This is a genomic window from Shewanella halotolerans (genome assembly GCF_019457535.1).
Lineage (GTDB): Bacteria > Pseudomonadota > Gammaproteobacteria > Enterobacterales > Shewanellaceae > Shewanella > Shewanella halotolerans.
On sequence record NZ_CP080417.1, the window covers coordinates 3,227,188 to 3,284,858 of the forward strand.

The window sequence follows — 57,671 nt, forward strand, 5'->3', positions numbered from 1 at the left end:
TCAAACAAGGCCATGGCCTCGATGTGATGGGTCTGAGGGAACATATCGATGAGTCCCAGGCGACTAAGCTGATAACCCTGTGCCAGCAGCGGCTCACAATCTCTGGCCAGACTCACAGGATTACAGGAGATATAGACGATCGCCTTGGGCTTCATCTTCTTTAACCATTGTAGACTCTCATAGGCGCCAGCTCTGGCAGGATCCAGCAGTAACTTGTCGATGCGGCCAAGCCAAGGGGCAGCGGATAAGTCCGCGCTGAGGTCTCCGTGGTAGAACTCGGCCCCCTCGACACCGCTCATGGTTGCATTGACTTTCGCCTGCGCCACCATGGCCTCGACTCCTTCGACGCCAACCACCTGGGCGCCCGCCTTGGCCAGTGGCAGGGTAAAGTTACCCACCCCGCAGAAGAGATCCAGCACCCGCTCGCCCGGCTGAATCTGCAGCCAGTCGATCGCCTGGGTCACCATCTGCTGGTTGATCTCACCGTTAACCTGAATGAAGTTGCCCGGCGAGAAGCCAAGCTGATTGCCATCCTCCAGGGTATAGAAGGGCAGGCTCTCGTCACCCCAGAGGGTCTCAAGCTTGCCATCATCATCGAGTAAGACAAGCCTCACCTTATGCTGCTCGCCAAATGTAGCTAGCAGAGCCTTATCTTTATCGTTCAGGGGGCTAGTGATACGTAGCACCACGCATGGGCCAGAATCCACAGACAACAGCTCCACATGGCCCAGGCTGCGCTTGGCACTGAGGCGATTGAGGCATTGATTCAACGGCGCGATAAGCTCAGACAATGATTTTGCCAGCACAGGGCAGGCGTCAATATTAACCACCTCGCTGCTGGCCAGGGCGCGAAAACCCAGGTTGAGCTGCTTTGTATCACGCAGGTACTGAGTCGCCAGTCGGGCGCGGCGACGATAATGCCAGCCTTCGCCACTTAGCGGCTCGCTCATGGTCTGCGGCTGGGTACGGCCCATCTTGTTGATCAGGTTCTCCAGCGCCGCCTGCTTGACATCGCGCTGGGCAGAAAGCTCAAGATGCTGCAGGTCACAGCCGCCGCAGCGACCATAGTATGGGCAGCTTGGTTCTATTCGCGCGGCGCTGGCGCTCTCGACCTTAATCAGCTTGGCCTTGGCATGACGCTTCTTCTGCTCGACTATCTGCGCGGTCACGGTTTCATCCGGCAGCGCGCCGGGAATAAAGACGATTTTTCCCTGATGTTCTGCTATCCCCGCCCCCAGATGATCCAGCTGGCTAACATGGAAACTTTGCTTAGCCTGGGTTTGTTGTGTCTTGCGGGGTTTAGCTTTATAAAATTGTGCCATTTAGGCCTCTAAAACAATAAAAATACTAGTAAAGACTGCACAAAGTCTGGCAGTCTAATGTAACCTATATCCATCGTAGATAAATAATACCAACTCAATGAATAGTGCAGACAATATGACTAAATACAGCCTGAGAGCCTGGGTTCTCGTGCTGGCCTTAGCGCCCACTATTTTGGTTGGTATTTTACTTGGCAGCTATTTTACCATAAATCGTTTCTATGAGCTGGAAGAAAGCTTAATCGAACGAGGCGGCAACATTATCGAGCCGCTGGCCATCTCCGCCGAGATCGGATTGGAAACCAAAAACTTCGAGACCACCAAACGCCTGATCACCTCGGTGCAGCTCAATAAGTCCAACCTGGTGCAGTTTATCGCCATCTTCGACACCAACAACCGGGTGATAGTGACCTCTCATCACTATAAGAGCCACGAGTTTATGCGCTACAACGAGCCTATCGACTCGCTGCAGACCACAGAGGTGGAGCAGTTTGGCGACAGCATCATCATGCGCAGCCCCATCTTCTCCAGTCAACGCGAACTTGTGGTCAGCCCCTACGACAGCAACTCCATGGCCCAGCAGGTCAACTCCGCCAAGCTCGGCTATATCGCCGTGCTGCTCAACAAGGAGAACGCCCTGCTGGAGCAGCACAGGGCCGCGGTAGCCGCCTTCATCATAGTCCTGATCGGCGTGCAGCTGAACCTGCTGTTTACCTTCCGCCTGGTGAAAAACGTCACCCATCCCATCACAGAGATGGTGCGCGTGGTAGCCAAGATCCGCGAAGGCAAGCTGGACACTAGGGTCGATGGCAACCTTATCGGTGAGCTTGACCTGCTCAAGCGAGGTATCAACGCCATGGCGGGCTCCTTGTCGGAATACCATGAGGAGATGCAGCAGAATATCGATCAGGCGACCTCAGATCTGCGCGAGACCCTGGAGCAGATCGAAATCCAAAACGTCGAGCTGGATCTCGCCAAGAAGCGCGCCCTGGAGGCCAGCCGCATCAAGTCAGAGTTCTTGGCCAACATGTCCCACGAGCTGCGCACGCCGCTCAACGGGGTGATCGGCTTCGCCAAACAGCTATTGAAGACGCCGCTACACGCCAGTCAGCAGGACTACATCAAGACTATCGAGAAGAGCGCCACCAACCTCTTGGGGATCATCAACGACATCCTCGACTTCTCTAAGCTGGAGGCGGGCAAGATGGAGCTGGAGAACATGCCCTTTGCCCTGCGTGAGGTGATCGACGACACCATCTCTCTGCTGGCCAACAGCGCCAAGGAGAAAGATCTCGAGCTGGTGGTAGATATCGAGCCGAGCATCAACGACAACGTCTCAGGCGATGCCCTGCGGGTCAGCCAGGTGATCACAAACCTGGTGGGCAACGCCATCAAGTTTACCGACAGCGGCAGCGTGCACCTCAAGATGCGCCTGACCAGCGAAGAGGCCGAGAAGGTCAATGTTCGCTGCGAGATCACCGACACAGGCATAGGCATAGACAAGCCCCACCAGGCACAGCTATTCCAGGCCTTCGGCCAGGCAGACTCCTCTATCTCGCGTCGCTTCGGCGGCACAGGCCTCGGGCTTATCATCACCAAGCGCCTGATCAACCGCATGGGCGGTCAAATTGGCTGTATCTCGGCGCCGGGTAAGGGCTCAACCTTCTGGTTCACCCTGCCCCTCAAGCTGAGTCCCTACCCCATCAGTCAGCCGCTTGAAACCGACAACCTCATCGACAAGACGGTGCTCCTGTTCGAGCCGCGGGAGCTGTCACGCAAGGTCCATGAAAACCTGCTTAGCCACTGGGGCATGCAGAGTGTCAGCATCACCACAGCCGAAGATCTGGCCCGGGTGGCGGGCGAAGAGGGCCGCCATTTCGACTATGCCATCATCAGCTGCAACGATTTGGCCAGCAGCCCTAACCTGCTGAACGTACTCAATAAGATAGCCAAGATCAGCGACTACACCCTTTACCTGTGTAGCAGCACAGACAGCGCCGCCAAGATGAGCCTGATCCAGCCCAATGTAGACAAGGTGATGCAGGCGCCGGTGGGCGAGCGCGCCCTGGCCGTCACCCTGATCAATCCCCACCGCGCCCAATATGAGGCCATGCCTTTCCAGGAAGCGGTCAAAGAAACCCAGGAGCGCGAACCCATGAGCGTGCTGGCGGTGGATGATAACCCCGCTAACCTCAAGCTGATTAAGACCCTGCTCAAGGAACTGGTTACTCAGGTGACGGTCACAGACAACGGCCAAGAGGCGGTGGAGATCGCCAAGGCCAAGAGCTTCGATCTCATCTTCATGGATATTCAGATGCCGGGCACCGACGGCTTTAGCGCCACCAAGCAGATACGTGAGCAATCACTTAATCGCAATACGCCGATTGTCGCCGTGACCGCCCACGCCATCGCGGAGGAACGCGAGCGCATCGATCAGAGCGGCATGGATGGTTACCTGCCTAAGCCAATCGATGAGGCGGCGCTGAAGAGCGTGATCAGCCGCTGGAAGACCCGGCCGCAGTTTACCCATTTCGACCAGCACACCCTCAATTGGGATCTCTGTCTGACCCAGGCCAACCAGAAAACCAGTCTGGCGCTGGAGATGCTGCAGATGCTGGTCGACTCCCTGCCCGAGACCCGTGAGCACATCTCGGGCGCCCTCGAGCGTCAGGACAGCCAAGCCATGGTCAGCCATGTGCACAAGCTCCACGGCGCCAGCTGCTACTGCGGCGTGCCGACCACTCAGCGACTCTGTCGAGAGATTGAACAGTCACTCAAGCAAAATGCCAGCGTCGATCTGGTCGAGCCTGAAATACTTGAGTTACTTGACGAGCTTTCTAAGGTAGAATCGGCCGCAAATCAAGTAATAGCCCAGTTATCTATGGATGTGATCGATGAGTAATAAACCCGGGTTTTTCAAGCGCCTCAAGGCCCTCGAACCAGAACAGAAGAAGCTGTTCGCCATCGCCCTTTGCCAACGCATGTACCCTAACTACCAGCTGTTCAGCGAGGTCTGCGAATTTGGTGACCCACAGGTGCTCGATACCGTGCTCAACCTGCTATGGCAATCCATGTACGATCAGAAGCTGAAACTAAATATCGATCTCTACCTCGAGCGACTGGATCTCAACACGCCCGAGCCGAGCGATTTCGACGTCTACGGCGTCTATCCTGCCATGGACGCCGCCGTCGCCCTCACCTCACTGCTTAGCGCCATTCAGAGCAAGGTGGAAGACGACATCACCAACATCAGCAAGCTCTCTTCTGCTACTGTGGCTAACTATATCGAGGCCACACTCGAGGAGGAGATGGATGAAGAAGCACTGGATGATCATATCTTCAATCACGAGGTGATGCAGGAAGAGAAGGCACTTCAGGCATCTTTGCTGGAGATTATCGAAGAGAACCCTAAGATCACCGCCGACTTCGTCAAGGCGCTGCGCAAGGAGTTAGTGCAGGCAGGCGTATCTAACATAGGGATCTCAGTAGGCGCCTAACCCATGCGCAAACTTATCTACCAGGGATTTGTGCTCACCAACCCAGATGGGTTAACAAATACCTGGTGCCTCACCCTAGGGGAGCAGCGACGCATCGGCTCCCTGTTTGAGCTCAGGCGCCAGATCCATTTCTACCAGGAGCTGGGGATATTGCCGCCACCTAAGCCACTCCATCGGCGCTCCAGCCCCAAGCATTAGACTTTAGCGTTATAGGGACGCGGCGGGCAAAGTGATACCCTAACGGCGTATTCGGTTTATCACCGCTCGGATCCAAGCCAAGGAAGTCGCCTCCCTATGTTAACCACTCTCTCGCCACTCTTTGTCGTGTTTGGCATCATGGTCACCGGTTTTATCGTGCAAAAGGCGCGGCTACTGCCCGAGGGCAGCGACAACGTCCTCAATCAGTATGTCTATTACATCGCCTTTCCGGCGATCATGATGATAGTGCTGGCCGAGACCCCGATCGAAGAGATCGCCAACTGGGGATTTATTGGCGGCTACAGCCTGGCCATGACACTCATCTATCTGCTAACCGGCCTGCTGTCACTCTGGTTACAGCCCAAGGATAAGCCCCTCGCGGCCATTCGCGCCCTCAACACCACCTTTGGTAACACCTCCTTCATCGGCATTCCGCTGATGATGATGCTGTTTCCCGGCGATCAACTGGCGTTGGCCGCAGCCGCCTTGGCTAGCCTTTTATCGGTAACCATATTTGCCATAGTGCTGGCCCAGCTGGCGCTGTTTCAGGGACAGACAGATAGCGCACTCAAGACAGTATTTTTCGCCCTCATTCAAAACCCCATCATACTGGGAAGCCTGGCCGGGGTAGCGATATCCGCCGCCCATATTGAGCTTTATCGCCCCATCGCCGAGATCATCCGGCAATTTGGCATGACCTCCAGCCCCTGCGCCCTGTTCGCCATCGGCATGGTGCTGTGCAAGGCCAATCAGGGGGGCAGAAACGCCGCCGGCATTCAGTCACGCCTTGCCGAGCTGGCCATGCTTAACCTGAGTAAGCTGCTGCTACAGCCCCTGCTGGCCTATCTGCTACTGGGCGCCTTAGGGGTAAGCGGACAACTGCTACAGATGGGGGTGATTCTGGCCGCCCTGCCCACCGCCGCCAGCGTCTACCTGCTGGCCCACAGATTCAACGTAGGTGCCACCAGTAGCGCCCAGACCATCAGCCTGGGAATAGTGATCAGCTTTGCCACCATTCCGCTGCTGCACCATTGGCTGGATTCGGGCAGCGCAAGCTTGTTTTAACAAATAGGCTTGTTCTAACGAACAGGCTTGTTTTGTCGGACTGCAGAGCCTAAAACTTATTTTCATGGGTAAAAAGCACACAGGTATTTACTGTATAAAAATTCAGTATATACTGTACATGAATACAGTACTTTGTAAAAGGATGTCATCATGCTTTGTCAGCTCAGCATCAATAACTTTGCCATTGTCCGCTTTTTAGAACTCGACTTTAAGTCTGGGATGACCAGCATCACAGGCGAAACCGGCGCGGGGAAGTCGATTGCCATCGATGCCTTAGGCTTATGCCTGGGCAATCGCGCCGATGCCAATACCGTCAGACCGGGCGCCAGCAAGGCCGAAGTCAGTGCCCGCTTCGCCCTCGACGATATCCCGCTGGCCAAACGTTGGTTAGAAGACAATGACCTTGAGCTAGACGACGAATGTATCCTGCGCCGCACCATAGGCAGCGACGGTCGCTCACGCGCCTACATCAACGGTAACCCTGTGCCCCTCAACCAGATGCGCGCCCTAGGCCAGCTGCTTATCGGCATTCACGGCCAACATGCCCACCACGCCATGTTAAAGAGTGAGCATCAACTTACCCTGCTCGACAGCTATGCCAACCACAAGATGTTGCTCGAAGCCTGTAGCGCCAGCTACCAGCGCTTCAAGCTGATCCAAAAGGAGTTGAGCCAGCTACAGCAGTCGCAACATGAGCGCATCGCCCGCAAGCAGCTGCTGCAATATCAGGTCGAAGAGTTGGACGAATTCGCCCTGGGCGAAGAAGAGTTTGACGAGATAGAGGCCGAGCATAAGAAACTGGCCAACGGCACTGCCCTAATCCAGGCCTGCCAGCGCACCCTCTACCTGCTACAGGATAATGAAGAGGGCGCCATAGAATCGCTGCTCAACATGAGTCTGGATCAGGCCCAAGAGCTCGAAGGTTACGATCCCGAGCTTAAAGGGGTGGGTAACATGCTTAACGATGCCCTGATCCAGGTACAGGAGAGTAGCAGTGAGCTGCAACGCTACCTAGATAAACTGGAGCTGGACCCGGATCATTTTGCGGCCCTGGAGCAACGCCTGTCGAAGATCATGATGCTGGCACGTAAGCACCACGTAAACGCCAAAGATCTCTATCAGCATCACCAGACGCTGAGCCAGGAGCTGAGCGAGCTGGACTCGGATGAGGAGAAGCTCGATGAGATCGCCCAGCAACTCGAGAGCTGCCGCGAGAGCTTCATCGCCCACGCCCAGAAGCTCAGCCAGAGCCGCGAGCGTTACGCCAAGGAGCTGGACAAGCAGGTTACCCGCTCGATTCATGAGCTCAGCATGCCCAAGGGAAAGTTTATCATCGACGTGCAGTTCAACCCCGAGATGATGTCACCCAACGGCTGCGATACTGTGGAGTTTCAGGTGACCACCAACCCGGGTCAGCCGCTGCAACCCATCGCCAAGGTAGCCTCGGGCGGCGAGCTGTCGCGTATCGGTCTGGGCATCCAGGTGATCACCGCCAAGAAGGTCGCCACCCCGACCCTCATCTTCGACGAGGTCGACGTTGGGATCTCAGGCCCGACCGCCGCCGTGGTGGGCAAGATGCTGCGCGCTCTGGGCGAGTCCACCCAGGTGCTGTGTGTGACTCACCTGCCTCAGGTTGCTGGCAATGGTCATCAACATATGTTCGTCAACAAGCAGAGCAAGGCGGGACAAACCGAGACCTCCATGGTGCCGCTGGACAAGGGACAGCGTATCGAAGAGCTGGCGCGCCTGCTTGGTGGCGATGTCATCACCAACAACACCCTGGCCAACGCCAAGGAGTTACTACAGAGCTAAGCCAGATAGATTAAAAAATTGGCGAGCATCAGGCAGGTTACAAGCAAAGCGCGGCAATATTTTAGCCGCGCTTTTCGTTTCATAAGCACCTCTGAGACGCGTCTATTGCGCATCTAATGTAGCGCTGTTGCACAGCTAAGAGACTCTGATAAACTGAGGCCTTTGCTGTCGACACTAAGTTAAAAGCCACAAGGATTTGAAATGCGACACTTTTTTCGTGCCCTGAAATGGATTTTATTTACCCTGCTACTCATTCCCGTCGGCGGCTATCTCATCTTGCTGCTAATTAATCTGCAAGATAGCGCGCCATCAGCGCAGGCCAGCGCCTTTCTTGAGCAGGTGAATGCCGAAGAGACCGCCTTGAGTCAGCATCTTGAAAACAACCCCTATCTTTATGCCATGGGTTTCGATGCGCCGAAAGATGATGACCCCATGGAGGTCGGACTTGAACGCTATCAAGCGCTCAAACAACTTGGTGTATTAGATAGGCCAAAAAAGACTGTCGACGAAAAATTCGAGCTTCCCGAATGGGCTATTTCCAACTGCCTCAAACAAGAAGGCTATCTCGATGAGTGTGCTCCCCTATTTGCCGAGCCAGAAACACTTAAGGCCACACTCGATGACTATGCCTGGCTTATTGAGCGCTACCGCACCCTGCTCTCTCTCGGTCATTGGCAAGATGATACCCACTTTAATCCCTATCGCAGCATGGTGTCTTTTAAACATCTCGCTGCTGCAAGGCAATTGTACCTTGTTAATGCTTATTTCAATGGAACGGATCCAGCCTCCCTCATAACCGCCATAGATGAAGATATGCTGTTCTGGCTGCAGGTAGCTAAACGGGTCAACATGCTTCCCAATAAAATAGTCGCAATCTCGGCGCTCAAGCAAAACATGAAACTGGGCGAGGTGCTCGTCAGTCAAAAGCAAACAGAGGATGAGGATACTCAAATACCTAGCCTCTGGCTGCAGTCCACCTCAGAAGAAGTGTTGTCACTAAAGCGGGTTAAACGTGGTGAGTGGCACTTCCTGATTAAGATTACACAATCTTTTGAAACGGGTGAAGATGCTAGCATCACCGCGAAGATCACCGAAGTCATCCTCTTGCCACTTTTCCAACAACAAGACACAGCCAATCTCTACGCGGAAATCTTAACTGGCAAAGAAAGCAGCAAGCAATGCCCAGATAATCTCTCACTATCGGCCTTAATAACGTATGTCTATAATCCTATAGGGAAAATTATTCTCTGCTCCAGTCCGCGCTCCTTTGAGGGTTACCAGGCCGCAGCAAATCAAGTGGAATCTCTGCGCGCCGAGCTTGTTACCCGCTTAACAGCTCCTGCCATCTCAGCAGGGATGGAGACAGAGACCAATGACGAAAAACCTAGGGAGAGCTCACCAGAATAACGAGCCTACAGTTTATTTTTCCTTCATACAGCGGATCCCCTGACCAGCGTCAGGGGATATTAAATGCCAAAAATTTTTTGCTTTAAAATGTTATTCCGGTAGACGATCGAAACCGGGCACAGATTGGAGTTCTTCCCCCCAATTCGCCCGCTCTGCCATAAACAGCTTTGCCGTCGGCGTAATGGGCACCTCGACATCCAGACAGCCTGCAGGCACCACGACCAGATTTAACGCCTCCAGCCGATAAGGCATAGGCGAGCCGCACACCTTGCAGAAGCAGCGCCTATGACGACTGTTCGGCACCTTAAAGGTTTGCAGCAACGCCTCGCCACGCCGCAAGACAAGGGCTAAATGATTGGAAAACAGGTTGGCCCCATGCAGCGAACCGGTGCCCTTTTGACAACGGTTACAATGACACAAATAGAAAGCATCGAAACGACCCACTAAGCTAAAAGCTACGCCGCCACAAAGACAGCTGCCACTATACTCAACGTCCGACCTGTTTTGATTAGGGCTCTTATCATCCATAACCTGTCTCCTCTTGCCTGAAAGCAACTAAAAGTTAAAACTGAGCATGCAGTCAGCGCAGCAACAAATCAAATTTTTGCTGGTGTGCTAAAAGCAAAAATCCCGACTGTCTGGGCACTATGGCCTTCGACACTCGGGACTCAATTTGAACTAAATTTGAACTTAACTTGAACTCAATTTGAACTTAGTGACAATTGGACAAGCCAATCGCTATCCTACCAAATAGACAATTCCCTGCAGGCACAAAAACGCAAACACGCCGGCGAGCACGTCATCTATCATGATGCCGATACCGCCATGGACCTTGGCGTCCAGCACCTTGATAGGCCAAGGCTTGAGGATATCGAAGAAGCGAAATAATCCGAAGCCAACCATCACCCAGAGCCAACCCGCTGGTGCGGCAATAAGGGTAATAAGCAGACCCGCCACCTCATCCCAGACGATGGCGCCATGGTCGTGCACTCCCATATCCTTAGAGGCCTTGTCGCAGATATAGAAACCGGCAAGCACGCTAAGGAGCGTCAGCCCCAGATACCAGCCCAGGGGCAACCCGGCCATGAGTAGATAAAGCGGAATTGCCGCCAGGGTGCCGAAGGTGCCAGGCGCCTTAGCGGCGAGGCCTGAGCCGAAGCCCAGGGCCAGAAAATGAACAGGGTTTGCCAGTGAAAGCTTTTTAAGAACCGGATCGGTCGACCATAACTGCATGTTTAAAAGTGCTCGAAACCAAATTGAGACGGTGTGTAGGGCTCGCCATCCTTGATGAGGCGCAGCTTATCACCGGTGGCGATCTGGCCAACCTGTGTAAAGCTCACGCCGGCGTGGGCCAGGGCCGTCTCCAGCGCGCCGCGCTGGGCCTCGGGGACGGTAAACAGCAGCTCGTAGTCCTCACCACCCGTTAGGGCATAACCCAGCGCCTCGGTCTCAGCTAAAGATTCACGCATCTGGGCCGACAGGGGCAGACGATCCACATCCACCACGGCGCCGACCGCCGAGCGCTTGAGGATATGACCGATATCCGAGACAAAACCATCGGAGAGATCGATGGCGCTCGATGCCAATCCTCTAAGCGACTGACCCGCAAGTACTCTTGGCGTGGGGAAATAGTGGCGTTGAATAAAATACTCCCTCGCCTCCCCGTCGATATTGAGCTTATCGCCCAAAATCGCCAACCCCACGGCCGAATCGCCGAGGGAGCCGGTCACATAGATCCAGTCGCCATTCTTGGCGCCGCCCCTCGTATGAGCCTTGCCCTCTGGCACCTGACCATTGATGGTGATAGTGATCGACTTGGGGCCGCGGGTAGTATCGCCGCCCACCAGGGCAACGCCGTAGTACTGCGCTGCCTCATTCAGCCCCAGGCTAAACTCCTCCAGCCAGGTATCGTCCACCTCGGGCAGAGTGAGTGCAAGTGTCATCCAGGCAGGCTCTGCGCCCATGGCGGCGAGATCCGACAGGTTAACCGCCAGCGCCTTGTAACCCAAGGCCTTGGCGGGCATGTTGGCGTAAAAGTGTACATTTTCAACCAGGGTGTCGCAGGAGATAGCTATCACCTTGTTCTCGGCGGGCTGGACCAGGGCGCAGTCGTCGCCGATCCCCAGGTGCACATCGCGGCGGGTCTGGCCAAGGTTAGCAAAGAAATGATCGATTAATTTAAACTCTTTCACAGTCTTAAGAACCATAGTAAGGGTTAATCAGCTAGCACACTTTTAAGCGAAGACAACATCGAGCGAACGAAGGCGACGTCGAGGTTAAACCTGAATATAAAAAACGGCATCCTGGGACGCCGTTAATTGTATCACTTTTTAGCGACTATCTTGTCGAGAATGCCGTTGACGAACTTGTGACCATCTTCAGCGCCGAAGGCCTTGGCCAGCTCGATAGCCTCGTTGATGGCTACCTTGTAAGGCACATCCTTACGGAAGGTCAGCTCGTAGGTCGCGATGCGCAGCACCGCCTTCTCGATAGGCGAAACCTCATCGAACGGGCGCTCGAGGTGAGGCATAATCAACTCATCCAACTGAGCCGACTTGGTCGTGGTGCCTGATAGCAATTCACGGAAATAGCTAACGTCGACGCCATCGATCTTCTGCTCGGTGAGAAATTCATGCTCCACGTCGGCAACATTATTGCCGCTTAACTGCCATGAATAGATAGCTTGTACCGCTAGACGACGGGCTTTACGGCGCTCTGAAGGTTTCATCTTGGTTCCTAATCTTACAACTGCTGTTCTAGTTCTTGCAGAACATTGACCATCTCTAGCAGACCAAGTGCCGCTTCGCCGCCCTTGTTACCCGCCTTAGTACCAGAACGCTCGATAGCTTGTTCAATGGTATCTGTGGTCAATACACCGAATGACACAGGAAGGTCGAACTCAAGCGCTATTTGAGCCAGCCCCTTGTTACACTCGCCTGCAACAAAATCAAAGTGTGGCGTACCACCACGGATCACGGCGCCCAGCGCTATGATGCCGTCAAATTTACCACTTGCCGCCACACGACGGGCTGCCAGTGGCAGCTCTACGGCACCCGGTACGCGGACAACGGTAATGTTGTCGTCGGCGACCTGACCGAAGCGCTTCAATGTATCCACCGCGCCTTCTAGCAGGCTTTCAACCACGAAGCTGTTAAAACGTGAAACCACTATGGCCACTTTGGCGTTTTTCGACTCGATATTACCTTGAACTACGTTCATTTATCTTACCTAAATTAGCTTAACAAACCCGGCACGGGAAAAAAGAGGCGGTATGATACCACAGCCCACCGCGTTGATCCCCATGCAATTTAACTCAATTCGATGAATTACAAGCAGACTAGCTTATTCTGCAATGTATTCAGTCACTTCTAAACCGAAACCCGACAGCGAATGGTAACGTTTAGGCGAGCTGAGCAGACGCATGCTGGTCACGCCCACATCGGCCAGGATCTGCGAGCCCACGCCGACTTGACGTGAGGTGCCTTGCCACTGTGCCGGTGCGCCGACTTCGCCCTTGTCTTCCGCCTCGAAGGCCTTGACCTTGGCCACCAACTCTTCGTTGCTCTGCTGATGACCCAGCACCACCAAGACGCCGCCTTCATCGGCGATACGCGCCATGGCTTTTTCCAGCGGCCAGCTGCGCTTCTCATCGCGCTCTGAGTGCAGCAGGTCATTGAAGGTGTTTTGCAGATGCACGCGTACCAGAGCGTTAGGCTGAACTTCACCCTTCACCAGCACATAATGCAATTGGTTATCTATGGTGTCGCGGTAGGTGATCATGTCGAACTCGCCGAAACGGGTCGGCAGCTTGCACTTGGCCTCGCGCACCACGGTCGTTTCCTTGGTGTTACGGTATTCGATGAGATCGGCGATGGTGCCTATCTTAAGGCCATGCTTCTCGGCAAACACCTCAAGATCTGGACGACGCGCCATGGTGCCATCTTCGTTGAGGATCTCAACAATCACCGCCGACGGCTCATGGCCAGCCAGACGGGCCAGGTCGCAACCCGCCTCGGTATGACCGGCGCGGATCAGCACCCCGCCCTCTTGGGCCATCAGTGGGAAGATATGGCCTGGCTGTACGATGTCCGACGGCTTAGCGTCACGGGCCACGGCGGCCTGCACGGTAACGGCTCTGTCATAGGCAGAGATACCTGTGGTCACCCCTTCGGCCGCCTCGATAGACACGGTAAAGTTGGTAGAGAACTGAGCATTGTTGTTGCTCACCATCAGCGGCAGGTTGAGCTGCTCGCAGCGCGCCTTGGTCATGGTCTGACAGATGAGACCACGGCCATAGGTGGCCATGAAGTTGATTGCCTCGGGCGTCACCAGGTTAGCGGCCATGATCAGGTCGCCTTCATTCTCTCTGTCTTCGTCATCCATCAAGATAACCATCTTACCCAGACGGATATCTTCGATAATCGCTTCTATACTGTGTAGTGCCATTGTTAGACCTTGATTTATTAGACCTTAAAATATTCTTATAGTAAGAGTTATTTAATCTGCTATTGGCTGGGATTGCCAGCGTCTATCTTAAAAAGCCGGAGCGAGCTAACAGATCCATGGTGACCTCTGAGCCTTTGGCTGGATTTTCCTCTGCCGCCTGAAAACTCAGTAGGCGCTCCAGGTGCCGGGCGATGAGATCCACCTCGATATTGACCCTGTCGCCCGCCTTAAGATCGATAAGCGTAGTTTCGCTGGCGGTATGAGGCACTATGGTCAGACGAAAACGCTCGCCATCCACCTCGTTTACCGTCAGGCTGACACCATCTATGGTGATAGAGCCTTTGTGGGCGATATAGCGCGCCAGCCCCTTGGGCGGCGTCAGCCAAAATTCGATCGCCTTGCCGCGATACTGTCTGTCATCCACGCTGGCCACACCGTCGACGTGACCGCTCACCATATGACCGCCGAGGCGGGTCGTGGGCGTCACCGCCTTTTCCAGATTGACCTTCTGTCCCACCTGATAATGGGCAAAGCCGGTAAGGGCCACGGTTTCGGCTGAGATATCGGCCACATAGCCATCGGCCATCTGCTCCACCACGGTCAGACACACGCCATTGGTGGCGATACTGTCACCGAATTTGACGTCACTTAAGTCCAGCTTGCCGCTAGCCACCGTCAGGCGAATATCATCGCCGCGACGCTCAATTTTTCTCAGGCTGCCAACAGCCTCGATGATCCCAGTAAACATGACTAACTACTCTTTATCGCTCGGTAAATGATTGTGACTCAATTGAAAGGTGAGGCGTCTGTCGGCCCCGATAGCACGCTCGTCGCAAAGCTTGAGGGCGGGCAGCTGCGCCATCTCAGTATAGTCCGGCAGTGCCAGCAGGTTACGGCCATGGCCGCCTAAGATTTTCGGCGCCTGATAAAGCACCAGCTCGTCCGCCAGCCCTTGCGCCATGAAGGCGCCGGCCAGGGTCGCCCCGGCCTCGACCATCACGCTGTTAAGCTGAGATCCCAGATGTTCCAGCAGCGCCTTTAGCGGCACCTGCCCATTGTCGCTCGGCAGTTGCAACTGACTCACATGTTCGGGCCAGGCGCTCGCCACGGCCTCGGAATAGGGCTGACAGCTCACCAGCAGCACGGGGGATTGTGTCTCAAACAGTTTGGCCTTGGCGCCGAGGCGCGCACGGGAGTCTAGTATCACGCGAAGTGGCTGACGAATATCCGCCTCGGTTAACTGCTCGCCCAGGCTACCTAGCTCCTGATGACGTACATTCAGGCTAGGGTCGTCGGCCAGAACCGTCTCTATGCCGGTCACGACGGCATCGAAACGGGCGCGCATACGCTGCACGTCACGGCGCGCCTCTGGGCCTGTGATCCACTTAGAGACGCCGTTAGCGAGCGCCGTCTTGCCATCCAGGCTCGCAGCCAGCTTGATGCCGACCCAAGGCAGGCCGGTACGCATACGCTTCATGAAGCCTGGGTTGAGGGCGGCGGCCTCTTCCTGGTGAAGGCCAACCTCGACCTGAATGCCGGTATCTTGGAGCATCTTGATGCCACGGCCAGAAACTTGTGGGTTGGGATCGGCTACCGCCACCACCACGCGGGCCACTTGAGCCTTGATCAGCGCCTCGGCGCAGGGCGGTGTTCGCCCATAATGGCTGCAAGGCTCCAGGGTCACATAAGCGGTAGCGCCTTTGGCCTTATCGCCGGCCATGCGCAGGGCATGCACCTCGGCGTGAGGGCCACCGGCGGCGATATGAAAACCTTCACCCACCAGGGTTTCCCCTTGGACTATTACACAGCCGACATTCGGATTGGGACGGGTGGTGTACTGGCCCTTGCGGGCCAACTGGATGGCACGCGCCATCATCTGGGAATCAAATTTGGACCAGGCCATGCTCATCGCCATCTCTTGAGAATAATTGGGGAAGCCCAGATACGCATCGATTACGACTTACCCGATTTGCTCTTATCGTTTTGCAACTTGGCAATCGCCTCGCCGAACTCGGAAACATCTTCGAAGGCGCGGTACACGGAGGCGAAGCGGATATAGGCCACCTTGTCGAGATTCACCAGGTGATCCATCATCAGATTACCTATCATCTTAGAGGTCACTTCACGCTCGCCCGTGGCTCTTAGGGTCGATTTGATCTTGCTGAGCGCCTGCTCTATTTGGTCCATCGACACAGGGCGTTTCTCGACCGCCCTCAGCATGCCGCCGCGCAGCTTGTCTTCGTCGAAGGGTTGGCGGCTACCATCTTGTTTAACCACACGCGGCATCACCAGTTCGGCGCCTTCGAAGGTGGTAAATCTCTCGTGGCAAAGCAGACACTCGCGGCGACGACGAACCTGATGACCATCGGCCACCAGACGAGAATCGATCACTTTAGTGTCGGTTGCGCTGCAAAACGGACAATGCATTGAGCCTCCAGCAAATGCTAATCGGTATCTTGGGGAGCTTTCCCTTGAAATAGATACAAAAATGGCCGCTACCAATGTTAAATCAGTAGCGGCCATCGGAGTTTACCCGATTTACCCCTTAAGGTTAACCGTAAACAGGGAACTTAGCGCACAATTCAAGCACCTGGTTCTTCACGCGTTCGATAGTGGCTTCGTTGTTGATGTCATCTAACACATCACAGATCCAATTGGTCAGCTCAACCGCTTCGGCTTCTTTGAAGCCACGACGTGTGATGGCTGGCGAACCGATACGCAGGCCCGAGGTCACGAATGGTGAACGTGGATCGTTAGGTACAGAGTTCTTGTTTACCGTGATGTTGGCACGGCCCAGCGCCGCATCGGCATCTTTACCTGTGATATCTTTAGCGATCAGATCCAGCAGGAACAGGTGGTTTTCGGTGCCGCCAGAGACTACATCGAAACCGCGCTCAATGAAGGTGTTAGCCATCGCCTTAGCGTTAACCACTACCTGCTGTTGATATTCCTTAAACTCAGGAGACAGTGCTTCCTTGAAGGCCACCGCCTTACCGGCGATAACGTGCATCAAAGGACCACCCTGACCACCTGGGAATACCGCAGAGTTCAGCTTTTTGTACAAGTCTTCATCGTTCGCCGCAGACAGGATGATACCGCCGCGAGGACCGGCTAGGGTCTTGTGAGTAGTAGAAGTCACCACGTGTGCGTGTGGCACTGGGTTAGGATAAACACCGGCGGCGATTAGGCCAGCAACGTGCGCCATGTCGACAAACAGGTAAGCACCAATCTTGTCGGCGATTTCACGCATGCGCGCCCAGTCGACAATACCAGAATAGGCAGAGAAACCACCGATCATCATCTTAGGCTTGTGCTCTACAGCCAGACGCTCCATCTCGTCGTAGTCGATCTTGCCAGACTCGTCGATGCCGTAAGGTACTATGTTGTACAGCTTGCCAGAGAAGTTTACTGGAGAGCCGTGAGTCAGGTGACCGCCGTGAGCCAGGTTCATACCCAGAACGGTATCGCCTGGTTGCAGTAGCGCCATGTAGACTGCGCTGTTAGCCTGTGAGCCGGAGTGAGGCTGAACGTTAGCATAGGTCGCACCGAAAAGTTCCTTGGCGCGTTCGATGGCCAGGTTCTCGACGATGTCGACATGTTCACAACCACCGTAGTAACGCTTGCCAGGATAGCCTTCGGCGTACTTGTTAGTCAGCTGAGAACCTTGAGCCTCCATCACGCGAGGAGAGGTGTAGTTCTCCGAGGCGATTAGCTCGATGTGCTCTTCTTGACGACGAGTCTCTTCCTGGATCGCTTGAAACAGTTGCGGATCAAAGTCAGCGATGTTCATCTCTTTTTTCAGCATTGGTCACTCCAGCTGTGAAAGTCTTATAAGGTAGGGTTGCGCGGTATTCTACAGTGCATTCGATCACAATCCCAGCATTTGCGACATGAAATTAGTTGCGATTCAGGCTGAGAAATGTTCATCAAAATCCGCCTTAGGACAAAAGTGGGGCTAAGGTGGCCTGATTTGCCAAGCCTCCTTTTTTGCAAGGGACAAAATGGCTGGTTTACAGCCTTTTGAACGAAAACACTGTTTTAATTACCCAACAAAAATGACGGCACTGGGCCGTCATTTTGCATTAGCAATCGTAATCAGTAATGGTAATCAGCAACCGTGATCAGTCATGGTACTCAGTAGTAGTAGTATTCGAGTTGCAGCCAGCTGCGCTGCTCACTGTCATCGAGGCGGCTGTAGATCCCCGGATTGTCTATACCATGGATTTCACCGCTGCGGTCGATCCGCTCGTGGTGCAGGCTCAGGGTCAGATCCTTGCTGATGCCATAGCTGAGATAGATCTCATATCTGTCTCTGGCATCGTCGAAGTCCAGATCGCTGTTATTGGGGTTCCACTGGGGGGCGCGCTCGTTCTCTTTGTCGTTGATCGAGCTCCAGCGCTGGGACTTAAGCTTCATACCTAGTAAGAAGTTGCGATAGCTGGCCTCCAGTGACAGGTTAAAGGTATGCCCCCAGGCATAGCCATATTCCCCCTCCCAGAGCACGGACTTGGTGCCCCAGAAATGCCGTCCCTGGGAGAGATAATCTTTGGTGGCGAAAGGCTTTACCATGGCAAAGTCACCAAAGAGATCGCCGCGCAGATCGATACTGATATCTTGATTGGACCAATTGGCTCCCATCGATAAGCCCAGCAGGTTGACCACGGCGTAGAAGTCTTCATCCAGCTCAAGCCCCAGGCTGGTGTATTCCATACCGGTCGACGGACCGACATAGAAACTATGGGACCAATCGCTGGCGAGCCCGCCGCCTTTATGCTTGCGGCCATAGCTTGCCAGAAGTAGTTGCGTGGCCATCTGCCACTCCTCCACGCCTTCCTGAGAGACCGCAGTCTCCATCATCATCTCGACTCGGCTGGGGGTGCCGCTGAGGGTGTTATATTTCCCTTCGCGACTGTCGATGGCCGCCCGCATCCCCAACATCGCCATGGTGCTGCTGACATCCGCCTTGTCTTTACTGGCGTAGCGCACGCCGGTATAGACGGAGAAGCTGTCTTGGGTCTGGCTGCAATCGAACCGGTTGGGACTTGGGTAACCAAACCAGCCCCGCAACGTGCGCGAGGGGTTAAACAGATAACTCAGGCCAGTTGGCAACCAGCCCTCTTTGGCAGCCAACATCTCGGAAAACTGAAACAGGCTCTCCCCCAGCACGGCGCCGCCCCAGGTGGTGACTATCTGATCGTTGATGCTCACCACTTCTTTATACTCGGCAAACACCTCCCAGATGGTGGAGGCGGCAAAGGTGCCCAGGGTCGACTCGTAGTAGTTGAAACCGTGGTTACGAAACGCCTGATAATAGAGGGCGCCGGCGTAGGCGTGCCCCCAGTTCATGCCGATATCGTTATCGTCATACTTCCAGGAGGCCCCCGTGGTCAGCCTGTCGTAGAAAAACTCCGCCGCATTGCCGTCGATCTCATAATCGAAATCATCTTCCATGGCCTGTGAGCCTGTCTTGTACAGCAGCTCGCCAAGCACCAGCACGGTAGAGAGCTCCAGTGTCGCGCCCCACCAATCCTTCTCGCTGGGCGCAAGCGGCAAGTCTATAGTCTCTACCGGCGCAATCTGCGCTGGTTTATCCGCTGGCCGCTGCACTTGAGACGCAGAGGCTAAGGCATACACCAATTGGCCTTGGGCCGGCGCTTTTTGAACAGGCTTGGCCTGTGCTGGCTCGGCACGTGCGGCAAGTGGCAATAACAGGCTGGCACCACCTAACAGGTAGGCGGCAATAACTGGTGATGTGGCTTTCAAGATCAATCCCTTATCTTTATCGTTATTCTTATTCTTGTGTTCTTTCTTCAACGCTTGAGGTCAAAGCTCTTGTTCGATGCTTTTTATCAGAAACTGTGTTCATCCACTCAATTCATGGCGCCTAGCGTTTAGCTATGTCCCCTTGAGCGGCTCAGGATGTTAACAATTTTTACAACATGTCACAAAACAAAAACTTCTCATCATAGAACATGGCGACGAAGCCAGCGAAAAGGGACCGAAAATCCGATTTAAGTTCTAAGGCGATTACAGTAGAATTGCCCCCATTGTTTCGTCAGTGAGTAAACTTTTTTATGGCTCAGTTTGTATACAGCATGCTACGCGTGGGCAAGATAGTCCCGCCGAAGAAGCAGATCCTCAAAGATATTTCCCTAAGCTTTTTCCCCGGCGCCAAGATTGGTGTCTTAGGTCTTAACGGTTCGGGTAAATCCACCCTGCTGCGCATCATGGCCGGTATCGATACCGAGATCGAGGGTGAAGCGCGTCCGATGCAAGATCTTAAGATAGGTTACCTGCCCCAGGAGCCTAAGCTAGATCCCCAGCAGACAGTGCGCGAAGCGATCGAAGAGGCGGTAAGCGAGGCCAAGAACGCCCTGACCCGTCTCGATGAGGTTTACGCCCTGTACGCCGAGCCAGATGCCGACTTCGACGCCCTGGCCAAGGAGCAGGGTGAGCTGGAAGCCATCATCCAGGCCCAGGATGCCCACAACCTGGACAACATTCTCGAGCGCGCCGCCAACGCCCTGCGTCTGCCGGACTGGGACGAGAAGATTGAGGTACTGTCAGGGGGTGAGCGTCGCCGTGTGGCCATCTGTCGCCTGCTGCTGGAAAAGCCAGACATGTTGCTGCTGGACGAACCGACCAACCACTTGGACGCCGAATCTGTGGCCTGGTTAGAGCGCTTCCTGCAAGAATACACAGGTACCGTGGTGGCCATTACCCACGATAGATACTTCCTCGACAACGCCGCCGGCTGGATCTTAGAACTCGACCGTGGCGAGGGTATCCCATGGGAAGGCAACTACTCTTCCTGGCTAGAACAGAAAGAGGCCCGTCTGAAGCAGGAATCGGCCGCCGAGAGCGCCCGCCAGAAGACCATCGCCAAGGAACTCGAGTGGGTTCGCCAGGGCGCTAAGGGTCGTCAGTCTAAGGGCAAGGCCCGTATGGCACGCTTCGAAGAGCTGAATACCAACGACTACCAGAAACGTAACGAGACCAACGAGCTGTTTATTCCGCCAGGACCACGCCTGGGTGACAAGGTGATCGAGGTGAACAACCTGACCAAGTCTTATGGCGACCGCGTGCTGATCGACAACCTGAGCTTCAGCGTACCCAAGGGTGCCATCGTGGGCATTATCGGTGCGAACGGTGCCGGTAAATCGACCCTGTTTAAGATGATCAGCGGTGCCGAGCAGCCAGACAGCGGCAGCATCGAAGTCGGTGATACGGTTCAGATAGCCTCGGTGGAGCAGTTCCGCGATGCCATGAACGACAAGGCGACCGTATGGGAGGAGATCTCCGGCGGTCAAGATATCATGCGTATCAACAACACAGAGATCCCGAGCCGCGCCTATGTGGGCCGCTTCAACTTCCGCGGCGGCGATCAGCAGAAGATCATCGGCACCCTGTCCGGTGGTGAGCGTAACCGTGTGCACCTGGCCAAGCTGCTCCAGGCTGGCGGCAACGTGCTGCTTCTCGATGAGCCCACCAACGATCTCGACGTCGAAACCCTGCGCGCCCTGGAAGAAGCCCTGCTTGAATTCCCGGGCTGTGCCATGGTGATCTCGCATGACCGTTGGTTCCTCGACAGAATCGCCACCCATATCCTGGATTACCGCGACGAGGGTCAGGTGAACTTCTACGAGGGTAACTACACAGAATACTCGACCTGGCTGAAAGAGACTCTGGGTACGGATGTGATTGAGCCCCACCGTCTCAAGTACAAGCGCATGAGCTAACGCGAGCATCTCGCACTCTCGAGTAATTTCAGTAGCGCAAAGCACATACAAACGGAGGCAGCAGCCTCCGTTTTTTTATCTTCTCTTCCCAAAACCTGATCCCCTTTTTAAAAGGGGCTAACATGGAAACAAAAGCGTGCTAGGATTGAACGCCTATCCGCCAACAACATCAGAATAATCAAAGGATTTGTCTTGAATAAATCACTCAGGCTAATGCCCCTAGACTCAGCTATTAAGGCCGCCATCTTATGCCTGGCCGGTTTACTGCCCCTACAGGCTTTAGCCGTTCAGGCGCAAACTCAGCAAGAGTCTAAGGCAGTGGCTCAAGCCAGTACGAATTCAGGCATTAGTGACGGCCCCTATCTATTTCTCAACCCCAAGGCGGAGATAGCCGATTGGATCTGCGAAGGCGAGCATAAACAGACCCGCGTCAATCAAGGTAAGCTGAGTCGCCCCGAACATTGCGGCAAACTTCCTGAGCCCAGCCTGAATCCACAGGCTAAAGAGGTGCTGGCCGACAGCTATCAAGGGGTGGATAAGATAGTGGCACTCAGCGACGTTCATGGTCAATATGAGGTGCTGCTGCAGCTGCTGCGCCGCCATAAGATCATCGATCAGAATAACAACTGGGCCTTCGGCGAGGGCCATATGGTGATGACGGGCGATATGTTCGACCGCGGCCCTCAGGTCAACGAGGTGCTCTGGTTCATGTACAAGCTCGACAAACAGGCCAAGGCCGCCGGCGGTCAGCTGCACCTGTTAATGGGCAACCACGAACAGATGGTGATGCGCGGCGATCTACGCTACGTCAACGACAAGTACCAGACTGCCAGCAAGCTGCTTGATCGCAGCTATGATGCGCTCTACGGACAGGACAGCGAACTCGGCCAATGGCTGAGAAGTAAGCACACTATCGTTAAGCTCAACGACACCCTCTTCCTCCACGGCGGCATCAGTCAGGAGTGGGTCGACCGCGGCCTGACACTGGCCAGGGCCAACAGCCTCTACCGGGAAAATATCGACAAGAGTAAGGCCGAGCTGAAGCAAGATAAGCTGCTCAATTTTCTCTTCTTCGGCAACGGCCCCACCTGGTACCGAGGCTACTTCAAGCCAGACTTCGATACCCAGGAGCTGGCAAACATCCTGGACTACTTCAAGGTCAAGCGCATCGTCGTGGGCCATACCTCGCAGACTCGGGTACTAGGCCTGTTCGACAACCGGGTTATCGCCATCGACAGCAGCATCAAAAAAGGCCTGTCTGGTGAACTGCTCCTCATAGAGAAAGACCGGCTGATCCGCGGTCAGTATGACGGCAGCCAAACACCGCTATGACATCCGCCGCCTAGCCAGTCTACAGCTTTGACTAGCTAGGCGACGTCTTAACTTAGCTATGCAGAGACTTGGCTAGGCTCTCGCCTTTCTGCAAGCTCTACACTAACCCTAAAAACCGAACCTAAAAACAGAGGCTTAAATCGAGAGCCTCACGCCTTGGCATCCTTCCTTTTCCACCTGTTCTAGAGTCACCTCTTTCGCCTTTCACCAACTGTTTTTAGCCAAAGTGTGACCCATTTCCATACGCCACAAGTTGAGAATGAAATTAATTCTCATTAGTGTTAAGCTGCGATTTTTATTCTTCTGCCCTGCCGCTCACACAGCGTGGAGCATGGCAATGGCGCCATAACGAAAGGTAATAATCTAATGCGTCGTCTCCTATGGAAATGGCATGGCTGGCTCGGACTCTTCGCCGCCCTACCGCTATTTATCATCGCCCTAACCGGCAGTGTGCTGGTGTTTAAGAGCGAACTCGAACACCTATTGATGCCGGAAAAGGTGCTCGCCGCCAGCGAGACCCGCCTGAGTTTCACTCAGCTACTGAGGTCGGCAGACAAGGCGTTACCGCAACATGAAATTCTTGGCTGGCAGTTTGCACCTAACGCCGGCGAGGCAGACAAGCTCTATGTCGCCAAACAGGGCACCTACGACTGGCAACTCCTGTTCGTCGACCCAAGCCAAGGCAGCCTACTGAGCCAACCCGTCGGCCTGAGTCACTACCTGCTGGACTGGCTGCTGGAGCTGCACTACACCCTGCTTGCGGATCATCTAGGGCTAGCGGTTACCGCATTAGTATCTATCTTGCTGATCTTGCTGTCGTTATCTGGATTTATACTACATCGTCAGTTTTGGCGAACCTTCTTCACCCTTAGATGGGGCAAGAGTCTGCGCCTGTTTCTCAGCGATAGCCACAAGATGCTGGGGATCATAGGTGCACCACTGTTCCTGATCCTAGGCTTCACCGGTGCCTGGTGGAACATAGAACACATCATCGAGGAATGGCACGAACCTGACCCCAAGACCCTAATCATCACCCAGAGTTACTACAACAAGCAGCTGGATATGGAAGCGCTGCTGACACAGGCGACTCAGGTGATCCCAGGCTTTCAGACCCACTATGTGCGCTTCCCCGACAAGAGCTATGCCGGCATCCACCTGTTTGGCGCCGCCCAAGATCGCGGCGCGCTTCGCAGCGACTATGGCTCTATCGTTAGTTTCGATGATAAATCCGGTCAGCTCAGTGCCAGTGTCGATGCCACCAAGGCCGGCGCGCTTTATCAATTTGTCGATAGTTTCCGTCCGCTGCATTACGGCAACTTCGGCGGCCTGGTCAGCAAAATCATCTGGTGTGTAGTGGGCTTCTTACCTAGCCTGATGGCCCTTTCCGGTTACCTGATGTGGCGCGCGCGGCGCAAACCGCAAACACGGCGCCATGCCAAGCAGCCAATAGACGCTCCAGTCAAACGAGACGCTAAAGAAGGCTTAGTCAAAGCTTGATTACTTAATACTTTGAGATGTAAAAAGCCGGGTAATAACCCGGCTTTTTTTATGACGCCTCAATAGTGCTCTTGATGACACTCTCGATGACACTCTCGATGACTCTCTCGATGACTCTCTTAGTGGCAACTAACCTTCCATGGGCCAATTGTGCTCTAACATGCGGCCCTGACTGGTACTAAATGCCTCTTCTTTCTTGGCACACTCATAGACGCGCTTCACCGTCATGGGCTTACCGTCCGTATGCAGTAACGCGGGCAGCTGACTACCGACGAGCTGCTTTTTGTATTGTGGCGCCTTACTGGGCTGCCAGGAGAAACGCACCAGAACCTGCCCCTCATTGGTCTCAATGAAACACTTATAGTCTTCCCTCGGCTCGGCCTTGAGCGGCCCGGCTATTACACTGAATGCCAGTAGCACCAGCAAAATTAATTTATTCACGCTATTCCTCTCACTCTTTGGCTGAGTAGCTAGGCGCTCAGCCTCTTTTAGTTAATGGTGTAATTTGCTTCTGACCACTTGCTACTCGCTATAGTAGTAGATCTTATGAGCACGCAGTCGGCCACCTATGCAGCGATTATCTCCGGCGGGGCAATCGTCGTCGGGTTTAACCTTCTCCATCTTCTCGGCGGCGTTACCTATGCCGATCAGATACATGTAGGCATCACCATCCTTTCCTTGCCCCCCCTTGTTGTCGGCAGGGATCACAAGCTGAGGAGTGTCTAATACCAAGTTACCCGCCTCTAGAGCGACCGACGTGTAGTTACTCGTGCCATAGTGCAGATTAAAGGGATAGAGGAAGCCCATGCCTGACGTTAAGCACTGGTTGTTACTCGCTGCTGTACCCGGCACAAAGGTCGTGAAGAACACCTGACCGTTAATGATGGTCGCCGGTGACAGATTCTTCTCACCAAGCCCAGGAAGTTTAAAATACCACCCGCGCTTCTTACTAATAGCAATCTTGTCGGGCGCTTGATTAGCCTTCAACTTGGTCGTTTCGTAGAGGTCGCTAAGAGTCAAAGGCGCTGGCGCCTTAGGCCTGCCCGTGCCGCCGAAGGTCTGAGTCACCACGTTTCTATCTTGTAGGGTGAAAAACATGTCTTCGCGGGAGGTATCGGACGGCGCCGCCCTGTGGCCACTGCCCACCACCACGGCATCGTAAGGTACATTCTGACTCGTGGTTACCCTAGTAGTCTTGCCATTGACTGTATAATCAACCACTGAGACATTGTTAATCATGGTCTGCGCCACAACTGGGGCCGAGTAGAAGCGACGATTCTGCAGCAGCGACTTGCCACCTAGATCGGCAAACTTAAAGGCTGACCAGCTAGCCTTATCCGCCCTTGGCATATCCATGCGCCAGACACTACCACCGGTATCGACCGCATAGATACGGTCGGTATTGCCATCGCCACTGGCATCGAGTACCGCCACACCGCTAGGAATACTGTCCTGAATCCCTGGCAGGGCCGTGCCACCACCGGCGCCAAATTGATGGATCAGTTTGCCGGTATCGGCATCGACGATAAACACGCCACGCCCTTTGTTATCCTTAGTGCCAAGGTCTTTACCATCTTTACCCGCAGGTGAATACCCTGCACCGAAGATGAGCACAGGTTTTTCCGTGCCGCTGGCGCTGCGAATAGTGGTCACCACTGGTGTCGACCAGGATTGTCCAAGCTCACTCAGGCCCGGCGAGCTGGCATCGATACGCCACTTGAAGCTTGGCGAATCAGGGTTGCTGATATCCAGGGCATAGTAACTATCACCACCGCGACGCATGCCGAAGAAGAGCCAGGCTTTTTCTACACCTGAGGCGCCATTTTTCACATAGGCCACTGGAGAGCCGTCGATACCATAGACTGAGTGCACGCCCGTCGGCACATTGTTTCTCAGAGCCTGAATATTTGGCAGCAGTTCATAAGGCATGAAGGCCCAGCTCTCGCTAACCTCGTTGGCAGTGGTGTCATCCTTGAACATATGCATGAAGCCATGGTTGGTACCAACCAAAATACGAATATCCGGGCTAGACTTACTGCCAAAGTTCAATGCCAAAGGTTTAGAGTGTAGGGCATCACCCATGATGTCATTGCGCCAGTTCTTGGCGGGATCGGCAATGGTCGTCTGGTTCTTATCGTTGTCCACATCCAGCCCCTTGGCCCAATCGAATAGGTTAGTAAGCTGACTCTTATCAACACCCATGAAATTGGCCAGGTCTTCCTGGCCACCTGCCTTCTTGGCCGCCGCCGACAGGCTGAGCGTATCCATGCCGCCCCCCAGATTACTGTAGAGGGTTCGGCTATCGGCACTCTGCATCGCCGACAGGACGCCCCCCTTGCGCACATCGTTGCCATCGCCACAAAGCTTCTTGGGCGTCCAGTAGGAGCAGGCACTGTCCTTGATGTTACCGTCATCACCCAGCGCTATTTTACCCTCTGCGTCCAAAACTGTCCCATCGGCGGCGACTCTGAACTTCTTGATATTCCCCGTCCAGCGCGGACCTCTGTCCGGCAGGAACATGGAATAATAGGCATAGTTAAAAGTCTGGGTACGGTTAAAGTTGTTACTGGCCACAGAAGGCGAGGTAAAGCTGGCGCTGTTGGCCAACACCTCATTCACCGCCTGTTGAATAGAGCCCTGCAGCTTAGTCGCATCGGTGGCATCGAAATAGCTTCCGCCCCCCTTGCTCGCCACCTTCTTCAACAGATCTTCGGCATTTTTTGCCCCCTCACTGAAGCCAATGGTGTGGGTGATCACATGCTGATCGCCATCCATGTTAGGGTTTACATCTTTGCGATACATCCAGCTTGAAAGCGCGCTCATGTAACTAGTGCTGTGCTTATCGACGCCACCGGTTAACTTCGTGACTTCCACATCGGCGGCGCTGTCTAGGGTCGGTTCCCCATCTGTGATAAAGACGATATAGGCGTTGTTCTGACACTTCTTAAAGGGGGATTGATAGGTATTTGTTCCCTTAACAAGCGCATCCTTGTCCAAACTATCATTTTTATTGGCTCTATAAGTTACCCATCGGCCCCATGATTCATAGGTATAATCCTTATCATCATCGCCAAACTCCACAGACTTACCGGCGAAGTAACGATAGGCCTCGTAAAGGGTTTCACACAGGGGGGTGTTCCAGCCATACTCAATATCTTTAACCCCACTGAGTAGTGTCTTTTTTTGCCCTGGCGTCAGGGTCTGAATGGCTTTGATGATGCGCCCACCGTTACGGCCATTATATAGGGTGTCATCTGGGCCATTCATGTTGAAAATTGCCAGGCCGAAATCCACTCCCGGGGTGGTTAAGATGACGTTTTTAATCGCATCTTTGGCCAGCTCTAAGCGAGTTTTATCTTCTTGTTTCTTGTTTGCATTGTGATGCCAGCGAAGGTAATCCTCGGTATACACGGTGAGCACCCGCCCGGTACCAAAGCCGGTAAGCTGCGCCTGCTCCTTGGCGGTCTTCTTGATGCTATCACTCGAACTACTGCTGACATTGTTATACATGATAGGCGTGGTGGGAGATCCCAAACTATCGACAGGTAGCCCCGAGGTTAATCCCTTAGCATTAAGATAATTGCCTTCCTGAATATCTTCGTAGCAATCCACCGCCTTAGCATTCAGACCATTGTTGTCGCCAAACTCACGCCAGGCACCGTTGGCACCGCTAAAGGTATACTTACGGAAGAAACCGGTAAAGATGCCATAGTCGTTCAGGAACTCCCAGGAGCTGCCGCAGCTATTGATGGTGCCTGAAAATTTACGTCGTTCATTAGGGTCATCGGGGTCGGGCAACTTATTCTTACCCTGATCACCTTTTACGTAATAGAGCATCCCTTTCTTGCCGTTATTGTAACGCGAGCCGCCCCCAGCTCCCGGCGTATAAGGTTTATCCACGTCATAGACTTTGGTGCTCATACTGCCAGAGTTATCGAAGATGATCAGGATCTGAGGCCTGGCCCCAGTACGGGCGCTCGCCTCATAGACATATAACTCGGTATCGTCGGCCCACGAAGAAGCCGAGAGAAGACTCATGATGGCAGTCAATAGAGCAACAAAGCTTTTCACAAGCTCTCCCTTTCGCTGCATTATGATATTTGCCAGAGCAGACTGACCAGCGCGCAAAATATCCATTTCACTAAACCTATTACTTCAAATTTTTTTAATTTTTTAAATGACCCCCTACCCCACTCCCACGGCTCCACTCTCAACCCTAGATGACAAAGGCTATCAACCAAAGACAGACTTTCAGACAAGAGAACACTAGCCGGAAGCATGAATTTGGCAATACAAGATGAGACAAAAGTGCGATAGAAAGCGGATTTAACACGCCATCGATACAAAATGCAACATTTTTAACCAAATTGAATCATGCAAACAGGAGGAACATCGAATTTTGAATGAATAGCGGACTTAGCCAGCAGGAGTGCTATTTTATTGACACTGGCATGACCAGTTTAATAAACAAACAATCCCAAACTAAAGCAAAAACTCCAACATAAATTAAACAACTGAGAAAAAAGGATTTATTAGAAAGCAGGTGGCGTTAATTAAACAACTAGCCAGATGAAAACAAGATAGAGTCAGCCGTCGTATTAATGACACTCGCTCCATCTCAGTTATTATGGTGAATATTTAATCAACAAAACCTGTGAAATATTCACTTTTTCTTTAAGATGTAAATTTTTCAACTTAATGGCTATTTAGGCCAAACATAGAAACATGAAATTAATCTAATGAATTGTTTGAGGTAATCATCTCTTATGACAATCACATTTTATGACAATCATCTTTAAGACAACAAATTTAGAAACGATTATCAAAGTGAAATAATAAGTAAAAGATAATCCAACGCCTCAATTTCATCGGCAATGAGTCAGCTCCATCTTTAAATCTGCTCTTCCTAACTAATGCCTTTGAATAACACTCTCTGTATTTAAGGAAACAAGTTAGCAAGCCAAGAGTTGGCAACTTACAGGGTCAACCGGCTCAACATCGACCTCGACAGCATTGGTATGAAGACAAGTTTCTGTGAAAGGCATTTTACCTTTACCCCCTAAGGATCAGATGAAGCACTGTGAAGGTCTTGTCTCTGTCTAGCCCCTGTCTCACAGAGAGGCAAGACAGAAGCAAGACAGGGGCGTCACCTTTTCACTTAGTAAGCTTTTTTACTCCGCCGCTGAGTCGTCTAGTGGTCTAGTGGTCTAGTGGTCTAGTCGTCTAGCCAGCAACTCACTAAATCACCGGGTCACCGAATCGAACATCCAGCCACTTAGGCGCCGCTTGCCTGCTGTTTGGCGATGGCGGTCTCGAGCTGGGCGGCAACGAAACCCGGTGAGCGGGTGCGACCCGAGATCAGCCGATACATGGCGGGGATCACCAACAAGGTCACCAGGGTGGCGAACGCCATGCCGAAGAACACCACAGTGCCCACGGCGATCCGGCTCTCAGAACCGGCGCCGCTCGATAGAATCAAGGGCACGGCACCGACCAAGGTGGTGAAGGCCGTCATCAGGATGGGGCGCAGGCGACGCGCCGAGGCGTCAAGTATTGCCTGATCCAGCGAGGCGCCCCTGTCCCTGAGCTGATTGGCAAACTCGACGATTAAAATGCCATTCTTAGTCACCATGCCGATCAGCATGATCATCCCGATCTGGCTATAGATGTTGAGCCCAAGCCCCATCAGATAGAGACCGATGAATCCACCGAAAATCCCCATAGGAACCGTCAGCATTACCACCAGCGGGTTGATGAAGCTCTCGAACTGGGCCGCCAACACCAGGTAAGCCACCAGCAGCGCTAGAGCAAAGACCAGCATGACGCTGCTTTGATTTTCCTTAAACTCTTTCGACTCCCCCGTGTAGCTGATGCTGATATCGCCGGGTAAGATCTCGATAGCCTTGGCATCGAGGAAGTCCAGCGCCTCACCTAAGGTATAGCCTTCACCGAGGTTGGCCTTGAGAGTTATCGACTTCTGCTTATTGGTATGGCTTAGCTTATGGGCCGAGGCGACCTCTTCGATATGGGTGATGGCATCTAGGGTGATCAGCTCACCGTTGGCGGCGCGCATATAGATCTGACTCAGGTCCGCCATACTGTTAAAGCTCTCCTCCTTGCCCCGCAGATATACGTCATACTCTTCGCCGCGCTCGATAAAGCTGGTCTCGCTGCGTCCACCTAGCATCACCTCCAGAGTCTGGGACACCTGAGCAACACTTATTCCCAGCTCCGCGGCGCGCTGCCTGTCCACGCTCACCACCAGCTCTGGGGTGGTCTCGGCATAGTCAAGATCGGCCCCCGTGACGATTGGCGAGGCGTCGGCTATTGCCTTCAGCTCGCTCGCCCACTTGAACAGCTCATCATAGTCACTGCCGCCCAGCACAAATTGCACCGGCTCGCTGGACTTGCCCCTAAAGCCGGGCAACATGGGCCGCACCATGACATCAGGGATCCCCATCAGCGCCTTGGCTACCACGGCCAGCGCCTGCTGCGCATTGATATCACGGACCTGCCAATCCTCTAGCTGCATGATCACAAAGCCGGTTTGATCCCCTGCCCGTCCCCCGAACGCCGGCGCCTGTACGCTAAAGGATTTGATCACGCCCTGACTAAGCAGTGGCATCAGGCGCTCCTCGACGATATCCATATTGGCCGTCATCCGGTTGTAGCTGGTACCCTCCGCGCCCTTGACGAAGGCGAAGATCACGCCTCTGTCTTCCTGAGGCGCCAGCTGCGCCGGTACCTGGTTCATCAGCAGACCACTACCTATGATACAGGTGACAATCACCACAGGCGCCGCCAAGCGGTAACGCACCGCCCAGGCCACGGCGCGGCGATACCAGGCTTCGAGTCGGGCGAAACCGCTGTCCATCAGGCGGTTAAGGGCATTGGGCCTGTGTTTGCGCTTGAGGAGCTTACTACCAAGCACTGGGGTCAGGGTTAGGGCGATAACCGATGAGAAGATCACCGCCATGGCCAGCATCACGGCAAACTCGGTAAAGAGACGCCCCACCATGCCATCCATGAAGGAGATAGGCAGAAACACCATCACCAGCACGGCGGTGGTCGCCACCACGGCAAACCCCACCTCTCTAGCCCCCTTATAGGCCGCCAGAATCGCAGGTTCACCCCGCTCGATATGATGGAAGATGTTTTCAACCACCACGATGGCATCATCCACCACCAGGCCGATAGCTAAAATGAGCGCCATCAGGGTCAGTAGATTAATGGAGTAACCCAGGTAGTTGGCGGCGATGAAGGCCGAGATCAGCGACACTGGCACAGTCACCGCAGGGATCAGCGTTGCCCTCGCCTGACCGATAAACAGATAAAGCACCAAGACCACCAGGGCCCCAGTGATATAGAGGGTGTTGTACACCTCGCCGATAGACTGGTCGATAAAGACGGTCGAGTCATAATCCACCGACAGCTGAGTGCCCTCGGGCAGGAATTTCTGTAGCTTATCCACCTCCTCGCGCACCCGCTGCGCCACCTGCAAAGGATTAGCGTCTGACTGCGCCACAATCCCCAGGCTGAGGTTTGGCACACCGTCACTCTTGAAGGTGGAATTTTCATTCTCGGCGCCGATAAACACCCGCGCCACATCCTTAAGATAGATGGGGCTGCCGTCGCTGGCGGTTCGCACCACCAGATAATCGAAGTCTTCGGGATGCAGGTAGAGCCTGGCAGTGCGTACCGTCATCACTGTCGTGTCGTTGCGCACCTCACCGCCCGGGCTCTCCACGTTTTCGCTGCGCAGCGTATCGGTAATATCTGTGGTGGTCACCCCGCGCCCGGCCATCAACTTAGGATCCAGCTGCACATACATCACCTTATAGAGACCGCCGGAGATGTTTACAGAGCTCACCCCGGTGATCAGGCTAAATCTGTCCTCAAGCACTCGCTGGGCATAATCGGTCAGCTGAGTCCTGTCCATGGTGCTGGAGCTGAGGTTGATGTAAACGGAAGGCTCGCCCGACCCATTGTCCTTGGAGACGATAGGCTCATCGGCCTCGTCCGGCAGACGACGCTGGGCGCGGGCCACGGCGTCGCGCACATCGCTCACCCCTTCGGTTAGGTTCCAGTCCAGATCGAAGCTGATGGTAATGCGCGACATGCCGTTGCGGGTCACAGAGGTGATCTCGTCGATACCGCTGATCCCCGTCAGCTCATCCTCGAGCACTGTGGTGATCTGACTCTCCATGATGCTGGCCGAGGCGCCGCTGTAACTGGTCATCACAGTCACCACGGGGCTCTCCACATCCGGCATCTCTCGCACCGCCAGCTTGGAGAAACTCACCAGACCAAATACACACAGCAGCAAGCTTAAGACGATCGCCACCACGGGGCGTTTTACCGACACATCCGACAGCAACATTAGCTCTGCCCCCGCGCGGTTTCGGTCTCGCCCGTCTGAGCCTGAGTCTGAGTCAAACGCCTGCCTCCCGGCCCCTCGGCGAGCTGGCCGGCTTCAACATCTTCCACCTTGATGCCATCACGCATGTTGACCAGCCCCTTGACCACGATTCTGTCGCCCAAGGATAAGCCGTCATCGATCAGCACCTGATCGTCGATACGCGCCCCCAGAGTCACCTGAGTGCGGCGGGCGATATTATCGGTGTCGATCACATAGACGAAACGTTTAGTACCTGAATATTCCAGCGCCTGAACCGGCACAACCGCCTGGGTCACTGGAGCAAAATTAAGCCTCGCCGAGATCAACATGCCAGGCCTGAGTTGAAGACTGGGGTTATCGAAATTCACCCTCACCTTAAGATTAAGAGTCTCGGGATTGATCCGCGGCGCCATGGCCACCACCTGACCATGAAACTCGGCACCGGGCCAGGCGCTGCTGCTGGCCACCACTGGCATGCCTAGGTAGATCTGCGACAGATAACGCTCGGGGATCTGCAGATCCAGACGCATGCTGGAGAGATCGTCCAGGCTGACTAGCTCGCTGCCCACGCTCACCAGCTTGCCCAGACTAAAGTCCACCAGCCCAATCACACCGTCGAAGGGCGCCTTGAGGGTGTGATAATCTAAGTCAGCCTGGGCGGCCTGGAGCCTGGCTTCGGCAATATCGACGCTGGCCAGCTGGGCATCTATCTCGGTCTGAGTAATAGCGTGCTGTTCTATGAGTCGTTTGTACTCGCCTAACTTACGCCGCTCATCGTTCAGATAAGCCTTGGCCTCGGCCAGATTTGCCTTGGCCTTGGCGTCTTCGAGATGGACCAACACCTGCCCCTGTGAGACAGCCTGATTGTCACTTAAGTTGATTGCCTGCACCTTACCCGATACCTCGGCAGCTATCTGCACCGAGCGATTGGCGGCAAGCTTGCCCACCAATGAGAGATGCTGAGCCACTTCATGGGCCTCGACCCGGGCACTGGCAATCGGCATGGCTCTGGCCCCAGCTTTGACATTAGCTGTGTTGGCATTAGCTGTATTGGCGTTAGCAGCTTTGCCATTTACAACTTGGGGCTGAGATGTTGACGACTGATTCTTGGCCTGATTGGCAGCAACAGCAAAGGTGAGTAACGCGGCTAGCGCTAGCACGCCAAGGGGAATGTACAGGTATTTTTTATCCATTGGGGCGGTATCTTATCCATGGGCTTTTCGACTGCCCCTATTGTAAAATGGCGCCGCCCTTTGGAGGGTAAAGCAATGTAAAGCTGCGCAAAGCGTCACTTTCATTGAAGCGTAAGAGTGCAAGCAGATGTGTCGGCTAGCCTTTACCTATCTCCAAAACTCATTCAGACGCCCAGACTTCACTTTTGTTGAACCCTGCGGATCCCCTCTACCAGAGCCATAACTTGGAACGGCCAAACAAGCCGCCCACTTGAGTTTTTCTGCAATAACATTAAAGTAAAGCCACCATAACAATATCAAAACACCCTACAGAAGGTGGCGCTGTTGCATCAATCCTGTTTCGATAGACCCATTATCATCATCTCGGCGCCGCGATCCGGCAGCACCCTGCTTTTTGAACTCCTGAGCCATAGCGAATCACTCTGGACTATAGGCGGCGAGAGCCACGCAGTAATAGAAAAGCACAGGCAGCTCAATATCACCGCTAAGGAATTTGCCTCCAATGCGCTGGATATCAGCGACTGGGATGTGGATATTGACCAGCAGCTCAAGGCAGACTTCGAGGCCGCACTGAGGGATCATCAGGGGAAACCCTACCAGAAAGGCTTGGGGCCGATCCGCTTTCTGGAGAAAACCCCAAAAAACAGCCTGCGTATCGACTTTCTCGCTAAGCTCTTTCCCGACGCCCGCTTCATCTATCTGGTGCGGGACCCCAAGGAAAATGTTGCCAGCATAATGCAGGCCTGGCGCAGCGGCCGTTTTCGCACCTACCCTGGCCTGCCCGGCTGGGGCGGCGACTGGTCACTCCTGCTGCCACCGGGTTGGCAGGCGCTTAGAGGAAAGCCACTAGAGCAGGTCGCCTGCTTTCAGTGGTGTCAGGCCAACGAGCACATCATGGCCTCGCTGGACAAGCTGCCCCAAGAGCGCTGGCACTTAGTCAGCTATCATGACCTGGTTGCCGATCCTAAGGGCACCACCCAGAAGATAGTCGAGTTCTGCCAGCTTCCTTTAGACGCCTCATTGGCCGAGCGCTGCGAAGGCAAGCTGCCTCACTCACGCTACACAGTCTCGGCCCCCAAGGTCGATAAATGGCTGGCCAACTATTCGGCCATCGCCGCCATCTGGCCACAAACACAGGCTTGCCTGCATAAGGTAAATCAGCGACTGGCGTCACAAGGTATCTCGCCTTTTGCGACAAATCTGCCCTCGCCACCAGAGGACCAACAAACGTCGGCGTCGATTCCAGCGTCAACGACCCAAAACAGGGAAGAAACCAAGCCTGAACAAGCAAGTCCCCTGTCAACCGAGGGTTCGCGCACTCGCTACCCAAACACCGCCCGTAATGCCCCCTGCCCCTGCGGCTCTGAGCTGAAATACAAGGCCTGCCACGGCAAACTGCAATAGGGATATAAGAGAGATTATGAAGTTAGCGAAAGAGTTCTACCGCCTGCCCCTCAGTTTCGATGTCGAGCGCCTGCAACAGGAGCTAGCCGCCTTCGATGAAGATGATTGGCGCGCCCATCATGAGAGCTTTAAAGGCAATTCAGCCATCGCCCTTATCTCGGTCGGCGGCAGCTTTAACAACGAATTTAAGGGCCCCATGAGCCCCACTCCGGCGCTGCTGCAGAGTCCCTATATCCAGCAGGTGATCGCCTCCTTCGGCGAGGTGATTGGTCGCTCTCGTTTGATGCGTCTGGCCCCCGGCTGCGAGGTGCCACTGCACAGCGACATCAACTACCATTGGCACAACCGGGTACGCATCCATATTCCCATCGTCACAGACGACGCCGTGCAATTTCACTGTGACGATAAGCAGGTACACATGGGTGAAGGCGAATGCTGGATCTTCGACTCCTGGAAATATCATAAGGTAGTGAACGACAGCGACAAGATGCGGGTGCATCTGGTTATCGACACCATGGGCTCGAGTCGTTTTTGGCAGATGGTCAACGAGGCATCGCTAGCCTATGGCAACCTAGAAGACCCAGACTTTAAGCCTAAACACCTGAGTTACACTCCAGAGAAATCTACAGAGATCATCACAGAGAAAGTGAACTTCCCCTTGGTGATGCCCCCCAGCGAGGTACGTCTGCTAACCCAGGAGCTCTGTGCTCAGATCCAAAGCGCAACGGGAAATGGCTCAGTGGCAAGCCAAGCCTTTATCAAGTTACTCAATGACTTCGCGCTAGATTGGCAGGCACTCTGGTCACAGTTTGGCGATGATAAGGCCGGCTGGGACGTCTTCCATCGACTGCGACAACAAACTTTGGCGCAGGCGGCGCCGCTGGAACAGCAGGTGATGGTGGACAGTCAGACATCGGCAATGAAGATACTGGTGCATCTGATCATGGGGCCGGCCATGAGCCCTGAATTGGCTCAGGTAAATACAGCCGCGCCTCAACCTGCGTCAACACCCAGCGCCCCCATATCTTCACAAACTAGACCCGCACCGTCATCGCAAGCCGCTAGCACTATGAAGAAACAGCAACCCGAGCCTGGACTGACTCGCAACAGCCCCTGCCCCTGCGGCTCTGGCAAGAAATATAAGCAGTGCCACGGTCAGCTTAACTAAACCCTAGGCGTTCGTAATGGCCGTTCGCGCTGGCCGTAAACGTTAGCCAATCGGCTTCAGCCATACAACAAAGGGCGACACATATGTGTCGCCCTTTGTACTGTTTCAGCGCTTATTTAAGGCACTAATTCAAGACACCTAATTCAAGACATCTAATTCAAGACATCTAATTCAAGACATCTAATTCAAGATACCTTAGGTTATCGCCCCATCAACTCAAGAAGCTCTTGTGGGCCCTATCGGCAATCTCGGTCAGCGTACGATAGGCATTGGGAATGAATGCCGCGTAGGCCTCACTCTGACCTATCGCCTTAACATTCATCGGCCGTCTAACCTGGCTAGCGCTAGGAGTCAGCACGCTGCGCTTTGACTCATAGAACTTAAGACAGGCAGGCTCGAGTGCCAGACCGACATAGTCCACCATGGCCGGGATCTGCTGATCCGGCGCCTTCACCAACTGCTCGAAACAGAGGTGGTACATGCTATCGCCATAGGCCCCTTGCCAGTGAGCCATCAACTCCAGATATTGCTGCCAATAGTGGCAGATATCATCCAAATGGTAGGAGTAGTCATGACCATGACTAAAATGCTGCTTATAGACCCCCATGGCGTTGTCTCTGGCATCGCGGATCACATTGATGATCTTGGCCTCGGGAAACAGTGTCTTGATGAGACCTATATGGATGAAATTGTTGGGGTTCTTGTCTATCACTAAGCTTGGCACTAGGCTTGGCGACACTTCTCCCTGGGCCTGAAGATACTGATTCACCTGCTCAATATACTGCTGACGCATCTGGGCTATCAGCTCATCTGACAGCCGGGGCAACATGGCGCCATAACCCCCCTTCATCTCCAGACTCAGGGCCAGACGCTCCATGAAGGGCAACTCATCAGTCGCCGCAATCTGAGAGTGGCTGGCCAGGATCTGCTCGCACAGGGTGGTGCCCGAGCGCGGCATGCCGACAATAAAGATAGGTGTCCAAGGCCCGCTAGTCTCTGCACCGCGCGGCTTCACCTCAACCGACTTGAGGCTATCGACCAAGCGGGTGAAGGCCTCTCTTTTAAAGGGGCGTAGCGGACGCATCAGCTGGTTGGCCATTCGCACTGCATCGAAGGCCTGCTCACCCTGCTTGCGCTGCTCATAGACACGATTCAGGGCGAAATGAAACAGCGACTGACTCGCCTGAGAGAACTCCTCGGCAGCAATATTGGCCTTAAGGGCGGCTTCATCTTGCTCGGTGAACCGATAGTTTTTCAGATCCGCCAGACTCCAGTAGGCGGTCGCCTGCTGACTGGGCGCCAAACGAATATAATCATGGTAGAAGGCTGCGGCCTTATCTGTGTCCCCCTTGGCCTTGTAGACATGCCCAAGGTTGAGGCTTGCCTGCGCCGCCTGCTCATCACCCGCTAACCCAGCAAGTAGCGCCGACTCGGCCGTCGCCATATCGCCGGTGCGGCTGGCGTTTATGCCCAGGCGAAGCTGCAGGCTTAGATCTTGCGGCGTTTCTTTAACCAGCTCCCTGAGTAAGTTGACGGCATCGAAGAAGGCCTCGCGGCGCTCATGCAGGGTCACCAGATTTAAGCGCAGTTCTTGATCTTGAAATCCAGCCGCTTGGGCCTTTAGGTAGCAGCTCAAGGCTTCTTGATGCTCACCACTTCGAAAAGCGAGGTGGCCCAATAGCGCCTGCGCCTCACCATTACTGGGTTCTCTGCGAATCACCTTACGGGCATAGATGCCGGCAGAGGAGAATTTTCCACTCTGATAAAAGCCTCTGGCTTCCTCTAAATAGCGCGCTTCTCGACTCAAGTCATACTCCTGTTGTTATCGTTATTATTTAAGTGACTGCGACTGTGATCTTGGTTTGCAGGCCTATTCTAAACATCGCCCCCAGACAAAAGCAACGAAGTGTTAACAAAGCCTATTTATTCCCCTGCCCCTTCCCCTCATCAAGCCACTAAGTTAAGGTCAAGCCATGACTCAACAAGCTAAGCTGTCAAATTGAAACGGATCGCCCTCTTTGTCGATGTACAAAACATCTATTACACCTGCCGCCAGGCCTATGGTCGTCAGTTTAACTACCACGCGCTGTGGCAGAGACTTAATGAGCAGGGGAAGATAGTTACGGCGTTAGCCTATGCCATCGACCGGGGCGATGATGGTCAGATAAAGTTTCAGGACGCGCTGAAACATATCGGTTTCGAGGTCAAGTTGAAACCCTTCATCCAGCGCAGTGACGGCAGCGCCAAAGGCGACTGGGACGTGGGGATCACCATAGATATCATGGAGCACGCCCCTGAGGTGGATACTGTCATCTTGCTCTCGGGCGATGGCGACTTCGCGTTGCTGCTCGAACATATTGGCTACAAGTATTCCCTAGACACTGAAGTTTACGGCGTGCCTGAGCTCAGTGCCAAGGCGCTGATGGACGCCGCCACCCAGTTTCATCCCATCGAAGAGGGGCTGCTACGCTAGCCCTTCAAGCCAGCCCTTCAAGCTAGCCACTCAGGTTAGTCTCTTTCGCCAGAGGCTTACAGGCAGTAGAGGTGTTGACAGTAACGCTTTGCCGAGGCGCCCCAGCTGAAACGCTTCTGACTGGCATTATCACATATAACGTGCCAGGCCTCCTTGCCGATGAGCGGCAGCGTCTGCGCCAAGGTCTCTAGCAAGGCCGCCGACTGCTCCGCCAGACTGTCGCCGTAAAAGACAAACCCGTCTTCGCCATGACTCACCGTATCTTTCAGACCCCCGACGCCATGAACCAGGCAAGGCTGACCGGCCCGCATCGCCAGCATCTGACTGATGCCGCAGGGCTCGAAGGAGCTGGGCATGATAAACAGGTTACCGCACTCGTACAGGGTGTCAGACAATGGCAAGTCAAAGCCGTTGATAAAGAGCAGGTTCTGATAGCGCCCGGCAAGCTTTGCCAGTTGCGCCTCTATCGCCTCATCGCCGCTCCCTAGGATAGCCATCAGGCCGTTAGGCGCATGCTCAGCCAAGAGCTTTAGCAGATGTTCTAGTGTGCTGATACCCTGCTGGTCGCGATAGCAGAGGATCGCCATCTTCTGATCCGTCAGGCGCCCCACAGAGGTCAGCAGCAGCCTGGGGGCATCCTGAAACTCTGACTGACGCCTCAGCCGTGCAAGGGTCATCAGCGCCTGCTGATCGACGCTGCGTACCCAAGGCGTCTGGCATAGCCAACCTTGTATCGCCTGCTCGGCGCTGTCGATGAGCGGCAACAGCTTGTCGGTGTTGCCCCTGAGCAGCGCCTGACGCTTAGTGAGCTGACCCGAACGTTTCAACTTAGTCGGATACTCGCAGCCGTTTAAGATGCCGTGCAGTGCACCCGCTTGCTGCTTCTGCTGAAGGTCTGCCTCCAGCCCTTCGCCGCCAATAAACCCCTTGTCGGGCGATGAGGGACGCAGCACCTCCTGGGCATAGCTGGGCGACACCAGATGCACGCGATCGCTCAGCACTATGGCGGCGCGCAGCGGATTAAAACATTGGGGGTACCTGGGATCGATCACCTGATTGAGCGCGTCACAGCCAAGCGAGGCAAACAGACTCGGCAACCAGGCCTGCAAGGAGGAGTGCTCCTGAGTTAAGGGGCGCGCCCCCTGAATCGCCAGATTGTGGATAGACAGCACACAGGGGATCGCCTGCAGCGCTGCATACTCGGGGGAAAAGGCCCGCAGCAGCGCCAGCACGCCGCAGTGCCAGTCGTGCAGATGCAGATGGTCCGGCCGAGGCATCAAGCCGGACAACACCGCCTTGGCGACCCCGAGGCAGAACAGGGCGAACTTGTTGGCGTCCTCGGCGAAAGGGCGATCGCTCGCCCCCGGGGTGTAGATCTTACCCCCCTGATCGAACAGCGGGTGATCCAACAAGAAGAGGTTCACCTCAGGCAGACTGGGATGCGCCGCGCGGTAGAGGGTCAGCCAGTGGGGCTGACCATAGAAGTCGACCACCAGTTCACCCAGGGGCTCGGCCCCCTGCTGACGATGCAGAAAACCATAGCTTGGCATGATCACATCGCTACACACACCCAGCGGATAGAGGGCGCCCGGCAGGTCACGGATCACATCGGCCATGCCGCCCACCTTGGCGCCCTTGAGCGCGCCATTTTCGGCGGCGACCATCAACACGCGCTTCATGGCGCTCTCCCCTTGCGTCTTACTCATAACCCACCGGTAGCCCCAACATGTCACGGGTCACCAGGGTGATCCCACCTTCCGAGACCCTAAAGCCCCGCGCCCTGTCGTGATCATGGTCATGGCCAATTACCGTACCCTCGGGGATGATGCAGCCTCTGTCTAAGATGGCGTTCTTGATCTGGCAGTGACGCAGCACCACCACATCGGGCAGTACCACAGAGTTTTCCACCGTAGAGTAGGAGCAGACCTGCACCTCATTAAACAGCACGCTGCGTCTCACGGTGGAGCCTGAGATGATGCAGCCACCGGAGACGATGGAGTCCACCGCCATGCCGCGGCGCTCGTCGTCATCGAAGACAAACTTGGCCGGCGGCAGCTGCTCCTGGAAGGTCCAGATGGGCCACTTGGCATCATAGAGATTCAGCGCCGGGGTGGGCGATAGCAGCTCCATGTTGGCCTGCCAGAAGGAATCCAAAGTGCCCACATCGCGCCAGTAGGCCTCCTCATCGGTGAAGCCACTTCTGAACGGGTGGGCGTAGACCTCGTGCCCCTCGATGATCGACGGGATGATATCCTTGCCAAAATCGCGATCCGAGTTCTCGTTCATGGCATCTTTCTTGAGCTGCTCGAACAGGAATTCAGTGTTAAACACATAGTTACCCATAGACGCCAGACACATCTCGGGATTTTCCGGCAGATGCTTGGGCAGCTCTGGTTTCTCTTCGAAACCGAGGATCTTGTTGCGCTCATCCACCTCGACCACCCCAAAGGCGCCCGCGGCCTCGGCCACCGGCACCTCAAGGCAGGAGACTGTCATGTCGGCGCCAGACTCGGCATGGGCGGCCAGCAGGCCCGCATAGTCCATGCGATAGACGTGATCGCCCGAGAGGATCATCACATACTTAGGCAACTCGTGGCGTATGATGTCGATATTCTGAAATACCGCATCGGCGGTGCCCTTATACCAGCTCTCGGAATAACGCTGAGAGGCGGGCAGGATCTCCACCGACTCCCCCAGCTCCTTCTTGAAGTGGCCCCAGCCGCGCATTACGTGGCGGATCAGCGAATGCGACTTGTACTGGGTCACCACGCCGATACGGCGAATGCCCGAGTTGATGCAGTTCGACAGCGGAAAGTCTATGATGCGGAACTTGCCGCCGAAATAGAGCGATGGCTTGGCGCGCCAGTCGGTCAATTCATGCAGACGTGAACCTCGCCCCCCGGCCAAGATTAATGCATAGGTTTCTCGGGTTAAATTACTGATATAACGTGGGCTAGGATTCATGTTAGGCATAGGTACTCACTCCTTGAGATAAAAAACACACCAGTTGCTTGGGCGCCGCGGCGACCCGACTTAGCTCGATAAACGTCATTAGGCTATCCCCCAGATCTCGTCTCGATATTGACCAATGGTGACATCGCTGGAGAAGCGACCACTGGCGGCGGTATTGCGTATGCTCATCTGTGTCCAATGGTGGGGATCCCGGTAGGCCTTGGCCGCCTGCACCTGAGCGAGCCGGTAAGACTCGAAATCGGCGGCGGTCATCCAAGGGTCCCGAGGACAACGTATGCTGTTAATGATGGGATCGAATATCCCAGGCTCAAGCAGATTAAAGTGGCCACTCTCCAGCAGGCTCATCACCTCGGTCAGCGCCTGCGACTTGGCGATAAAATGCTGGGGATCGTAGTGGGGTCTCAAAGCCTCCACCTCGTCGGCCCTCAGGCCGAAAAGGAAGAAGTTATCCTCGCCCACCTCTTCGAGCATCTCGATATTGGCGCCATCCAGGGTGCCTATGGTGAGGGCGCCGTTCATCATGAACTTCATGTTGCCCGTGCCCGAGGCCTCCTTGCCGGCGGTAGAGATCTGCTCGGAGAGATCCGTCGCCGGGCAGATACGCTCCATGGCGCTGACGTTATAGTTGGGGTAGAAGGCAAAACGCAGATAAGGGGTCACCAGAGGGTCTGAGTTGACCATATGGGCCACATTATTAGCGAGCTTGATCAGCAGCTTGGCCATGGCATAGCCAGGGGCCGCCTTGCCGCCGATCAGCACGCACCTAGGGGTGATATCCGTGAGTTTGCCCTGCTGGATCTGGTGATACAGGTGGATCACATGCAGGATATTGAGCAGCTGACGCTTATATTCGTGAATGCGTTTCACCTGCACATCGAACATCATCTTAGGGTCGAAGCGAACGTCGCACTCCTGCTCCACCAGCTCGGCCAGCTGCTGCTTGTTGCCATGCTTGACCTCCTGCCAGGCCTTGAGCAGCCCCTCGTCATCGGTGAAGGCATTGAGGGCGCTGAGACGGCTAAGATCTTTCACCCAGCCTTCGCCTAATCGCTTGCCCAGCAACTCGGCCAAGGCTGGATTACTCTGGGCCAGCCAGCGCCTCGGTGTCACGCCGTTTGTCTTGTTGTTGAACTTCTCGGGCCAGAGGGCATAGAAGTCCTTAAACAGGCCAGAGGTTAACAGCTGAGTATGCAGCCCGGCGACACCGTTCACCGAGAAGCTGGCGACGATCGCCAGGTAAGCCATACGGATATGGGGCTCATCGCCCTCTTCGATGATCGACATGGCTCGCAGCTTGTCGCCATCCCCCGGCCAATGGTGTGCCACCATGTCCAGGTAGCGGGCGTTGATCTCATAGATGATATCCAGCAACCTGGGCAGCATGTGGGCGAACATGCGCACCGGCCAGCGCTCCAGCGCCTCGGGCAGCAGGGTGTGGTTGGTGTAGGCCATGGTCTGGCTGGTGATATCCCAGGCTTCATCCCATGACAGACCATACTTGTCCATCAAGAGACGCATCAACTCGGGGATCGCCACGCTGGGGTGAGTGTCGTTAAGCTGCATCACATGCTGGCGGGCAAAATCCCTAAAGTCGGGGCCGCGCTGGCTCACCCAGGTATTGAGCAAGTCCTGCAGGCTGGCAGAGGAGAGGAAGTATTGCTGGCGCAGCCTCAACTCCTTACCGTTCTCGCTGGCGTCATTGGGATAGAGCACCATGGTGATCTGCTCCGCCAGGTTCTTGCGGGCCACCGCCTCCGTGTAATCCCCCTGGTTAAACTCCTCGAGATCGAAATCGTCGGTGGCCTCAGACTTCCACAGCCTGAGGGTGTTTATCCGCTCGTTACGATAGCCGGGCACAGGGATGTCGTAGGCCACCGCCAGCACATCCTGAGTCTCTACCCAGGTGTATTGGCGCTTACCGTCGCGGTCGATATAGGACTCGGTATGGCCGAAGAAAGGCACAGTCACGTTATGGCTTGGCACCCTCACCTCCCAGGGATTACCGTCCCTGAGCCAGCGATCGGGGCGCTCCACCTGATAGCCGTCACACAGCTTCTGGGCGAACATGCCGTACTCATACCTTATGCCGTAGCCGGTGACATTGAGATCCAGGCTGGCGCAGCTGTCGAGAAAACAGGCCGCCAGGCGTCCCAGGCCGCCGTTGCCCAGCCCGGCGTCATGCTCCTGGGCCTCCAGGGTCTCCAGCGCCACCGCATAGTCTTTCAATACTTGGGCACTCTCGTCGTTCATATCCAGATTCAGCAACGCATTGCCAAGGGCCCGCCCCATGAGGAACTCCAGCGACAGGTAGGCGACCTTCTTGTTGCCCGTGTCCCGATCCAGCTGGCGGGTGGCGCGCCACTTGGGCAGCATCTGATCTTTCACGCTCATGGCAAAGGCGTAGAACAGCGCCTGCTCGTCGCGCTCCTTGGGGGTCAGGCTCTTGTCGATATGACGCTCGAAACAGGCCCCCAGGGTCTCACAGGGATCGCAGATAAGGCTGTCGGCCTTGGCTTCAACCTTTACCACAGGCTTGCTGCTAGTCTTACTCGTTTTAGTGGACTTCACCGGCTTAGCTGTCGAACTCATCTAGACTCTCCTTTGGCTGAAGGCTCTTTTAGCGCTGAGGGCTCTTCTCTCGCTGAGGGCTCTTTTAATGCTGAGGGCTCTACTGCGGACGAGGTAAATTGGGCGTAATAGATCATCAGGCTACGGTCCTGCAGCACCAGGCTGGCGCCCTGTAGCAGGGCCTGATAGCTGGCGGACTCGCCATACTGGGGACTGTCCTGGGTACTGAGCAGACACTGCCACTGCACTATCCCCTCGAGGCTCGGGAGGGTGAACTGCTGAGACCTGTTGTCGGCATTAAACATCAGCAACAGCGCCTGACGGCAACCCGCCTGGGCCTCCAACTCGCCGCTGATCACCAGGCTCAGGGTGCGGGTCTGCGCCTCGCCCCAGTGGGCCTTGGTCATGGGCTCGCCCTGCCTACAGAACCAGTCCAGTCCAGGCGAGGTATGGTTGGCACTCTCGTGGATATAGTCTCTGTGGCACAGCATGGGGAAACGGCGACGCAGCTTGATGAGGTTAGTGGTGAAACTCAGCAGTTCGTCGCTGTCGATATCCTTGCGCCAATCGAGCCAACTGGCGGGGTTGTCCTGGCAATAGGCGTTGTTGTTGCCCAGCTGGCTATGACCCACCTCGTCGCCGGCAAGCAGCATGGGCACACCCTGAGACATAAACAGTGTAGTGAGCATGTTGCGGCACTGGCGGGTACGTAGCGCGGTGAGTGACAGTTCGTCGCTCTGTCCCTCAAGGCCATAGTTGTCACTGTAGTTCTCATTGTGGCCATCGCGATTCTGCTCGCCGTTGGCCTGATTATGCTTGTGGCGATAGCTCACCAGATCCATCAAGGTAAAGCCGTCGTGGCTGGTGATAAAATTGATGCTGGCGGCGGGTTTACGCCCGGCGTGTTCGAACAGATCGCTGGAGCCATGAAAACGGGTGGCGAACTCGGGCAACATGCCGGCATCACCGCGCCAGAAACGGCGCACCGTATCGCGATACCTGTCGTTCCACTCGCTCCAGCCGATGGGGAACTGCCCCAACTGGTAGCCACCTGGACCTATGTCCCAGGGCTCGGCGATAAGACGCACCTGGCTGAGCACAGGGTCCTGGCTGATGGCATCGAAGAAGCCGGAACCCACATCGAAGCCGTGATCCTCACGCCCTAAGGTGCTGGCAAGATCGAATCTGAAACCATCGACCCCCATTACCTCGACCCAGTAGCGCAGCGAGTCCATCACCAGCTGCAATACCCTGGGATGGGACAGGTTGAGAGTGTTGCCACAGCCGGTGTCATTGATGTAGTAGCGCGGCTCGCTGGGGTGCAGACGGTAGTAGCTGAGGTTATCTATCCCCTTGAAGCTATAGGTGGGCCCGAGACGATTGCCCTCAGCGCTATGGTTGTAGACCACATCCAGGATCACCTCTATGCCAGCGCCGTGCAGGGCGCTGACCATGTCGCGAAACTCCTCTATCGCCCCATCGCAATTTGACTCGCTTATTGACTCGCTTAGGTAGGCCTGATGGGGCGCGAAATAGCCTATAGTGTTGTAGCCCCAGTAGTTAGTCAGCCCCTTCTGCTGCAGGAAGGCCTCGGTGACAAACTGCTGCACGGGCAGAAGCTCTACGGCGGTGACCCCAAGGCTTTTCAGGTGCTGTAGGCTGGCAGGGTCGCCGAGGCCAGCGAAGCGGCCACGACGCTCACTGGCCACCTCGGGATTTTGTTGACTAAAGCCCTTCACATGCAGCTCGTAGATCACGCTGCGGCGCAGGGACAGCGGGCTATCACCCTGTTCAAAGGGATTCACCAGGGGCGTTATGGGCTTGAGGTTTTCGAGATCTACCACCACACACTTGGGCATCCGCTCGGCGTTATCCAGCTCGCAGAAGCTCAAGTCTTCCTGCTCGTGACCAAACTGATAACCGTAGTGGGATTTATGATCTTCGATGGCGCCGCTCAGGCGCCTGGCGTAAGGGTCGAGCAGCAGCTTGTTGACGTTAAATCTGTGGCCAATCAAGGGCTGATAGGGGCCATCGACCCGATAGCCGTAGCGGCAACCCGCCCTGAGCCCAGACACATGACCATGCCAGATCTGCTGGGACTGACGCTCGAGACGCAGCCTGGCCACTTCCCTATCCTCCTCGTCAAACAGACAGAGGTAGACGGCAATAGCGTGGGCGGAAAACAGCGCGAAGTTCACCCCCTCGCTATCTAAGGTTGCCCCCAAGGGATAAGGCTTACCGTGGGTCAGTCGCATGACACACTCTCGTCCAGTTCCAGCACCAGACAGGCTAGCGGCGGCACGCTGATGCAGGCACTCTGAGCCTGACCCTGATAGGCCTCTGGCTCGGTGTGGATGACGCCCTGATTGCCCACGTCGCTGCCGCCATAGTAGTGGCTGTCGCTGTTGAGGCGCTCATGGTAGCGACCAGGCTGCGGCAGGCCAATGCGAAACTCGCGGTAGACCTCTGGGGTCATATTAACAATAAAGATCAGCTGCTTGTCACCGCTCTGACGGATAAAACTCAGCACGCCGGCGCTGGCGTTATCGCAGTCGAGCCAGCTAAAGCCCTCGCCGTGGTGATCGTCGCCATAGAGAGCCACGCTCTGACGATAGAGGCTGTTGAGATCTTTCACCCAGCGCTGCATTCCCTGGTGGGGCTCGAACGCCAGCAGGTGCCAGTCCAGGCTATGCTGATGGTCCCACTCGTCGCGCTGGGCAAAATCCGCGCCCATGAAGAGCAGTTTCTTGCCCGGATGGCCCCACATGAAGCCCAGATAGGCCCGCAGGGTGGCAAACTTCTGCCAGTCGTCGCCGGGGATCTTATGCAGCAAGGAGCCCTTGCCGTGCACCACCTCGTCATGGCTCAACGACAGGATGAACTGCTCGGTGAAGCAATACATCAGGCTGAAGGTCAGCTCGTTATGATGATGGCTGCGATGAATGGGGTCCCGGCCAATATAGCTCAGGCTGTCGTTCATCCAGCCCATGTTCCATTTGAAGCCGAAGCCCAGGCCGCCCTCATCGACCCGCTTGGTGACGCCGGGCCAGGCGGTGGACTCTTCGGCGATCATCATGATGCCGGGAAAGCCTTGGTAGAGGCGGGTGTTGAGATCCTGCAAGAAGGCGATGGCATCCAGATTTTCGCGCCCGCCATGGGCGTTAGGCAGCCACTGATGGGGCTCGCGGCTGTAGTCGAGATAGAGCATGGAGGAGACGGCATCCAGGCGCAGGCCATCTAAATGAAACTCCTGCAGCCAGTAGTGGGCGTTGCTGAGCAGATAGCTCTGCACCTCGCCGCGGCCGTAGTTGTAGATAAGGGTATCCCAATCTGGATGCTCTCCCTGACGGGGATCCTCATGCTCATAGAGGCAGGAGCCGTCGAAGCGGGTCAGCCCATGGGGATCCTTGGGGAAATGCGCCGCGACCCAGTCGAGGATCACCCCTATGCCCGCCTGATGACAGGCATCGACGAAGGCCTTAAGTTCGTGGGGCTGGCCGAATCTGTGGGTCGGCGCAAACAGGCCGACCGGTTGATAGCCCCAGGAGCCGTCGAAGGGATATTCGCACAGGGGCATCAGTTGCAGATGGGTGTAGCCCATCTCGACCACATAGGGGATCAGCTGATCGATAAGCTGGCTATAGCTGAGATACTGCTCGCCGTTTTCCCCCTGGCGACGCCAGGATCCAAGATGCACCTCATAGATGGAGATGGGCTGATCGTGCCAGCTCTGCTTGGCCCGTTTCGCCAGCCAGCGCTTATCCTGCCAGGCATAGTCGAGCAGGGGCGGTACGATTGAAGCGTTACCCGGGGCGCCCTGCATGGCGCGGCCGAAGGGATCGGCCTTGAGCAGTCGCTCTCCCTCCTGAGTAACAATCTCATATTTATAGTGGGTCAGCGCCTTCATCGAGGGGATGAAGATCTCCCACACGCCATTGGCCGGATGGTGGCGCATCACCTGACGTCTGCCGTCCCAGTCGATGGCATCGTGCACCAGAGAGACCCGCTTGGCATTGGGCGCCCAGACACAAAACTGCACGCCGCTCACCCCATCGACCTCACGCCAGTTGGCCCCCATGAAACGATAGGCCTGCTCCTGACGCCCCTCGCTGAAGAGGTACAGCGCCTCATCACTCAGCAGGCTGGCATATTGGTAAGGGTCGTTTATCTCCTCGACGCTGAAAGGATAATGCACTCGCAGGCGATACTCGAAGGGGTTGATGCGCCGCCCGGCGAGCCCGGCAAAGATCCCCTCATCGTGGCACTTCTCCAGCTCGGCCACCTTGCGACCATCTTGCTTGGCGATCAGCTCGACACGCTCGGCCCCCGGCAGAAAACAGCGCACCACCAGGCGTTTGACCAGGCTTACCGCCTTAGCCTCCTTGATGCCCTTACTAGACTTAGTCGCCGGAGCCATCTCGATGGCGTGCATCCCCAATAAGGCGAAGATATCCACGTAGTCGGCAGCCAGCAGGGCTTCGATTTCACTTGGCGCTATCAGTGGTGTCGGCGCAATCACTGGTGTCTGCGCAGGTGTCTGCACTGGTATCTGCTTAGTCATCTGGTTATCCCTTTGCTTGTCTGTTTCATAGGAGTGTCATAGCTGTGTCATCGGCTGAAAACAGGCTGACGAAGATGCTCGCCTGCCCGGCAAAATTGCTCGCTGGCCTCGGCCGAGCTGCGTCCCTCGACGATGCGGCGTAGCAGGCGCTTTATCGACGGCGACTGTCTCAGACTGATCAGGCTATAGGGCAGTCGTCGCTGCCAGTTGGCATATTCCTGCCAGGTGCCGGGGATGTTGACCCCGTGTCGCTCGCAGCAGAGATCCGCCAACTGCACGCTAAATAGGCGCGAATGGGAACGTGCCGCCACCGTCACCCAGGCGCTGAGCAGGAGCAGATAATCTTCCTCCAGCGAGGCGGTTTCGCCGTTGGCTTCGAGCCAGGCCAGCAGCTGCTGGCGCTCGCCGTCGCGTCGCTCCAGGGCTTGCTCTAGCGCCTGGTCACTTTCGAGAAGTTCCAGTTGACGCTTAAGATGCAGGTCACTCTGAGACCACCAGGCCAGTAGCGTAGGCACGTCATGGTTGGCCAGCATCATCAGGCTATCGGCCCTGTGATCTTGTGGCGACTTGAAGGCCTCGCCCTGCCTGCAGAAATAGAAGAGTTCGTTGGCATAGATACCGCCATCGCTCAGCTTGACGCGCACCTCATCCGGCACTATGCCGAGATCTTCGCCGATCACCACACAGTTGCTGCGCATGCTCTCAAGGCGCACGATCGCAAGTAGGGTGTCTATGGGGTAATACACATAGGCCCCGGGAGCCTCCTGGGGTTCACTCGGCCACCACCAGAGACGCAGCAGCGCCATCACATGATCTAGCCTGAGGGCGCCGTAGTAGCGCATGTTGCTGCGGATAAGGGCAATAAAATGGCTAAAGCCCGACTGGGCCATGGCGATAGGATCCGGCGGCGTCAGCCCCCAGTTCTGCCCCTTGGGGGCAAAATCATCCGGCGGCGCACCTATGCTGGCCTGCTGGCAATAGGCATCTCGATTGTGATGCACCTCGGCGCCATCGCCGCGCACGCCAACCGCCATGTCGCCGATAAGGCCAATGCTCATGCCCGCCGCCAGTGCCTGATGCTGACAGGCGATTAGCTGCTCGTGGGCGACAAACTGTAAGTAACGATGCAACTGGGGATCTGCGGCCATTTGCTCTCCCTGGGCCGAGGCCTTGTCAGCCTCCAGCTGGCAGAAACTGCTCAGCGCCTCCCCTTCCTGGGCCACAAACTGCATGAAGGCCTGCTCGCGCGCCCCACCACTGCCCAGCACATCGCGGCTAAACACCTGATAGAGGGCGATAAAGAGGCGATACTTGAGCTGGGTGAGCTTGGGGTAATCGAGCCAGTTGTCGCGGTTGAGACGCTCGCGATCCAGGGCGAGAGTTTGCAGCAGCGGCGCTATCTCATTGGCCTCGGGGACTTGCTCGATATGAATATAGAGGGGATTGAGCCTGCGTCTGTCGCTCGGGCTGTAGGGGCTGATATAGGCCTCTTCCAGATTGAAGGAATCCCCCAGGGCATGGAGCGGATTGAGCTGAATAAAGTCGCAGCCATAGCCCCCGAGCCAGGCGATCAACACCCCCAGATCGCCAAAGTCCCCTATGCCCCACTGACTGTCGCTGCGCAGGCTATAGAGGGCAATACTCACCCCCCAGGGTTTATCCGTCTCCCGTAGCTGTTTAGCCTTGGGCGGCGCCAGTAGCCAAGTGCCGTGATGGCCCTCGGTTTGCCAATCTAAAACACTGGCATCAACGGCGGCTTTACTGAAAATCACCTGCAGCTTGTGATAGCCCATGGGCAGGGATTGCCCCTGAGTCAGGTAAGGCGCGATGGATACCTTATAGCGGTAATAGAGGTGAGGTTCACAATAATAGTCGCCCACCCGCTCCAGCGCCGCAAAAGGTATGCTCATCTCGAGTTGAGTACCGCCTTCGGTGAGGATGCGCACCCTAAGATCGCCCTGCATCTCGGCCGGCAGCGATAAGATAAAGCTTGGCTCAGTCAGACAGGCAAATTGAAAGACCGCCAGGGGGCGCTGCCAGGGCGCGACGTCGAGGTCGAAATTACGTTCTTCAATCGCCTCACCATTGGCGGCGACGAAACCATCTGGGCTGAGATCATCCAGATGAAACTTGGGCTGAGTACAGTTAGCCAGCAGACAGGCGAGAAGCCCTAAGCGCTCGGCCTGGCTATGGTGCACCACGCGGCCCGAGTAGTCGCTATAGCTGGCGCCTACGCCCTGCAAATAGAGTAACTTTTCTAAGCCCATCGCCCATTTCCCTGCTAGTCAGTCAAACTGCCCTATTTCCTTGAGCAGTAAACATGCCAAGCACAGGTAACAGCTTGACGACAGATTTATGTCAATCCGATGAACTCTTTTTAAGCATAATAATCAACAATTTATAAAACTAGCTTTTTGGGTAAGGCTGATGAGGTGACTGGACGATCGGGCGTTTGATGAAAATCAGCCTGCACAAATATTGTGCAAGCGACCTAATTAGATGCACAGAAAATAAACAGCTAATTATCGGGTGCTTTGGCCGCAATGAGTCAAATTCAACTTATGAAAGTTAACGTGATAGATTTTCGAAATTGAAAATCAGTCAAATTTCGTATTTGTCATAAATTTACAAATTTAGTCGTATTGATCTAAGTTTTTGCCATGCTTTCGACTGGATAACCGCTATTTATGAGGAAGATCACACCTTTGCGATAACCGCGTTGGTACTTTAGTTACCAGAAAAGATAACAACTTTTAACTTTAAGCATAAAAAGGTGATTTTATGGCTGCTAAATTTTTTATCCCATCAGTCAACGTATTAGGACAAAATGCTGTTGACGACGCAATTGGTGATATTAAAACCTTAGGCTTTCAGCGCGCGCTGATCGTCACCGACAAGCCACTGGTAGAGATCGGCCTTGTGGGTCAGATCGTCGAGAAGTTTGGCGCGGCGGGTATCACATCGACTATCTTCGATGGCGTGCAACCTAACCCAACAGTAGGCAATGTCGAGGCGGGTCTGGCGCTACTCAAGGCAAATGACTGTGACTTCGTGGTATCTCTAGGCGGCGGCTCACCACACGACTGCGCCAAGGGTATCGCCCTGGTTGCCACCAACGGCGGCAACATCAAGGACTATGAAGGCCTGGATATGTCGGCCAAGCCACAACTGCCGCTGGTCGCCATCAACACCACTGCCGGTACCGCCAGTGAGATGACACGTTTCTGCATCATCACAGACGAAGCCCGTCACATCAAGATGGCGATCGTCGACAAGCACACCACGCCTATCCTGTCGGTAAACGATCCTGAGCTGATGCTGCTCAAGCCTGCTGGCCTGACCGCCGCAACCGGTATGGACGCCCTGACACACGCCATCGAGGCCTATGTCTCTATCGCCGCCAACCCTATCACAGATGCCTGCGCTATCAAGGCGATCGAGCTTATCAAAGATAATCTGGTGGAAGCGGTTGAGAATGGTCAGAGCCTGGAGGCCCGCGATCAGATGGCTTACGCTCAGTTCCTGGCGGGTATGGCCTTTAACAACGCCAGCCTGGGTTATGTACACGCCATGGCGCACCAGTTAGGCGGTTTCTATGACCTGCCACACGGTGTCTGTAACGCCCTGTTGCTACCACACGTTCAGGCCTACAACGCACAGGTTGCCGCACCGCGTCTTAAAGATGTTGCCAAAGCGATGGGTGTCGATGTCAGCGCCATGACCGACGAGCAAGGCGCAACGGCCGCAATCGATGCGATCAAGGCGCTATCTGTTGCGGTGAAGATCCCAGAGAACCTCACCAAGCTGGGCGTAAAGGCGGAAGATATTCCAACACTAGCCGACAACGCATTGAAAGATGCCTGCGGTCTAACCAACCCTAAACAGGCGACCCACGAAGAGATCTGTCAGATCTTCACCAACGCGCTATAGGCTAGCCTAGCAAGTTTCGAATTTCTCCCTGCAAGTAGAAATTCCCCAAGGCCCACCTCTGGTGGGCCTTTTTAATCACCGCACAGCTATTCCTTCTCTTTCAGCCAAAACTGCTTTCTCTCGATCAGTTTTTTATCATCAGGTGTACTGGCTGGTTAAAATTTACCCCACTCGAGTGAGGTCACTCTTATCGAGCTTCCCGAGTCAAAGCCTCGGCAAACGGCCGAGATACAAACAAAATCACTCATCTAGCAATGAAACACCCGGCTTTTCGAAGTTTTTATCATAAAAATCCAGCACTAATAGCTAAATACTCTTTTCATGTCACACTTTTGGACTAGTCCCTTCGGATACATGTGTTATAAAATGGTGTTAGCTCGCTTTTTCCCTGCAAAGATTCAGCTAGCTAAAAGGCTCGTCGGCAACTATTGCCGGCGAGCCTTTTTCTTTTCAGCGGATAGAATGGTTTAAGTCAAAGAAAGTTAGGCTTATTTTTCTAATGTTGCTAACTTGTGATACTCTGCCAGCATCTATGGAAGGAGTATCACCACGTGAAACTTATTAAATTACTCATTGTTTGCTACCTATCCCTCATCTCTCTATACGGCGAAGCAAAAACAATAAAATCTGGGGACTACCAGATAGCCATTGCCCCGACCAGCCAATGGATCATCCCTCAGCCTCTCGCTTCGATTGGCCTCAATAAAGACAAGAGTCCAATTCATTATCGTATGGTAGGGCGACAAGAACGTTTTACGGCAAACAGTAACGAGTATTATCAAGACTTTGCCGCGACAGCCCTCAATCAGGAAGGGGTAAAGGAGCTATCGAAAATTGAGCTGACCTTTAATCCCGAATTCGAGAAGTTGACACTACATACACTCGAAGTGGAGCGAAAATCCTCTTGGCAGGATAGACTCGATAGCGCCAAAATAGACGTTATTCATCAAGAACAAGAGCTTAGCAGCGACCTTTTCAATGGTCTAGCAACGGCGGTTATCGTTTTAAAGGATGTGCGCGTCGGTGATACGGTACGTTATCAATACACTATCGAAGGAAGAAACCCCGTCTATGGCGAGGAATTTGGCAGCACCTACCCAATGGGATGGGAAATCGCGGTTGATAAACTTCACCTAAGGATAGTGAACGCCAGCGATAAACCCTTTTATATTCAAGAGAACAAGATTGGCAAGCCGACCACGAGTGATTCGGTTCATGGCAAAGTCTATGAGTGGAACATCTCGAATGTCAGCAAATATAAATATGAAGAGGGTATTCCGACTAGTTACCTCTGGGCACCGGTGATCTTTGTGAGTAGCGCAGGCTCCTGGGCAGAAGTTAATCGTTGGGCATTAGCCCATTATCACTTTGCCGAGCAACGCTCCAAGCTACTACAAGATTATATCGATGAGGTCACCAAGGCGTATTCGACCAAAACCGAACAGATAGCCGAATTCATCCGCTTCGTTCAACAAGATGTTCGTTATTTTGGGATTGAAATCGGTCAGAATAGTCATATTCCCCACAGCCCTAATACCGTCTTCGAACGTCGTTATGGAGACTGTAAAGACAAAGCCAGTCTGCTCATTGCCCTGTTCGATGCCATAGATGTGAAAAGCTCTCCCGCACTGGTCAATAGTGAGCGCGGTGAAGCGCTGAACGAACGACAGGCCTCACCAATGCTTTTCAATCACGTGATCAATTATTTTAGCTACGATGGAAAACCTTATTTCATCGACGCCACCAATAACCATCAGGCTGTTGGGTTGAATGCCATCACCCAACCCGACTTCGGTTTCGCCCTGGTGCTGGATGAAAAGACCCAATCCCTTACAGCTATGCCTAAGGCAGACATCAGGGTCGATAGAGTCGAAATAGAACAGCATTACGTCTCTTCAAATTATGAGTCGCCGGTGGACCTCTACATCACCACCAAGTATTTGGGCCACGAAGCAGACTACATGCGTTACCAACTGGCTAGCGTATCCCACAGTGAGATCGAGCAGCATTACCTTAATTATTACGCGAAATTCTATCGCGACATACAGCTCGCCACACCGACGCAAGTTACTGACATCAAAGATAAGAGTAACGAACTCGTCCTGTCTGAGCACTACCGTATCGGTGATTTTTGGCAGCCTCAAAATAAGACCCTCAATTTCGGCCTATTTGCCAGTTACGTTAAAAACTACGTCGAACTACCTAAAGTGATACATCGTAGCCAACCATTGGCCCTACCTAGCATGGTGACGGTCGAACAGACACTCAAGGTCTCCATGCCTGAGAACATCGACTATCAGATAAGTGAACAGGACAAGCAGATAAGCAGCAAAGGCATAGACTATCGTTCCACCGAAGCCTACATCAACGGACAATTTATTCGCCGCCATAAGCTGATTATCGATGAGAAAACCCTCAGCACTAAAGAGAGTAAAGATTTTATCGATGCGTTAAGAGAGGTAGACGACGATCTCTATTACAGTGGCGGCGTCACGGGAGACTTTAGTCAGCCAATCAATCCAGGGATAGAATATCTTCAACAACAGCTTGGCTCGGAGGGCGCACAATGATAAATGCTAAGGTAATTGCTTTCTCGCTCTTCGCCTCCCTATTCTTACTCGGCGGATGTCAGTCGACGCCCAAGAGCCAAGGGAGTGTCACGCCCAATAAGCAGGCAAAATCAGAACAGTCTTCTCTGGCGTTTGTTCTTCAGCAGGGGCAATTGATCGCCGAAGACATCACTAATAGCAATCCAGCACTGGCCGAAAAATGGTGGGATAAGAAGACCTTATTAGACTATGCACACCAGGCGTATCCAGACCTAAGCAACAAAGAAGAGGAACTATTCTATCGCTTTTTCACGACCAAGTTTATAAAGACCCTTAAATCGACTAAATACTGGCGTTTCGAAGGTGTCATTGCCGACAACTTAGTCTTTAGCACTTATCTTGACGAGCTCCCGACCGCGTTCCTAATGCAGTATCGTTACAATAAAAGCAATGAAAAACATGAGCTTAAAATTGTTAACTGGCAACTAATCAATCACATAAGCTCGGGACTGGACGCTTATTTTGCATATACAAGAAATGTCGAGGCGCTACTCAAATCTGACTATGTGAAGGTGCTCAAGGCGGCGCAGACTGGTGGCAAAATGAGTGAGCAGGAGGTTATGGCGATTTTTGACAAGCTGCCGACCAAGATTAAACAACAGCCAACACTACTCAATGACTTTGTCTATGCGGCCATAGCATTAGTGGACAATCCATCCTCATCCACAATCGATAAACTGTACCAAGATGCACCGCCATTGGCCCCAAGGACAGGCGCCTTCTGGGGATACTATTATCTGCACAAGGATGAGTACCAAGGGTACCAACAGGCTCGCCAACAAGAGTTGATCTATTTAAATAATCTACAAACCAGTTTCTCTCTAGAAGGGATACTTTACGCCCTAACTCAGAATGATTTGAGCTTCGCACGTCGAGAGTTTGTAAAATATATTCAAAGTAATCCTAGTGATGCCCTAGCCTATGCTATCTACCTAAACCGACTCATTGAGCTAGAACATCATCAGGAAGCCAGCCATATCTTTAGGGCCTTTCAGCTACAGTTCAAGGTTAAATTAACCCAGGAAGACTTTAGCGAATCGGATCCACAGAAGGTTGCTGCCTTCTTCGATAGCAAAAGCTACAAACAGATCTCTCGTCTCTAATCGACGGCACAAAAAAGGCGACTTGCAGTCGCCTTTTTTATCGAACCGTTCGATTAAGCCGGAACTACGTTCGCAGCTTGCAAGCCTTTTTGACCTTGCTCAACATCGAAGGTGACCTTTTGGCCTTCGGCTAGTGTTTTGTATCCGTCAGATACGATAGCGCGGAAATGCACGAACACATCAGCGCCGCCATTTGCTTGCTCGATGAAACCAAAACCTTTATCTTCGTTAAACCACTTAACGGTACCAGTTGTATTAGACATATTTGTCCCTTATTCAATTCATTTAAAAAATCCGCGACGTTGCGGTATGCCGAGCCGTTGAATTATTGAGTATTACGATGAAGCTAAGGGAAAACTGAGGACAAAAATGGTGAAGATTTGACTAAGGTTTTGACTTTTACTTGATACTTTAAACTAATAACCCTGAACAACAGAGCCCGACTAAGATAACACACTTTAGCCATTTACCTAGGGTTTATTTTCGCCATCATGGAGGATACCTGTTGCGTAAAATTTATATGGCAGTGCTTTCATGGGCTTATGGTAATAAAAAAAGTTACTGCCTCTCGGGGACTTTTGGTCTCTCTTTGTTATTTGTTGTGGCTGAGTGATAGTGCGGAACATCAAGCACTCCCCAAACTCATTTGGGGAGTGCCCTCCGTTCAAGCTTCATATTGCTGTAAGTAAAAATCCACCTTCTGAAGAAGGTGGCTTTGTATTAGCCCCCTGAAAGGGGGCGTTGCCTAGTTCAATTCCAACTGCGGCTGTTCCTGCTTTTCAACCTTTTCCTGATGGCGAACATACCTTCTTATGACTTCTTCATTGATTCCTACTGTGTCAACAAAGTACCCTCGCTGCCAAAAGTGGTTACCCCACAACTTATTCTTTCTTAAATAAGGATATTTACTGAAAATTTTTAGAGCTATTTTACCTTTTAGAGCTCCCATCAATTTTGAAATAGACAGCTTTGGAGGCAC

General features: G+C 54.3%; 39 protein-coding genes and 1 pseudogene (2 of these 40 only partly in view). 15 read left to right on the plus strand and 25 right to left on the minus strand.

The genetic code is table 11. From position 1 onward, the window contains the following. Window positions 1-1,322: the 5' portion of a 23S rRNA (uracil(1939)-C(5))-methyltransferase RlmD gene (gene rlmD, locus K0H81_RS14050; RefSeq protein WP_220058722.1), read on the minus strand. 13 nt of this gene lie to the left of the window's left edge; the window shows 1,322 of its 1,335 coding nt (coding positions 1-1,322); the start codon lies at window positions 1,320-1,322; its stop codon lies beyond the left edge, outside the window. Between the two features lie 115 nt (window positions 1,323-1,437). Between rlmD and barA the strand changes: the two genes are divergently transcribed. The 6 genes from barA (at window position 1,438) to K0H81_RS14080 (ending at window position 9,298) form a co-directional block, all read left to right on the plus strand. Beyond that, window positions 1,438-4,221 carry a two-component sensor histidine kinase BarA gene (gene barA, locus K0H81_RS14055; protein ID WP_434086866.1) on the plus strand — a complete coding sequence of 928 codons (2,784 nt, stop codon included), beginning with the start codon at window positions 1,438-1,440 and terminating at the stop codon, window positions 4,219-4,221. After that, window positions 4,214-4,816: a YjaG family protein gene (locus K0H81_RS14060; protein ID WP_011865001.1), complete on the plus strand. Its 603-nt coding sequence runs from the start codon at window positions 4,214-4,216 to the stop codon at window positions 4,814-4,816. Before barA ends, K0H81_RS14060 begins: the two co-directional genes overlap by 8 nt. Before the next feature lie 3 nt (window positions 4,817-4,819). Then, window positions 4,820-5,014, plus strand: a complete 195-nt coding sequence (locus tag K0H81_RS14065; RefSeq protein WP_220058724.1) for a hypothetical protein — start codon at window positions 4,820-4,822, stop codon at window positions 5,012-5,014. Between the two features lie 96 nt (window positions 5,015-5,110). Further along, window positions 5,111-6,079, plus strand: a complete 969-nt coding sequence (locus tag K0H81_RS14070) for an AEC family transporter (RefSeq protein WP_220058725.1) — start codon at window positions 5,111-5,113, stop codon at window positions 6,077-6,079. A gap of 150 nt (window positions 6,080-6,229) precedes the next feature. Then, a complete protein-coding gene (gene recN / locus K0H81_RS14075; RefSeq protein WP_220058726.1) occupies window positions 6,230-7,891 on the plus strand; it encodes a DNA repair protein RecN in 1,662 nt (553 codons plus the stop codon). Between the two features lie 201 nt (window positions 7,892-8,092). Then, on the plus strand, window positions 8,093-9,298 hold the full coding sequence (locus tag K0H81_RS14080) for a hypothetical protein (protein ID WP_220058727.1): 1,206 nt from the start codon (window positions 8,093-8,095) through the stop codon (window positions 9,296-9,298). A gap of 90 nt (window positions 9,299-9,388) precedes the next feature. Here K0H81_RS14080 and K0H81_RS14085 read toward each other — a convergent pair whose 3' ends face one another. The 11 genes from K0H81_RS14085 to K0H81_RS14135 all read right to left on the minus strand — a co-directional run bounded on the left by K0H81_RS14085 (window position 9,389) and on the right by K0H81_RS14135 (window position 19,507). Then, entirely contained in the window at window positions 9,389-9,826 is a 438-nt protein-coding gene (locus K0H81_RS14085) for a GFA family protein (protein WP_220058728.1), read from the minus strand. A 210-nt stretch (window positions 9,827-10,036) separates the two neighbouring features. Further along, a complete protein-coding gene (locus K0H81_RS14090) occupies window positions 10,037-10,531 on the minus strand; it encodes a phosphatidylglycerophosphatase A family protein (protein WP_220058729.1) in 495 nt (164 codons plus the stop codon). 2 nt (window positions 10,532-10,533) lie between these two features. Then, the gene (thiL, locus tag K0H81_RS14095; RefSeq protein ID WP_220058730.1) at window positions 10,534-11,490 is read right to left on the minus strand and encodes a thiamine-phosphate kinase; all 957 of its coding nucleotides are present in this window, start codon (window positions 11,488-11,490) and stop codon (window positions 10,534-10,536) included. A 131-nt stretch (window positions 11,491-11,621) separates the two neighbouring features. Then, window positions 11,622-12,026 carry a transcription antitermination factor NusB gene (gene nusB / locus K0H81_RS14100; protein ID WP_011864993.1) on the minus strand — a complete coding sequence of 135 codons (405 nt, stop codon included), beginning with the start codon at window positions 12,024-12,026 and terminating at the stop codon, window positions 11,622-11,624. Window positions 12,027-12,040: 14 nt separating this feature from the next. Next, complete coding sequence (gene ribH / locus K0H81_RS14105) at window positions 12,041-12,517, minus strand: 6,7-dimethyl-8-ribityllumazine synthase (protein ID WP_011864992.1); 477 nt, start codon at window positions 12,515-12,517, stop codon at window positions 12,041-12,043. Between the two features lie 123 nt (window positions 12,518-12,640). After that, window positions 12,641-13,744: a bifunctional 3,4-dihydroxy-2-butanone-4-phosphate synthase/GTP cyclohydrolase II gene (gene ribBA / locus K0H81_RS14110; RefSeq protein WP_144203305.1), complete on the minus strand. Its 1,104-nt coding sequence runs from the start codon at window positions 13,742-13,744 to the stop codon at window positions 12,641-12,643. Between the two features lie 82 nt (window positions 13,745-13,826). After that, window positions 13,827-14,492 carry a riboflavin synthase gene (locus K0H81_RS14115; RefSeq protein WP_220058731.1) on the minus strand — a complete coding sequence of 222 codons (666 nt, stop codon included), beginning with the start codon at window positions 14,490-14,492 and terminating at the stop codon, window positions 13,827-13,829. A gap of 6 nt (window positions 14,493-14,498) precedes the next feature. Continuing rightward, the gene (gene ribD / locus K0H81_RS14120; RefSeq protein WP_220058732.1) at window positions 14,499-15,659 is read right to left on the minus strand and encodes a bifunctional diaminohydroxyphosphoribosylaminopyrimidine deaminase/5-amino-6-(5-phosphoribosylamino)uracil reductase RibD; all 1,161 of its coding nucleotides are present in this window, start codon (window positions 15,657-15,659) and stop codon (window positions 14,499-14,501) included. Window positions 15,660-15,697: 38 nt separating this feature from the next. After that, window positions 15,698-16,171, minus strand: coding sequence for a transcriptional regulator NrdR (gene nrdR, locus K0H81_RS14125; protein ID WP_220058733.1), 474 nt, complete (start codon window positions 16,169-16,171; stop codon window positions 15,698-15,700). 124 nt (window positions 16,172-16,295) lie between these two features. After that, a complete protein-coding gene (glyA, locus tag K0H81_RS14130) occupies window positions 16,296-17,549 on the minus strand; it encodes a serine hydroxymethyltransferase (RefSeq protein ID WP_011864987.1) in 1,254 nt (417 codons plus the stop codon). 329 nt (window positions 17,550-17,878) lie between these two features. After that, window positions 17,879-19,507, minus strand: coding sequence for a DUF3943 domain-containing protein (locus K0H81_RS14135; protein ID WP_220058734.1), 1,629 nt, complete (start codon window positions 19,505-19,507; stop codon window positions 17,879-17,881). Window positions 19,508-19,818: 311 nt separating this feature from the next. Between K0H81_RS14135 and ettA the strand changes: the two genes are divergently transcribed. From ettA to K0H81_RS14150, 3 genes are all read left to right on the plus strand, one after another. Further along, on the plus strand, window positions 19,819-21,483 hold the full coding sequence (gene ettA / locus K0H81_RS14140; protein ID WP_011864985.1) for an energy-dependent translational throttle protein EttA: 1,665 nt from the start codon (window positions 19,819-19,821) through the stop codon (window positions 21,481-21,483). Between the two features lie 213 nt (window positions 21,484-21,696). Further along, a complete protein-coding gene (locus K0H81_RS14145) occupies window positions 21,697-22,815 on the plus strand; it encodes a metallophosphoesterase (protein ID WP_220060867.1) in 1,119 nt (372 codons plus the stop codon). 366 nt (window positions 22,816-23,181) lie between these two features. Beyond that, on the plus strand, window positions 23,182-24,312 hold the full coding sequence (locus K0H81_RS14150) for a PepSY-associated TM helix domain-containing protein (RefSeq protein ID WP_220058735.1): 1,131 nt from the start codon (window positions 23,182-23,184) through the stop codon (window positions 24,310-24,312). A 129-nt stretch (window positions 24,313-24,441) separates the two neighbouring features. On the opposite strand, the gene K0H81_RS14155 is transcribed toward K0H81_RS14150, so the two are convergent. From K0H81_RS14155 to K0H81_RS14170, 4 genes are all read right to left on the minus strand, one after another. Continuing rightward, window positions 24,442-24,753 (minus strand): TapY2 family type IVa secretion system protein, encoded by a 312-nt coding sequence (locus K0H81_RS14155; protein ID WP_220058736.1) that lies wholly within the window; start codon window positions 24,751-24,753, stop codon window positions 24,442-24,444. Window positions 24,754-24,834: 81 nt separating this feature from the next. Then, on the minus strand, window positions 24,835-28,404 hold the full coding sequence (locus K0H81_RS14160; RefSeq protein WP_258406461.1) for a pilus assembly protein: 3,570 nt from the start codon (window positions 28,402-28,404) through the stop codon (window positions 24,835-24,837). A gap of 1,183 nt (window positions 28,405-29,587) precedes the next feature. Next, on the minus strand, window positions 29,588-32,692 hold the full coding sequence (locus K0H81_RS14165; RefSeq protein ID WP_220058738.1) for a multidrug efflux RND transporter permease subunit: 3,105 nt from the start codon (window positions 32,690-32,692) through the stop codon (window positions 29,588-29,590). Then, complete coding sequence (locus K0H81_RS14170; RefSeq protein WP_220058739.1) at window positions 32,692-33,903, minus strand: efflux RND transporter periplasmic adaptor subunit; 1,212 nt, start codon at window positions 33,901-33,903, stop codon at window positions 32,692-32,694. The genes K0H81_RS14165 and K0H81_RS14170 overlap by 1 nt, the downstream gene beginning before the upstream one ends. A 315-nt stretch (window positions 33,904-34,218) precedes the next feature. On the opposite strand from K0H81_RS14170, the gene K0H81_RS14175 reads away from it, so the two are divergent. Next, complete coding sequence (locus K0H81_RS14175; RefSeq protein ID WP_258406300.1) at window positions 34,219-35,307, plus strand: sulfotransferase family protein; 1,089 nt, start codon at window positions 34,219-34,221, stop codon at window positions 35,305-35,307. A gap of 16 nt (window positions 35,308-35,323) precedes the next feature. Next, on the plus strand, window positions 35,324-36,475 hold the full coding sequence (locus tag K0H81_RS14180) for an aspartyl/asparaginyl beta-hydroxylase domain-containing protein (RefSeq protein ID WP_220058741.1): 1,152 nt from the start codon (window positions 35,324-35,326) through the stop codon (window positions 36,473-36,475). Between the two features lie 211 nt (window positions 36,476-36,686). Here K0H81_RS14180 and K0H81_RS14185 read toward each other — a convergent pair whose 3' ends face one another. Further along, window positions 36,687-38,282: a tetratricopeptide repeat-containing sulfotransferase family protein gene (locus tag K0H81_RS14185; protein ID WP_220058742.1), complete on the minus strand. Its 1,596-nt coding sequence runs from the start codon at window positions 38,280-38,282 to the stop codon at window positions 36,687-36,689. 192 nt (window positions 38,283-38,474) lie between these two features. Here K0H81_RS14185 and K0H81_RS14190 point away from each other — a divergent pair, with 192 nt between their 5' ends. Beyond that, window positions 38,475-38,948 carry a LabA-like NYN domain-containing protein gene (locus tag K0H81_RS14190; RefSeq protein ID WP_220058743.1) on the plus strand — a complete coding sequence of 158 codons (474 nt, stop codon included), beginning with the start codon at window positions 38,475-38,477 and terminating at the stop codon, window positions 38,946-38,948. A gap of 56 nt (window positions 38,949-39,004) precedes the next feature. On the opposite strand, the gene K0H81_RS14195 is transcribed toward K0H81_RS14190, so the two are convergent. The 6 genes from K0H81_RS14195 to malQ form a co-directional block, all read right to left on the minus strand. Continuing rightward, on the minus strand, window positions 39,005-40,654 hold the full coding sequence (locus tag K0H81_RS14195) for a glycogen synthase (RefSeq protein ID WP_220058744.1): 1,650 nt from the start codon (window positions 40,652-40,654) through the stop codon (window positions 39,005-39,007). Then, window positions 40,647-41,921, minus strand: coding sequence for a glucose-1-phosphate adenylyltransferase (gene glgC / locus K0H81_RS14200; RefSeq protein ID WP_220044626.1), 1,275 nt, complete (start codon window positions 41,919-41,921; stop codon window positions 40,647-40,649). The genes K0H81_RS14195 and glgC overlap by 8 nt, the downstream gene beginning before the upstream one ends. Window positions 41,922-41,999: 78 nt before the next feature. After that, entirely contained in the window at window positions 42,000-44,510 is a 2,511-nt protein-coding gene (locus K0H81_RS14205) for a glycogen/starch/alpha-glucan phosphorylase (RefSeq protein WP_220058745.1), read from the minus strand. Further along, on the minus strand, window positions 44,507-46,744 hold the full coding sequence (glgX, locus tag K0H81_RS14210) for a glycogen debranching protein GlgX (RefSeq protein WP_220058746.1): 2,238 nt from the start codon (window positions 46,742-46,744) through the stop codon (window positions 44,507-44,509). Before glgX ends, K0H81_RS14205 begins: the two co-directional genes overlap by 4 nt. After that, on the minus strand, window positions 46,735-49,050 hold the full coding sequence (gene glgB / locus K0H81_RS14215) for a 1,4-alpha-glucan branching protein GlgB (RefSeq protein WP_434086867.1): 2,316 nt from the start codon (window positions 49,048-49,050) through the stop codon (window positions 46,735-46,737). The genes glgX and glgB overlap by 10 nt, the downstream gene beginning before the upstream one ends. 47 nt (window positions 49,051-49,097) lie before the next feature. Then, complete coding sequence (gene malQ, locus K0H81_RS14220; protein WP_220058747.1) at window positions 49,098-51,317, minus strand: 4-alpha-glucanotransferase; 2,220 nt, start codon at window positions 51,315-51,317, stop codon at window positions 49,098-49,100. A 514-nt stretch (window positions 51,318-51,831) separates the two neighbouring features. On the opposite strand from malQ, the gene yiaY reads away from it, so the two are divergent. From yiaY to K0H81_RS14235, 3 genes are all read left to right on the plus strand, one after another. Beyond that, window positions 51,832-52,980 (plus strand): L-threonine dehydrogenase, encoded by a 1,149-nt coding sequence (yiaY, locus tag K0H81_RS14225; RefSeq protein WP_220058748.1) that lies wholly within the window; start codon window positions 51,832-51,834, stop codon window positions 52,978-52,980. 551 nt (window positions 52,981-53,531) lie between these two features. Further along, window positions 53,532-55,550, plus strand: coding sequence for a DUF3857 domain-containing transglutaminase family protein (locus K0H81_RS14230; RefSeq protein ID WP_220058749.1), 2,019 nt, complete (start codon window positions 53,532-53,534; stop codon window positions 55,548-55,550). Then, window positions 55,547-56,692, plus strand: a complete 1,146-nt coding sequence (locus K0H81_RS14235) for a hypothetical protein (RefSeq protein WP_220058750.1) — start codon at window positions 55,547-55,549, stop codon at window positions 56,690-56,692. The genes K0H81_RS14230 and K0H81_RS14235 overlap by 4 nt, the downstream gene beginning before the upstream one ends. Window positions 56,693-56,745: 53 nt before the next feature. Here K0H81_RS14235 and cspE read toward each other — a convergent pair whose 3' ends face one another. Together cspE and tnpA are read right to left on the minus strand one after the other, a co-directional pair. Next, on the minus strand, window positions 56,746-56,955 hold the full coding sequence (gene cspE, locus K0H81_RS14240; RefSeq protein ID WP_144203266.1) for a transcription antiterminator/RNA stability regulator CspE: 210 nt from the start codon (window positions 56,953-56,955) through the stop codon (window positions 56,746-56,748). Between the two features lie 482 nt (window positions 56,956-57,437). Then, window positions 57,438-57,671: pseudogene (gene tnpA / locus K0H81_RS14245) on the minus strand (IS200/IS605 family transposase); it runs 202 nt beyond the window's last position.

What these genes read in the sequence shown, in the direction of transcription:
- ettA (WP_011864985.1), top strand. Translation starts at nt 19,819, where the DNA reads ATGGCTCAGTTTGTATACAGCATGCTACGCGTGGGCAAGATAGTCCCG.
- K0H81_RS14195 (WP_220058744.1), bottom strand. Translation starts at nt 40,654, where the DNA reads ATGAGTAAGACGCAAGGGGAGAGCGCCATGAAGCGCGTGTTGATGGTC.
- ribBA (WP_144203305.1), bottom strand. Translation starts at nt 13,744, where the DNA reads ATGGCACTACACAGTATAGAAGCGATTATCGAAGATATCCGTCTGGGT.
- cspE (WP_144203266.1), bottom strand. Translation starts at nt 56,955, where the DNA reads ATGTCTAATACAACTGGTACCGTTAAGTGGTTTAACGAAGATAAAGGT.
- K0H81_RS14080 (WP_220058727.1), top strand. Translation starts at nt 8,093, where the DNA reads ATGCGACACTTTTTTCGTGCCCTGAAATGGATTTTATTTACCCTGCTA.
- glgX (WP_220058746.1), bottom strand. Translation starts at nt 46,744, where the DNA reads ATGCGACTGACCCACGGTAAGCCTTATCCCTTGGGGGCAACCTTAGAT.
- K0H81_RS14160 (WP_258406461.1), bottom strand. Translation starts at nt 28,404, where the DNA reads ATGCAGCGAAAGGGAGAGCTTGTGAAAAGCTTTGTTGCTCTATTGACT.
- K0H81_RS14065 (WP_220058724.1), top strand. Translation starts at nt 4,820, where the DNA reads ATGCGCAAACTTATCTACCAGGGATTTGTGCTCACCAACCCAGATGGG.
- K0H81_RS14070 (WP_220058725.1), top strand. Translation starts at nt 5,111, where the DNA reads ATGTTAACCACTCTCTCGCCACTCTTTGTCGTGTTTGGCATCATGGTC.
- K0H81_RS14145 (WP_220060867.1), top strand. Translation starts at nt 21,697, where the DNA reads ATGCCCCTAGACTCAGCTATTAAGGCCGCCATCTTATGCCTGGCCGGT.
- K0H81_RS14150 (WP_220058735.1), top strand. Translation starts at nt 23,182, where the DNA reads ATGCGTCGTCTCCTATGGAAATGGCATGGCTGGCTCGGACTCTTCGCC.
- glyA (WP_011864987.1), bottom strand. Translation starts at nt 17,549, where the DNA reads ATGCTGAAAAAAGAGATGAACATCGCTGACTTTGATCCGCAACTGTTT.
- K0H81_RS14205 (WP_220058745.1), bottom strand. Translation starts at nt 44,510, where the DNA reads ATGAGTTCGACAGCTAAGCCGGTGAAGTCCACTAAAACGAGTAAGACT.
- ribH (WP_011864992.1), bottom strand. Translation starts at nt 12,517, where the DNA reads ATGAACGTAGTTCAAGGTAATATCGAGTCGAAAAACGCCAAAGTGGCC.
- K0H81_RS14180 (WP_220058741.1), top strand. Translation starts at nt 35,324, where the DNA reads ATGAAGTTAGCGAAAGAGTTCTACCGCCTGCCCCTCAGTTTCGATGTC.
- K0H81_RS14165 (WP_220058738.1), bottom strand. Translation starts at nt 32,692, where the DNA reads ATGTTGCTGTCGGATGTGTCGGTAAAACGCCCCGTGGTGGCGATCGTC.
- nusB (WP_011864993.1), bottom strand. Translation starts at nt 12,026, where the DNA reads ATGAAACCTTCAGAGCGCCGTAAAGCCCGTCGTCTAGCGGTACAAGCT.
- K0H81_RS14090 (WP_220058729.1), bottom strand. Translation starts at nt 10,531, where the DNA reads ATGCAGTTATGGTCGACCGATCCGGTTCTTAAAAAGCTTTCACTGGCA.
- nrdR (WP_220058733.1), bottom strand. Translation starts at nt 16,171, where the DNA reads ATGCATTGTCCGTTTTGCAGCGCAACCGACACTAAAGTGATCGATTCT.
- K0H81_RS14085 (WP_220058728.1), bottom strand. Translation starts at nt 9,826, where the DNA reads ATGGATGATAAGAGCCCTAATCAAAACAGGTCGGACGTTGAGTATAGT.
- ribD (WP_220058732.1), bottom strand. Translation starts at nt 15,659, where the DNA reads ATGGCGATGAGCATGGCCTGGTCCAAATTTGATTCCCAGATGATGGCG.
- yiaY (WP_220058748.1), top strand. Translation starts at nt 51,832, where the DNA reads ATGGCTGCTAAATTTTTTATCCCATCAGTCAACGTATTAGGACAAAAT.
- barA (WP_434086866.1), top strand. Translation starts at nt 1,438, where the DNA reads ATGACTAAATACAGCCTGAGAGCCTGGGTTCTCGTGCTGGCCTTAGCG.
- recN (WP_220058726.1), top strand. Translation starts at nt 6,230, where the DNA reads ATGCTTTGTCAGCTCAGCATCAATAACTTTGCCATTGTCCGCTTTTTA.
- malQ (WP_220058747.1), bottom strand. Translation starts at nt 51,317, where the DNA reads ATGGGCTTAGAAAAGTTACTCTATTTGCAGGGCGTAGGCGCCAGCTAT.
- glgB (WP_434086867.1), bottom strand. Translation starts at nt 49,050, where the DNA reads ATGACTAAGCAGATACCAGTGCAGACACCTGCGCAGACACCAGTGATT.
- K0H81_RS14170 (WP_220058739.1), bottom strand. Translation starts at nt 33,903, where the DNA reads ATGGATAAAAAATACCTGTACATTCCCCTTGGCGTGCTAGCGCTAGCC.
- K0H81_RS14060 (WP_011865001.1), top strand. Translation starts at nt 4,214, where the DNA reads ATGAGTAATAAACCCGGGTTTTTCAAGCGCCTCAAGGCCCTCGAACCA.
- glgC (WP_220044626.1), bottom strand. Translation starts at nt 41,921, where the DNA reads ATGCCTAACATGAATCCTAGCCCACGTTATATCAGTAATTTAACCCGA.
- K0H81_RS14235 (WP_220058750.1), top strand. Translation starts at nt 55,547, where the DNA reads ATGATAAATGCTAAGGTAATTGCTTTCTCGCTCTTCGCCTCCCTATTC.
- K0H81_RS14115 (WP_220058731.1), bottom strand. Translation starts at nt 14,492, where the DNA reads ATGTTTACTGGGATCATCGAGGCTGTTGGCAGCCTGAGAAAAATTGAG.